Annotated in this window: 43 protein-coding genes; 27 read left to right on the top strand and 16 right to left on the bottom strand. The window is 45.5% G+C overall.

Annotated elements, in window-relative coordinates; translation table 11 throughout:
• Positions 1 to 715: 715 nt before the first annotated feature.
• The 3 genes from QUA77_RS13240 (at position 716) to QUA77_RS13230 (ending at position 4,124) form a co-directional block, all read left to right on the top strand.
• Positions 716 to 1,390 carry an Npun_F0813 family protein gene (locus QUA77_RS13240; protein ID WP_333038506.1) on the top strand — a complete coding sequence of 225 codons (675 nt, stop codon included), beginning with the start codon at positions 716 to 718 and terminating at the stop codon, positions 1,388 to 1,390.
• A gap of 561 nt (positions 1,391 to 1,951) precedes the next feature.
• Positions 1,952 to 3,010: a hypothetical protein gene (locus tag QUA77_RS13235; protein WP_333038504.1), complete on the top strand. Its 1,059-nt coding sequence runs from the start codon at positions 1,952 to 1,954 to the stop codon at positions 3,008 to 3,010.
• A gap of 154 nt (positions 3,011 to 3,164) precedes the next feature.
• On the top strand, positions 3,165 to 4,124 hold the full coding sequence (locus QUA77_RS13230) for a hypothetical protein (protein WP_333038502.1): 960 nt from the start codon (positions 3,165 to 3,167) through the stop codon (positions 4,122 to 4,124).
• A 14-nt stretch (positions 4,125 to 4,138) separates the two neighbouring features.
• Here QUA77_RS13230 and QUA77_RS13225 read toward each other — a convergent pair whose 3' ends face one another.
• Both QUA77_RS13225 and QUA77_RS13220 read right to left on the bottom strand, forming a co-directional pair.
• Positions 4,139 to 4,414, bottom strand: a complete 276-nt coding sequence (locus QUA77_RS13225) for a LapA family protein (protein ID WP_333038499.1) — start codon at positions 4,412 to 4,414, stop codon at positions 4,139 to 4,141.
• Between the two features lie 365 nt (positions 4,415 to 4,779).
• Positions 4,780 to 6,213 (bottom strand): phosphoglucomutase/phosphomannomutase family protein, encoded by a 1,434-nt coding sequence (locus QUA77_RS13220; RefSeq protein WP_333060762.1) that lies wholly within the window; start codon positions 6,211 to 6,213, stop codon positions 4,780 to 4,782.
• An 882-nt stretch (positions 6,214 to 7,095) separates the two neighbouring features.
• Between QUA77_RS13220 and QUA77_RS13215 the strand changes: the two genes are divergently transcribed.
• Positions 7,096 to 8,190 carry a hypothetical protein gene (locus QUA77_RS13215; protein WP_333450490.1) on the top strand — a complete coding sequence of 365 codons (1,095 nt, stop codon included), beginning with the start codon at positions 7,096 to 7,098 and terminating at the stop codon, positions 8,188 to 8,190.
• Between the two features lie 47 nt (positions 8,191 to 8,237).
• On the opposite strand, the gene QUA77_RS13210 is transcribed toward QUA77_RS13215, so the two are convergent.
• The 3 genes from QUA77_RS13210 to nagA form a co-directional block, all read right to left on the bottom strand.
• Positions 8,238 to 8,630, bottom strand: coding sequence for a DUF423 domain-containing protein (locus QUA77_RS13210; RefSeq protein WP_333450488.1), 393 nt, complete (start codon positions 8,628 to 8,630; stop codon positions 8,238 to 8,240).
• A 215-nt stretch (positions 8,631 to 8,845) separates the two neighbouring features.
• Positions 8,846 to 9,532 (bottom strand): magnesium protoporphyrin IX methyltransferase, encoded by a 687-nt coding sequence (gene bchM, locus QUA77_RS13205; protein ID WP_333450485.1) that lies wholly within the window; start codon positions 9,530 to 9,532, stop codon positions 8,846 to 8,848.
• Positions 9,533 to 9,740: 208 nt separating this feature from the next.
• Entirely contained in the window at positions 9,741 to 10,970 is a 1,230-nt protein-coding gene (gene nagA / locus QUA77_RS13200) for an N-acetylglucosamine-6-phosphate deacetylase (RefSeq protein ID WP_333039899.1), read from the bottom strand.
• A 235-nt stretch (positions 10,971 to 11,205) separates the two neighbouring features.
• Here nagA and purE point away from each other — a divergent pair, with 235 nt between their 5' ends.
• Together purE and QUA77_RS13190 are read left to right on the top strand one after the other, a co-directional pair.
• Positions 11,206 to 11,727 carry a 5-(carboxyamino)imidazole ribonucleotide mutase gene (gene purE / locus QUA77_RS13195; protein WP_333450483.1) on the top strand — a complete coding sequence of 174 codons (522 nt, stop codon included), beginning with the start codon at positions 11,206 to 11,208 and terminating at the stop codon, positions 11,725 to 11,727.
• Between the two features lie 83 nt (positions 11,728 to 11,810).
• Entirely contained in the window at positions 11,811 to 13,412 is a 1,602-nt protein-coding gene (locus tag QUA77_RS13190; protein WP_333450480.1) for an ammonium transporter, read from the top strand.
• 304 nt (positions 13,413 to 13,716) lie between these two features.
• Here the strand turns inward: QUA77_RS13190 and QUA77_RS13185 are convergent, their stop codons facing one another.
• On the bottom strand, positions 13,717 to 14,319 hold the full coding sequence (locus QUA77_RS13185; RefSeq protein ID WP_333039903.1) for an IS607 family transposase: 603 nt from the start codon (positions 14,317 to 14,319) through the stop codon (positions 13,717 to 13,719).
• 282 nt (positions 14,320 to 14,601) lie between these two features.
• Between QUA77_RS13185 and QUA77_RS13180 the strand changes: the two genes are divergently transcribed.
• The 8 genes from QUA77_RS13180 to QUA77_RS13145 all read left to right on the top strand — a co-directional run bounded on the left by QUA77_RS13180 (position 14,602) and on the right by QUA77_RS13145 (position 27,836).
• Entirely contained in the window at positions 14,602 to 15,519 is a 918-nt protein-coding gene (locus tag QUA77_RS13180) for an SGNH/GDSL hydrolase family protein (RefSeq protein ID WP_333039905.1), read from the top strand.
• Positions 15,520 to 15,961: 442 nt separating this feature from the next.
• Positions 15,962 to 17,395 (top strand): ammonium transporter, encoded by a 1,434-nt coding sequence (locus QUA77_RS13175; protein ID WP_333039907.1) that lies wholly within the window; start codon positions 15,962 to 15,964, stop codon positions 17,393 to 17,395.
• 274 nt (positions 17,396 to 17,669) lie between these two features.
• The gene (locus tag QUA77_RS13170) at positions 17,670 to 18,878 is read left to right on the top strand and encodes a 4-hydroxy-3-methylbut-2-enyl diphosphate reductase (RefSeq protein ID WP_333039909.1); all 1,209 of its coding nucleotides are present in this window, start codon (positions 17,670 to 17,672) and stop codon (positions 18,876 to 18,878) included.
• 733 nt (positions 18,879 to 19,611) lie between these two features.
• On the top strand, positions 19,612 to 21,570 hold the full coding sequence (locus QUA77_RS13165; protein WP_333450477.1) for a CHASE3 domain-containing protein: 1,959 nt from the start codon (positions 19,612 to 19,614) through the stop codon (positions 21,568 to 21,570).
• Positions 21,533 to 21,994 (top strand): response regulator, encoded by a 462-nt coding sequence (locus tag QUA77_RS13160; RefSeq protein WP_333039915.1) that lies wholly within the window; start codon positions 21,533 to 21,535, stop codon positions 21,992 to 21,994. The genes QUA77_RS13165 and QUA77_RS13160 overlap by 38 nt, the downstream gene beginning before the upstream one ends.
• 180 nt (positions 21,995 to 22,174) lie before the next feature.
• Positions 22,175 to 23,650, top strand: coding sequence for an ATP-binding protein (locus tag QUA77_RS13155; RefSeq protein ID WP_333450476.1), 1,476 nt, complete (start codon positions 22,175 to 22,177; stop codon positions 23,648 to 23,650).
• Positions 23,651 to 24,073: 423 nt separating this feature from the next.
• A complete protein-coding gene (locus QUA77_RS13150; RefSeq protein ID WP_333450475.1) occupies positions 24,074 to 26,992 on the top strand; it encodes a PAS domain-containing protein in 2,919 nt (972 codons plus the stop codon).
• Between the two features lie 346 nt (positions 26,993 to 27,338).
• Positions 27,339 to 27,836 (top strand): hypothetical protein, encoded by a 498-nt coding sequence (locus QUA77_RS13145; protein ID WP_333039921.1) that lies wholly within the window; start codon positions 27,339 to 27,341, stop codon positions 27,834 to 27,836.
• Positions 27,837 to 27,901: 65 nt separating this feature from the next.
• Here the strand turns inward: QUA77_RS13145 and QUA77_RS13140 are convergent, their stop codons facing one another.
• The 3 genes from QUA77_RS13140 to QUA77_RS13130 all read right to left on the bottom strand — a co-directional run bounded on the left by QUA77_RS13140 (position 27,902) and on the right by QUA77_RS13130 (position 32,534).
• On the bottom strand, positions 27,902 to 28,267 hold the full coding sequence (locus QUA77_RS13140; protein WP_039886668.1) for a response regulator transcription factor: 366 nt from the start codon (positions 28,265 to 28,267) through the stop codon (positions 27,902 to 27,904).
• A gap of 322 nt (positions 28,268 to 28,589) precedes the next feature.
• Entirely contained in the window at positions 28,590 to 30,926 is a 2,337-nt protein-coding gene (locus tag QUA77_RS13135; protein ID WP_333183001.1) for a polysaccharide biosynthesis tyrosine autokinase, read from the bottom strand.
• Between the two features lie 135 nt (positions 30,927 to 31,061).
• Positions 31,062 to 32,534: a polysaccharide biosynthesis/export family protein gene (locus tag QUA77_RS13130; RefSeq protein ID WP_333450471.1), complete on the bottom strand. Its 1,473-nt coding sequence runs from the start codon at positions 32,532 to 32,534 to the stop codon at positions 31,062 to 31,064.
• Between the two features lie 205 nt (positions 32,535 to 32,739).
• On the opposite strand from QUA77_RS13130, the gene QUA77_RS13125 reads away from it, so the two are divergent.
• The 10 genes from QUA77_RS13125 to QUA77_RS13080 all read left to right on the top strand — a co-directional run bounded on the left by QUA77_RS13125 (position 32,740) and on the right by QUA77_RS13080 (position 44,736).
• Positions 32,740 to 34,161: an O-antigen ligase family protein gene (locus QUA77_RS13125; protein WP_333450469.1), complete on the top strand. Its 1,422-nt coding sequence runs from the start codon at positions 32,740 to 32,742 to the stop codon at positions 34,159 to 34,161.
• Positions 34,162 to 34,416: 255 nt separating this feature from the next.
• Entirely contained in the window at positions 34,417 to 35,754 is a 1,338-nt protein-coding gene (locus QUA77_RS13120) for a flippase (protein ID WP_333039930.1), read from the top strand.
• Positions 35,751 to 36,968 (top strand): hypothetical protein, encoded by a 1,218-nt coding sequence (locus tag QUA77_RS13115; protein WP_333450467.1) that lies wholly within the window; start codon positions 35,751 to 35,753, stop codon positions 36,966 to 36,968. The genes QUA77_RS13120 and QUA77_RS13115 overlap by 4 nt, the downstream gene beginning before the upstream one ends.
• A gap of 19 nt (positions 36,969 to 36,987) precedes the next feature.
• Positions 36,988 to 37,929: a glycosyltransferase family 2 protein gene (locus QUA77_RS13110; protein WP_333039934.1), complete on the top strand. Its 942-nt coding sequence runs from the start codon at positions 36,988 to 36,990 to the stop codon at positions 37,927 to 37,929.
• Between the two features lie 24 nt (positions 37,930 to 37,953).
• On the top strand, positions 37,954 to 39,207 hold the full coding sequence (locus tag QUA77_RS13105; RefSeq protein ID WP_333039936.1) for a glycosyltransferase family 4 protein: 1,254 nt from the start codon (positions 37,954 to 37,956) through the stop codon (positions 39,205 to 39,207).
• Positions 39,208 to 39,269: 62 nt separating this feature from the next.
• Positions 39,270 to 40,178, top strand: a complete 909-nt coding sequence (locus QUA77_RS13100) for a glycosyltransferase family 2 protein (protein ID WP_333039939.1) — start codon at positions 39,270 to 39,272, stop codon at positions 40,176 to 40,178.
• Between the two features lies 1 nt (position 40,179).
• Positions 40,180 to 41,340: a glycosyltransferase family 4 protein gene (locus QUA77_RS13095; RefSeq protein WP_333450464.1), complete on the top strand. Its 1,161-nt coding sequence runs from the start codon at positions 40,180 to 40,182 to the stop codon at positions 41,338 to 41,340.
• A gap of 100 nt (positions 41,341 to 41,440) precedes the next feature.
• Positions 41,441 to 42,670: a glycosyltransferase gene (locus tag QUA77_RS13090; protein WP_333039942.1), complete on the top strand. Its 1,230-nt coding sequence runs from the start codon at positions 41,441 to 41,443 to the stop codon at positions 42,668 to 42,670.
• A gap of 59 nt (positions 42,671 to 42,729) precedes the next feature.
• The gene (locus QUA77_RS13085) at positions 42,730 to 43,812 is read left to right on the top strand and encodes an NAD-dependent epimerase/dehydratase family protein (protein ID WP_333183010.1); all 1,083 of its coding nucleotides are present in this window, start codon (positions 42,730 to 42,732) and stop codon (positions 43,810 to 43,812) included.
• A 117-nt stretch (positions 43,813 to 43,929) separates the two neighbouring features.
• A complete protein-coding gene (locus tag QUA77_RS13080; RefSeq protein WP_333039945.1) occupies positions 43,930 to 44,736 on the top strand; it encodes a WecB/TagA/CpsF family glycosyltransferase in 807 nt (268 codons plus the stop codon).
• Positions 44,737 to 45,028: 292 nt separating this feature from the next.
• On the opposite strand, the gene QUA77_RS13075 is transcribed toward QUA77_RS13080, so the two are convergent.
• The 6 genes from QUA77_RS13075 to QUA77_RS13050 form a co-directional block, all read right to left on the bottom strand.
• Positions 45,029 to 45,184: a hypothetical protein gene (locus QUA77_RS13075; RefSeq protein WP_333060801.1), complete on the bottom strand. Its 156-nt coding sequence runs from the start codon at positions 45,182 to 45,184 to the stop codon at positions 45,029 to 45,031.
• A 26-nt stretch (positions 45,185 to 45,210) separates the two neighbouring features.
• Positions 45,211 to 46,149, bottom strand: coding sequence for a class I SAM-dependent methyltransferase (locus tag QUA77_RS13070; RefSeq protein ID WP_333039946.1), 939 nt, complete (start codon positions 46,147 to 46,149; stop codon positions 45,211 to 45,213).
• 740 nt (positions 46,150 to 46,889) lie between these two features.
• The gene (locus QUA77_RS13065; RefSeq protein WP_333450461.1) at positions 46,890 to 48,149 is read right to left on the bottom strand and encodes a glycosyltransferase; all 1,260 of its coding nucleotides are present in this window, start codon (positions 48,147 to 48,149) and stop codon (positions 46,890 to 46,892) included.
• Positions 48,150 to 48,915: 766 nt separating this feature from the next.
• On the bottom strand, positions 48,916 to 49,875 hold the full coding sequence (locus QUA77_RS13060) for a DUF362 domain-containing protein (protein ID WP_333450459.1): 960 nt from the start codon (positions 49,873 to 49,875) through the stop codon (positions 48,916 to 48,918).
• 126 nt (positions 49,876 to 50,001) lie between these two features.
• The gene (locus tag QUA77_RS13055) at positions 50,002 to 50,328 is read right to left on the bottom strand and encodes a hypothetical protein (RefSeq protein ID WP_333039953.1); all 327 of its coding nucleotides are present in this window, start codon (positions 50,326 to 50,328) and stop codon (positions 50,002 to 50,004) included.
• Positions 50,329 to 50,500: 172 nt separating this feature from the next.
• Positions 50,501 to 51,925, bottom strand: coding sequence for an aspartate ammonia-lyase (locus tag QUA77_RS13050; protein WP_333450497.1), 1,425 nt, complete (start codon positions 51,923 to 51,925; stop codon positions 50,501 to 50,503).
• A gap of 405 nt (positions 51,926 to 52,330) precedes the next feature.
• Here QUA77_RS13050 and QUA77_RS13045 point away from each other — a divergent pair, with 405 nt between their 5' ends.
• The 3 genes from QUA77_RS13045 to QUA77_RS13035 all read left to right on the top strand — a co-directional run bounded on the left by QUA77_RS13045 (position 52,331) and on the right by QUA77_RS13035 (position 56,805).
• A complete protein-coding gene (locus QUA77_RS13045; RefSeq protein WP_333293898.1) occupies positions 52,331 to 52,780 on the top strand; it encodes a hypothetical protein in 450 nt (149 codons plus the stop codon).
• Positions 52,781 to 53,042: 262 nt separating this feature from the next.
• Positions 53,043 to 54,908 carry a hypothetical protein gene (locus tag QUA77_RS13040; protein WP_333039957.1) on the top strand — a complete coding sequence of 622 codons (1,866 nt, stop codon included), beginning with the start codon at positions 53,043 to 53,045 and terminating at the stop codon, positions 54,906 to 54,908.
• A gap of 211 nt (positions 54,909 to 55,119) precedes the next feature.
• On the top strand, positions 55,120 to 56,805 hold the full coding sequence (locus QUA77_RS13035; RefSeq protein ID WP_333450457.1) for a DNA repair helicase XPB: 1,686 nt from the start codon (positions 55,120 to 55,122) through the stop codon (positions 56,803 to 56,805).
• On the opposite strand, the gene QUA77_RS13030 is transcribed toward QUA77_RS13035, so the two are convergent.
• Positions 56,806 to 57,450: a peptidase M15 gene (locus tag QUA77_RS13030; RefSeq protein WP_333450455.1), complete on the bottom strand. Its 645-nt coding sequence runs from the start codon at positions 57,448 to 57,450 to the stop codon at positions 56,806 to 56,808.
• Between the last annotated feature and the right edge of the window lie 221 nt (positions 57,451 to 57,671).

Here is a 57,671-nt window from a genome sequence, read left to right as displayed (position 1 = left end):
TCAAAACTAGGTAGGACCTGAACTCGGGTAAAGTATTTAGAGGTCGAGGTGAAACCCAACTATTTGGTCGATCGGCTCTCTCTCCCAATTAAGACGGAACTCAGACAGCACAAGAGTCACAGGTGCTTTTTCCCAGATTTCTATGGGTTATGTTAACATCCCCTAGTGGCAAAGCCTAAAACGCTGACCGCATTACCTAAAAACCAGAGCTCGTTCCCTGATTTTAGGTATGAGTTGAGACAGAATGACTAATTGGCTGATGTTTAGTTATGTTTGCTAACATTCTGCTCGACTTGATATTTGATAAAAATGTGGTAGAACTAGGATTGAAAGACTCAGGTGAAAATCCCTGATGCTAAGGAGCCTCTATATAAGCTTCCTCTACGGCATCAAAGCAAAACAGTCAATCGCCCGCTCGGCACGAGCGCGAAAATCAAGCGTTGCCAGTACAGCAGTCGTAAATTGTGCGCGGGGGATTTTCCTTCGTGCATTGATTTATACGCCCAGGCTGAGAGACTATCTCAGCTCAGATATTTGTTAGCATTTGTTAGCAAAAAAGTATCGGAACGCTTGAGGAGAGAACCATCTCTAGGTGATCGGGAGCAATCCTGCTAATTTAAGTGGACTCGCTGAATCAAGAATCCCTTTGCCTTTAGGCATGGGGAGTGTCAAAAGCACAGCACCTCGGCCATGACAGGAGTCAAATCGCAGTGTCATGTTTATTCTGAAACGGCAGGATGTTGAAATAACAAATTTTCAACACCCAAAACGGGATCAACAAATTCCCATTCTCAATTATCAGGGGCAGACTTTTCGCCTGATCAGCGCCTTCAATGGCAAGCAAGCAGAAGACGCCAGAGCCTTGTGGCGGGACTTAACCGACAACCGAGGCAAAGCCTGTGTTCTGCTAGAAGAGCCGGATAGATATAGCGTCTGGGGAAAAGTCCGTTTAGATCAGCTTGCCGGTGAAGAACCGGCAGGGAATGAAGCAGCCAAAGCACCACTGTTCGCGCAGGGTTGTCTGCTGCTCCTCCAAGCTGTTTACTTCGATGTAGAAGACCTCTTAGGCGCAAGGCAAGCCACATCGTTTCAGAAAGATATCGCCAAGGTATTTCAGCAGGGAAACTTCCCCCAGGCAGACTCCCCTGATGCGATCAAAAACTGGCTAACCGTTAGTCCCTTGCAAACTCACAAGGTGCCTCCTTGGCAAGAGCAGCATCTCAAAACCTTATTGCAAGAACTCCACCGTTTGGGGAAATCGTATTTTGGCAATACGGACTTTGCTGAGGGAGTCAGCGATGTGCTGCAAGATATGCCCGGTCCGGATCGGACTCAGTTTCTAGATTGGCTGAAACAATCCGCCCTCAACAAATTGTGGATCGCAGGATAGAAAATCTTTGACAATTGCTCAGACAATTGGACTGAGATAATTTAGCTTAGATAATTGCACTGTAGGGGGTACGCGATATACAGGTTGGATTGCCAACTTGTATTGACCAACCAAATTGTTGATTCGATTTGGATGCCACCTATGGTCTGGCAATTTAACTAAGTTTCGATCGCAGTCCCCACCCACAATCATTGATATAAGTGGGGAAGTGTGAAAGCAAAAAAAACAGATACCTCAACATTTGAGGGTAGAATTTCCGAGATAGATTGGGTACTGTAAAAGCCTTAAGGGTGGAGACATATACCGTATTTCTATCATTATATTTCCGGGTACAAGATCGACTAACGACTGATTCCTTGAATTAGTAAATAGATATTATTCTTACTTAGTCTTTCTAGAGTGTACGAGGGCAAAAGTCCCCACGACACACTGAGGACGCCAGTTATTCCGGAAGCGTCAGAGCAAGGTTTTTTTAAGGTTTTTTGGCGAAAGCATCCTCATCTAGAATCAAAGATTGAGATGGGGTGCGTTCAACCGCTAGTTAGGTCTCGTGGAATCCCTATGAGTAGCACTTCAGAAAAGTCATCTACATCTTCATCTTTACTGTCAGCTCAGACCCTAGTGATTGCGGGCATTGTCTGGGCTGTCATGGCGCTGCTGTTCTTTTTGCTGTTCAGCGTCCCCCTCTCAGCAGAAGAAGGTTTACCTCTTTGGTACTCGATCGGCACTTATATTTTTGAATGCGGAGCATACTTGGGAGCGGCTTTAGTCTGTTTTAGAAACTGGCAAAGCCCGCACATGGTCAGCGGGCGCAACGTCTGGCTGGGCATAGGTCTGGGGATGCTGTTCTATTTCATAGCAGGCGTGCTTTTCGGGATTTGGGAACTGTATTTCGAGTTAGACCCGGACGTGTCTCCTGCGGATGCGTTTTATCTGGGCAGCTATGTGGTCCTGATCGGGGGCATGGTTGTAGCTGTGACTTCCAAGCGACTGAATCTAGAAATTTGGCAGTGGGGTTTGTTAGCGGGAATTGCAGCCTTCGGCATTGCTGTAGCTATTTGGGTGGCTGCACCTGACTCTTGGAGGGCCCAGCTAGGAATGGCTCCGGCAGCCACTCAAGAAGTAGTGACAGAATCTGAACCAGCAACCACTGCAACAGGAAGAGCGCCTGCTTTGGAAAATTCGTCTAAGTTGCAGGCAAAAGGAGCAACAGCGACTGATCCTGCATCAGCACCCGAAGAAGAAGAAGCAGAAATCAAAGCTCCCGCATGGGTGATGGCACTAGACAAGCAACTGGCGCCTCACAAAAATGCAATCAATTTGTTTTACATCGTCGGGGACGTTTTTCTGCTGATTATTGCTACTGCATTGCTGCTGGCGTTTTGGGGAGGACGTTTTTCCCAATCTTGGAGAATGATTGCGGCTGCAACTTTTTCGCTTTACATCGCAGATATGTACTTTAAATGGCGCGATACTCAGGCTGAGGGTAGTTATCAAAGCGGCAGTTTGCTGGAAGTCTTTTTTGTTTTCAGCGCCATCCTGTTCGGAATAGGAGCTATCTTGGAACATGACATCTCAACCCGTTCTCGCCAGAGCAGGCGCAGTCGTCGCGCAGCGTAGCGATTTGAGATTGGGGTTGCTTCGGCAAGCGATAGGGAAGCGAAAGCTTTTTTGCCCTTGTCTGCATCTGTGAGCTTGAAATCGAAAATCAAAAATCACAGTTCGCTGACTGCTAGCCTGCGTCTTTTCACGTCTTTTTGCTGGAAAACTTGGCATGACGCCTACAAAACTCTCCGATTCAGACAAACGCGAACTCATCAGGCTGTACCGACAGTCCAACGAGAATACTATCACTCTGGCAAAGCGCTACGGAGTGAGCAGTTCGACTGTAAGGCGCATCCTTCAGGGTGCTTTGTCGGAGCCGGAATACGAATTTCTAGTCCAGCAAAAACAAAAGCGTTTGTCCGATCGCACAAGTGTTTCTGAACCGACAGAGGCTACTACTGAGTCGTCGCCAGATGGCGAAATCGATCCTGTAGCTGTCCCCCTGTCGGAGTCAGTCCCTGTCCTGCCGTCAGCCTCAAATTCGAGACCGACGATCCGAAAGCGTTCTGAATCAGTCCCTGAACCAGTTGCAGAATTGGATGTTTCTGATGTGCCAGATGCCCCAGCAGCCAATCTTGCCGATCGAAGCCACCGCGCTGTTGTGACTGGTGAACTAAAGGCAATGCTGCCAGCAGAAGGGCTGCTGGCAGGTGAAGACTTTAGAGATTTCGAGGACGACGATGAGGATGACGATGAGGATGATGAAGACGATTTAGATGACGACTTCGACGAAGATGTAGAGGATGAAGACTCTCTGTCTGAAGGTAGTCTCCTCGGTTCACTATCGTCGAGCGACTTGATCGAGCTTCGGGGTACAGGACTAATTGAAGTTTTGCCTTTAAGCGAAGCATCTCTGCCCAAAATTTGTTATTTGGTGGTCGATCGGGCAGCGGAGTTAATCACCAGACCTCTAAAAGCTTTTGGCGAACTGGGTCAAATTCCGGCGGCGGAAATTCGCGAGAAAACCCTGGCAGTTTTTGACAATCACCGAGTAGCCCGCCGATTTGCTACTCGCAATCAAAGGGTTTTCAAGATTCCTGACAGCAGTATGCTGCAAAAAGCAGCGCCTTATTTGCGAGCTAAGGGAATTACTCGCCTGCTGATTGACGGTCAGGTATATTCCCTCTAAGGGCTCAAATCTATTTAATATTGTACGGTGTCGGATTCTTCTGGATTTGCCTGAAATTTAGGACGCGAGTTTTGGGAATCTGAAAGGTTCCACAGCGGTTGCAGTAGCGCACCTCCGATCAGTCCTGCACTCAGGCTCATTGCCAATACTACTCCTACGGGCAGTTGTATCGATTGAAAAAAGATAAAGTTTAAGGATACTGGGGCGGCGTTTTGCACTGAGATAATGCCGATCGCGCTTACTAAAATTGCTACTAAAAAACTAATGGCGAGCAGAGGAATTGTTTTCATAAACGGGTTGACAGGCTAATATTTTAACTTGTATACTTGTTTAATAATTGAAATATGTGTAAAGTTTTTATTTTTGCAAACACCTCATTATATAATACTCTACAATAAAATTAGGGGAAAAGTCAAGTAGAGGCGGAAAAAATTGAGTTTTTTTATTAATAAAAATTAAAACACACATCAATAAATTTACACATTCCAAACTTAAACAAATCCAAGTGTATTGCAAATATATAACTGGGTCAGCAGTATCAATGATTAATGTTCAGAGGCTTTACAAGAGCTATCAAAAATAGGTAAGGTGCGCTTCGGCGCACCTCACAATCCCAAGCGCTAGGGGAAAAACCCCCATTGGAATAGGTAGAAATTTAAACAGGTTCTAACTGGGAAATTACCTTTTCCATGTGTTGGGCAACTTGGCTTTCTTTTTCCACAGAATTGGTTTCCATGTAAACGCGCATCAAGGGTTCGGTTCCCGAAGGCCGCAGCAGTACCCAGCCACCGTCTTCAAGATAAAGTTTAATCCCGTCTTTGCGGCCGATTTCCTTAACGCCGATACCTGCTATTTCTGTGGGGGGATTCTTGGTAAAAGATTCCAAAACGGCTGCTTTGTGGGCTTCTTCTAGGTGCAAGTCCAAACGTTTGTTGTACAGGGGGCCGTCGGCTTCTTTAATGGCTTCTTCGACTAACTGAGAAAGCGGTTTGCCTTCATAGGCGATCGCCTCAGCAACTAGCATATCAGCCAAAATCCCGTCTTTTTCGGGAATGTGACCCAAAACGCTCAAACCGCCAGATTCTTCGCCACCGATGAGCACCGCAGTTTCCCGCATTTTTTCGCCGATGTATTTAAAACCGACTGCGGTTTCGTAGATTGTTAAACCGTACTTGGCGGCCAAATTGTCCAGCAAGTGGGTAGTTGCGACTGTACGGACGATCGCCCCAGTCAATCCTTTATTCTTAACCAAGTGACGCGCCAGCAGCAACAGTACAGTATTTGGAGTCAAGACATTTCCCAACTCGTCAACAATACCAAAGCGATCGCTGTCGCCATCGGTAGCTAAACCCAAATCCGCCGAATCCTTCTTAACAGCTTCCACCAACTCAACTAACTGTTCGCCCTTGGGTTCGGGCATTCCGCCTCCAAACAGCACGTCGCGGTAGGTATGAAAACTTTCGACATCGCAGCCGCAGTGTTCCAAAACCCCGTCGAGATAGCCGCGAGAAGTCGAGTAGAGAGCGTCGTACTTCACCTTCAACTTAGCAGAGCGAATCCGCTCCACATCGATCAAAGTATAAAGAAACTTCAGATATTCGGGTTTCGGGTCAAAACTGGAGATTTTATCGTTGTGGCTGCCTTTGGCTGGGGCATCAGAAGCACCAGCAATATTTGCCACAATTGTATCGGTAATTTCCGGGGTTGCCGGACCCGCGTAGTCGGGGATGTATTTGATGCCGCAGTAAGGTGCGGGATTGTGCGAAGCCGTGAACATCAGGGCTCCTGCAGAGTTGAGATGCTTGGCGCTGTAAGCGATGACTGGTGTGGGGCAATCTCGATCGACCACTTTCACAGTCCATCCCAAATCTGCCAATACTTCCGCCGAGGTGCGGGCGAACTCGTCTGCCAGAAAGCGGGTATCGTAGGAGACTAGAACTGGGCGGTCTTTGGTGTAAGCGGTTTCTAGGTAACTGGCGATCGCCCGGGTGACTTTTCGCACGTTGGCAAAAGTAAAGTCATGGGCAATCAATCCCCGCCACCCATCGGTTCCGAACTTAATTTCTGTTGAATTGCTGCTAGCGCTCATTTTATCCACTTCCTCTCGTCCTACTAATCCTACCCGAAGCCATAGCCTTAAAGACGTACTGGCCGTGCTGTTTGTGAGGATCGATCGCCCGTGGTGTCCAATCAACCTAATCCTATCGTTCTAGGGACAGGCTTGGGCCTCCGGCAGGACTCGAACCCGCCGGATTTGGCAAAATGTGCGGCCTACCGGGCGAGTCACTCGCTCATTCCGGTTTTGAAGGGTAGTTTGTCGATCGAATGGACGACGATCAATTGGGGGTGATTCCCTACGGGATAGCTTCGCTTCACGGGGAAGCTAAAAAACCGATCGCAAAAAAACGGCCCTGGCAATGCTATTAACTAAATGCACATAAATCTGATTCTCATCTCAAATTTAATTTTTTATTTAGAAAAGCCGATAGTTAAATTTGTTATGGTTTCCTAACAATCCCCAGACTAAAAATACATTTCTAATTCAGCTATAGAAATAAATTAACCAAAGTCACCCCTAGATCGTGCTGTAGCCTAGCTTCTTAAAGAGATTAGGGCGCTCACCCAAAGCCCTCCAAAACAAAGATAAGGTATTTCAAGCAGCAGTTTTTTTTAAGCAGACTTAACTTTAATTCTCTGCTTTTAAGACAAATTAAATTTATTTCCAGCCTTCTTTATACTTCAAAAAAATCGATTAGGGTCGCGATCACAGGGTGATGGTGATCGATCGCACAATAAATAACGTTATTAACGTGCAACTTATAAAAGATGCAGGCAGTCGAGCCAAATGGCTTATAGCTTTAAGCGTAATGGCTGATGACTGTCAGCGTACAAATGCAGAAAATTGTAGTTAACAACGTTAAAAAATAGGGGAATATATCGGGTGCGACTTAATAAAAAAACGAGGTTTATCATGACGGGTATTTCACAAATATCTTCAAAATCTTTACCAGCACCAGACCAATTTCAACAGGGCGTAAGTCAGGCGTCCCAAGGTATTACCGGACCGGACACTGACAAACTCCCAAAAGCTAGAGGTGTCAGCGTTTCTTCCTTCGCAGTTAGCTGGGCAAAAAAATATTACAGTACAGTGGCGGCACGAGAGAAGCAAGCGCCACGCCAAATTCTGCCAAGCCTCGATTTAATTAATTTTGAGGCAAATAGAGCCCCAATAGTTGACAAATTGACAGATACCCTGAAATTAGCCAGCGAGATAGCTTGGAGTAGAGTAGAAGCTCTTTTAGGAAAACAAATAGAGCGGCACGCGATCGATAAGAGCTTAATTAATCCTTTAGAAATTTCCGCCGACACTCGCACCTTATATCAGAAAGCAATAGACGCTTATGCGGATAGAGAACCTGTTTTCCGGTTGTCCGTGCTGGTGGGAAAAGATATAATCAAAGTGAGGCGAAAATACTCAGAGACAGACCCGTTAGTGCTGGGATTTGTGACAATGGAGTTTCAATACACTAGCAAAATCTTGTTAGGATGTCTTTCGGACTCAGAGCGAGCGGAATTTGCGCCCTACTTAAAAGTTGTAGACGACTACCTGCACATTCCCTACGGAGAGATTAACGAGGCGGCGGCGAATCAGCCCCCGAATTCAAGAGCTCTATTAGCCGTTCAGCATTTGTTGCAGCACACGACTCAGATTGCTAGTGCAGTGTACGATCGAGCTAGTGCCCAGCATCAAGGATACCGCAGCAGCAGCGGGTATTTGAGCGATCGCGAGGTAAAAATTTCTGGTATCCGGGATGTCGAGATTTTTCAAAGCTATTTGTGCTGGTGCGTTTTGGAAGGTAGCATTCACCCGGTACAGCAAGAATTGTTTCCAATTTGCGTGATGTTGTACCCGAAACTTCATGTAAGTTGGGAGTTAGTGCAGGATATGCTGCTAATTTTATTTTGGGAAATATGCGAGCGGCTTCCTGCTGAAGATTTAACGGTATTTGTACCTTACTTGCGTACTCTGACTGAGATGTTTTCCAGCGATGTTTTTGAAAATTAGATAATTGGGAATTGGGAATTGGGAATTGCCTCAACTTTTCCAATTGCCTATTTAAAACTAAAAGCTGCGACTGCCAAACATCCCCAACCAACAATAAAAGCAACTCCCCCCAGTGGCGTAATTGCACCCAACCATTTGATGTCGCTCAAACTCAGGGCGTACAAACTGCCTGAAAAGATGATTGTACCCGCAATAAAAGCCCATCCAGACACTGCAAAAAAGGTTTGAGACTCTTGGGTGCGGCTCAAGAGTAAAGCGACGAGTAATAAAGCCAGGGCATGGTACATTTGATATCGGGCGCCAGTCTCAAAAATGGTTAAAGCTCGATCGCTCAATTGATTTTTCAAAGCGTGGGAGGCGAAGGCACCGCCTGCCACGGATAAACCTCCGAATACGCCTGCCGCTGCTATAAAAATGCGAATTAAAATTAGCGTTGACATAATATTTATTGAATAGGGAAGAAGGAAGAAGGAGGAGGGAAAAACATCTAATTGTTGATATCAAATGTGCGCGGTGCGTGCCTTACTTGTCATTGCGAGGCTCCGCGAAGCAATCGCATAGTAGAGATGTTCACTGGCCTCACTCTGGGAAGGGAAGGTGCGCGGGGCGCACCCTAGGCTGATGATAAATTAGCTTTTTTGCAGATATTTTTAACCTATTTCCGCACAGCTTCCAGCAAGCGAGAATAGTAAAAGCTAGTGCTAGTCATCGCTGTTCTGTTAATAACAAAACCATTGCTTTCTAAGATTTTGATAATATCAGCTTCGCGGTGCTGGTAAGCCCGAGTAGTTTTGCTCGGACCGGGGAAAAGTTCACCAATTTTTTTGAGGGCGGTAAGTGCTAAAGTTTTGGGTGCAAAACTAAGAATTAGTCGCGATTCGGCGATCGAACTCAGGTGAGCGATCATTTCTGCCGCCTTATTTTGAGGATAGTGGATGAGCACATCCAAACAAATCACTGTGTGGAATTTGCCGGTTAAAGCTTCCAAATCTTGGGCGGCGAAGGAGATGTTGTAGAGCTTGCCGGGAACTGCTGTCGCTCGATCGTAAGCTTCTGCTACCATCTTTTCAGAGATATCGCTAGCGCAAACAATTGCCCCAGCGTCAGCCAGAGGAATGCTCAGAGAGCCTACACCGCAACCGGCATCGCAGACACAAAGCCCGGGCAAATTGCCGTCAGCTTGCAGCCATTCGATGACTGTATCCACCGTTTTCTGGTGGCCGGTGCGGATGTCTAGCTGAACTTTATTGACTTTGCCCTCACCGTAAATTCGCTGCCAGCGATCAAATCCCGTCGAGTTAAAATACTGTCTAACAATAGTCTTGTCGTCTACCAAATTCATCGATCTGCCTGCTGCTGAGTTATTGCCAACGGTTAGATATTATATAGCAATCCGGTTCGGAAAATGTGCAACTTGCAACAACAGATTTTAGATTGGCGATTTTAGATTTTCGATGAAAACGGCACATCTAAAATCTAAAATGTATCGGGTAATATCAGTTCGCCGGTTCCCACCTTTTCAATTCTTTAATCTAAAATGGTATAACAGGCTAAAAAAGTCGATGCCAAGTCAATTCCTTTGTCGCCGCATTTAAATTCCAGCGCAACAATTGAGTTGCGGATTTGCCAATAATTCCCGAAATTCCGATCGCCCTTCTCGGAGATTCAGTTGCCAGGGCGATCGCACTTTCGGCATCGCAAATCCCCCACTCCACTAAATTCTGCACTCCCGCCAACAGCGGCAGAGTTGTACCCGCCAAAGTAGCAGATTCCAGGGGCGAGTGGTAATCTAATCTTACCCAAGCCGTACCTTTTCTGACTTCAATTTGTCGGGAATCCCAAGGATAAACACCGTCAGGCAAACCCAAAGGAGCCAAAGCATCGCTCACTAAAAAAACGCCTTTTTGATACCTACCAGCGCGTAGCAAAAAATCAATCATTGTCGGAGCAACGTGTTTCCCGTCAGCAATTAAACCGCATTTTACGCCCGGATAAACAATCGCCGCTCCCAACAAACCCGGTTCTCGGTGGTGCAAACTCGGCATCGCATTAAAAGCGTGAGTTACCATTGAAGCTCCCCGCTCAAATGCTTGCTGTGCTTGCTCTGCTGTCGCTTGGGAGTGTCCGAGACTGACGAAAATTCCCAAACTTTGCAAATAGGAAATGACTTCGCCAGTGCTGTCTAACTCCGGCGCTAAAGTAATTATTTTGACAATATCGGCACAATCTCCTAAAACTTGCTTGACATTTTCTATAGTGAGCGGTAATAAAAACTCAACTGGGTGAGCTCCTCGCTTTTGTGGGTTGAGAAAAGGGCCTTCGAGGTGAACACCGATAATTTCCGCTGTTTTCGGCTTAATTGTTGCCGGAGCAGCGGTTTGTACAGTTCGGATATAATCGGCTATAGTCGAGAGCGATCGCCTAAACTTATCCAGCGAAGTTGTCACCAAAGTCGGCAAAAAAGCATCGACTCCCTGATTCCACAAAAATTGACAAATTTTCGGCAAAATTTCAATATGCTTGCTTTCTAAATCGGGAAAAGCAAAACCGAGGGCGCCGTTAATCTGCAAGTCAACACCGCCTAGAGAAAGCCAATCGCCTCCTACATCAAGCACGTGCAAATGGGGAGGACAAATCCGTTTAAATACGGCGTCCATCGGCCAAACTTCTTGAATGATGCCCGTTTCGTCAATAGCAAGCATCTGCAAATCCTTGCAACCGGGGAGGCGAACATTGAGAATATCTGTGGGGGAGGCAGTTGGGGTTGTGGCTTCAGTCATCCGATTTTAGATTTTAGATTTTAGATTTTAGATTTAATATTCGCTACGGATAAATCCGGTGGCTGGCGATGAGGAGGGGGAGCTTTTTGCTTTTTGCTGGCTCCAGGGCTGCTCAGACGGGGGCTTGTGGCAAAATTGCTTTTAAGGATCAGTTTTGGTACAAAATATCTAAATTTGAGTTAACGCAATCATTATAAAATTAGCACTTATCTGAAATCTAAAATCTGAAAATTTTATGAATCAAGCGACAGTTGGAATTATCATGGGTAGCGATTCGGATTTGCCAACCATGAAAGATGCGATCGCAGTTTGCGAAGAATTCAGTGTTGCTTGCTCCGTGGCGATCGTCTCGGCGCACCGTACCCCTGAGCGCATGGTGGAATACGCCCAAACCGCTCACCAACGAGGCTTGAAAGTCATTATCGCAGGTGCCGGGGGAGCGGCGCACCTCCCGGGTATGGTAGCATCTTTAACCCCCTTGCCAGTAATTGGCGTGCCTGTACCGAGCCGCCACCTGCAAGGCCTAGATTCGCTGTACTCGATCGTGCAAATGCCAGCGGGGATACCCGTAGCAACAGTGGGGATCGGCAACGCTAAGAATGCTGGCTTGCTGGCAGTTCAAATACTGGCAGCTCATCAGCCGGAATTGCTAGAGCGAGTCTTGCATTACCGCAAAAATTTGTCCGAATCTGTACTGAAAAAACAAAATCAATTAGAAGAGCTAGGCTATCATAACTATCTCAATCTCAACAAATAATCCATAAACTTTTGTAGTAAGATTGGAAAGTTTTCCAAATATTGCTGAGCTTACTAGCCGTAAAGAGGGTAAAAGTGATTAAAATGACTGTCGGAAAGAAAAAGTCGAAACAAGTCAGGTGGGATGCTTTAAATTTGCCAGCAGCTAAATTTTTTACGAAAGTCAACAGGTTGAAGAAGTTACAACGGGCGATCGCCCGCCTCACTCCAAGTTGGCAAGCCTGCATACCTTTAGCTGCAATCATCGTCTTGGTCTGGGGATATGCGGCGGTAGCCCAAACAGCTCCCGCGCCAACCACCGAGGAACAATTAGCAAGCCTTAAGGTGGGCATGGATACCATGTGGGTCATGGTGGCGGCAATGCTAGTGTTCTTTATGAACGCCGGTTTCTGTATGTTAGAAACAGGGTTTTGCCGTCAGAAAAATGCGGTTAACGTGTTGTCAAAAAACTTGATTGTTTTTGCGCTGTCTACGATCGCATATTGGGCGATCGGCTTTGCCTTAATGTTCAGCGACGGCAACGGTTTTATCGGCACCAGCGGCGGATTTTTTCTGTGGAATGTAGCCGACAACAGCCCCGCCACAGGAGATGCTTATCAAGGTATTTTCGACTCGCTTAACTGGACGGGAGTGCCCCTCAACGCTAAATTCTTTTTCCAGTTAGTTTTTGCGGGAACTGCTGCGACGATCGTTTCGGGAGCAGTTGCAGAGCGAGTGAAATTCATTGACTTTTTAATTTTCAGCTTGCTGCTAGTAGGCATTGCTTACCCAATTACCGGACACTGGATTTGGGGCGGCGGCTGGCTGGCAAAAGCAGGCTTCTGGGATTTTGCCGGTTCGACAGTGATTCACTCGGTAGGCGGTTGGGCTGCTTTGATGGGAGCGGCATTTTTGGGGCCACGGATCGGCAAGTACCGCGACGGCGATACTGTGGCGATGCCGGGACACAATATGAGCATTGCCACCCTGGGCTGTTTGATTTTGTGGTTGGGTTGGTTCGGGTTCAATCCCGGTTCGACAATGGCAGTCGATCCAAATGCGATCGCCCATATTGCGCTCACCACCAACACTGCGGGTGCCTTCGGCGGAGTTGCTGCAACCATTACGGCTTGGCTGTACCTGGGCAAACCCGACCTTTCGATGATTATCAACGGCATCCTCGCAGGCTTAGTCGGGGTAACAGCGAGCTGCGCTTGGATCAACATCCCCAACTCTGCCATAATCGGCACGATCGCCGGTATCCTGGTAGTTTTCGCAGTAACTTTCTTCGACAATTTGAAAATTGACGACCCTGTAGGCGCAACTTCAGTTCACTTAGTCTGTGGGATCTGGGGAACTCTGGCAGTGGGCTTGTTTGCGGACGGCCCTACAACTGGACTTTATACTGCAGGCCCGGCAGCCGGATTGCTGGTGGGCGGAGGTTTCGGTCAACTTTGGGCGCAGTTGGTCGGCATTATCTCTGTAGGCGGGATGACCGTGCTGCTGAGTACGATTTTTTGGGCCGCACTCAAAGCTTTGCTGGGTATCCGCGTTTCTGCTTTAGAGGAGGCTGAAGGTTTGGATATCGGCGAACACGGGATGGAAGCTTACACCGGGTTTGTGAAGGAAACTAGCTTGGAAAACAGAAGTGAGACCAGCTACGGCGGTTATGGTGGGGGTTCTGGAGGCAAGACTACCAAACTGTAAAGCGTGCGAAGGGAGCGACCAATTCAGCTTTCGTGTCCTAGATTAGCTATTTATCAGCTAATTCACGCCTTTATTCAGAAACACCACAATCTGAAATAGTCGCCAACTTATGGCAGTCTATCGTTGTGCTCGCGTTTAAATCTTCGATGCGAACGCGGGCATATTTTTATTGTTAGTTTACTTTTAATGGCGTACATATAGCAGTTTTCGATTGCATGAGATCGGCGCCAATAATTGTTAATTGGTAATGGGGAAATAGGAATTGAGAATCTGTAACTGCGAGCGTTGAAAACTGGTGTATTGGTTAGAGTTTATCGGCAATTGCTTTAAGTTCTTCAACGATGCGCTTGTTCTTGTGATCCCTGCTTCCATAGAGGCGGGCTGAGAACATCGTGATTATTTCTAGTAGCTCTTTAGCTAAATCCTCGTCACAGCTAGTATTTTCGGTTTGATTTATAATCACTACCTCTGTCCCAAAGTGTTCGCACAAATTAAAAATTAGTTCAGAACCAAATCTCAGCAGTCTGTCTTTGTGAGTTAATACCAGCCTTTCTACTTGATTGTCTGCGATCGCCCGAATTAGATGTTGTAAACCCCGCTTACTGTAATTAACCCCAGAACCCACATCATCAATGATTTGGAATTGCCAGCCGTGAGATGCACAAAACAATTCCAAAACTTGTTTTTGTCTGTCTAAATCATCTTTTTGGTCGTGGCTGCTAACCCGAGCGTAAGCAATGGTTAAAGCGCCGTTGGGTTTTAATCCGAGAAGATTAGCTAGGTCATAGCGTCTGTGACCGTTAGCGGTGCGTTCGGGTATTAGCTTGCCTTCGGCTTCCCACCGACGCAAGGTGGAAGCGCTCACACCTTTAAGTTTGGCTGCTTCAGTTATAGTTAATTTTTTCATTTTTGGATTTTAGCATCAGAAATGGGTAATTTCGGTAAGTTTTAGATATATTTTTGTCCCGGTCTGCGGGTTGGACAAATCCGATTGCGGAGCCAGAAAGTTTGGTAAGCAGATTTTTTATGGTAAAGTAGTGCGAAAAAGCAAAGTTCTGCATCGCCGCCCTTGCCCAACACAGCACAGTGCTTGATTCTTACAAGCATTGAGGCTTTAATTGAGTGGTAAAATTTGATGCAGCAATCAGTGCAAATTATTCGGTGTGAGGCCTGCAAATAGCTTGAGTTTATGGAGAAGTTTGGAGGAGGTAGCAGAAGTAGAACTCATAAATCCCTCTTAGGGATGGAAGTTAGCCGATCGAAAACTGTTCCGGTTTGGGCTTTGCTATCTTTGGTGACGAACGGGGTACTGATATTCACAGTTGCTCAACTACTGCTGCGGGGAAACAACTTGACAGAAAGCTTCCAGGCGAATGATGCGGTGAAGGCAGAAGCGGCTGAGGAACAAATTGGCCAACCAGTGATCTCTACAAAGGCAGTGCTAGACGTGCCTGTTGCCGGACCGCGACATAAATGGACTTACCAGCAGTGGGTGACGCAGTTGGGTCGCGAAGCTGAGGCGGCGGCGGCGAATCGACCCTCAAGGCTGAGTGTTTTGGCTGGGGATTCTCTAAGTATGTGGTTTCCGACCAAACTGTTACCAGTCGATCGAATTTGGCTGAATCAAGGGATTTCCGGGGAGACTTCGGTGGGTTTGCTGAAGCGGTTGCAGTTGTTCGATCGAACTGCGCCGGATACGGTGTTTGTGATGATTGGGATTAACGATTTGTTGCGGGGAACCAGCGACGAAGGGATTTTGGACAACCAGCGGCAGATTATTCGCGATTTGCGCTGGGCTCACCCCAAAGCACAAGTGGTTGTGCAGTCGATTTTGCCCCACAGCGGGGAACAAGCTACTTGGGAAAATCGCGATCGCCTGTTGGCGATTCCTAACAGTCGGATTAGGGCAATAAATCGACGGCTGAAAGAAATTGCTAGTTCTGAAAATGTTTTGTATCTGGATTTGTACCCGCTGTTTGCGGATGCTGACGGGAATTTGCCAACTGAACTCAGCACAGACGGCTTGCACCTTAACGATCAAGGTTATCTGGTTTGGCGATCGGCCCTGCAACTGTTCGATCAGATTCAGTTGAAAAATGAGTCATGAGTCATCCGTTTTAAAGATAAAGGATAAAGTAACATTCTCCCTAACTCTCCCCCTCTCCTCCTCCCACTCTCCCCAACTCAAAACTCTTGCCATCTCCTCAACTCCCCCTCCCTGACTACTATGTGGTCATTAGCTATGTCAAGTCTCCACTGATAGATTAAGAAATATGATAGTTAGCTATTTGGTATAGGGTGATACAGAATAACTGTTGGTACAAATGGTGCAATCCAAAAGGCATAGACCATTGGATTGAGGGTTGACGAATTTAGATGAGTCCGGCTATACGAAGTCGGGGGGTTGAGGATTGGGGAATTATCTATTGAAGATTTGTTCCGCTAAAACAGGGACTTAAAACCAAATAACTATTGCATCTAAAATCCTCGCGTCTAAAATCGGCTCGGTCTTCCCTGAAAATTGCTGAGTATGAGAAGGTACAACTAACGTGATCAAAAAAAGTTTAACGATCGGCATCATCGCCCTGTGGCTGTTAAGCGTACCGCTGACGGACAATGCCTTAGCTCAAGATGCTGCTGGTACTGCTGCTGCGGTGGCGCCGAATCCGATCGACACCGGCGATACGGCCTGGATGTTGGTCTCCTCAGCACTGGTGCTGTTAATGACACCAGGGCTGGCATTTTTTTACGGGGGACTGGTGCGATCGCGCAACGTCCTCAACACCATGATGATGAGCTTAGTCATGATGGGAGTTATCGGCGTCACCTGGACGCTGTGGGGCTACAGTTTGGCCTTTGACGTTTCCACTCCAGCGTCCGAAGGCTTTGGTCAAGGGATCGAAAGCTTCATCGGCGGCTTCGACTGGATGTTCTTGAACAAGGTCACGGCGGACACACCAGATCCGATCGGCTACGCACCGACAATACCCCACCAAGTCTTCATGGTTTACCAGATGATGTTCGCCATCATCACTCCAGCCTTGATTTCCGGGGCGATCGTCGAACGGGTAACATTTAAAACCTATTTCTGGTTCGTGCTGCTGTGGTCTACCTTCATCTACTCTCCTTTAGCTCACTGGGTTTGGGGTAGAGGCTGGCTGCAGGCGATCGGATCTCTGGACTTTGCCGGCGGCACAGTGGTACACATTAGTTCCGGTGTTTCTGCGGTTGTCGCAGCTTGGATGATCGGGCCCCGCAAAGACCACTTGAACAAGCCCCACACCCCCCACAACGTACCCTACGTCTTGCTGGGAATTGGCCTGTTGTGGTTCGGCTGGTGTGGCTTCAACGGCGGTAGCGCTTTGGGAGCTGGTTCTTTAGCAGCAGTGGCTTTTGTCACCACGATGATTTCTGCAGCAGCCGGCGGTTTAACTTGGACAATTGTGGAATGGGTGCTCAGAGGCAAACCGACAGCAGTGGGAATTGCTAGCGGTTTCCTCGCGGGATTGGTGGGAATCACACCTGCGGCTGGATTCGTACTTCCAGTGGGGGCGCTTTTGATCGGATCGATCACTTCGGTTGCCTGCTTCTTTGCCGTTAGTTTCCGGGCTAAGCTAGGATTTGACGACTCTTTGGATACCTTCCCGATTCACGGCGTCGGCGGAACTATAGGCGCGATTCTGACAGGCGTGTTTGCGACTAAAGCGGTTAATGCTGCCGGAAATGACGGGCTGTTTGCGGGGAATCCGGGGCTAATCGTGACCCAGTTTATAGGCGTTGTAGTTACTTACGTGTTTGCGGCTGTCGGCACTTTTGTGATCCTGAAAATTTTGGGGCAGTTTATGGAACTGCGAGTGCCGTCATCTGCTGAAGACCAAGGTTTGGATATCGGCGAGCATGGGGAAGAAGCTTACGGTGAGGATTTTGCCGGGGGTTTCAGTTCGTTTGAATCGAGTTCTCCTTTTGCGCCTAAGAAGATTTGAAAATAGCCTAAGACTGACGCACTCAAGCCTGTGAAACCCAGTTCCTTTGGAGATTTATCGACTCCCAACCCCGATTTTTCTAATAAACCGGATTTCTTTGCGGGATTTTGTGCAGAAGAAGGTTTGAATCTGTGATTGGCAGTCAGAGTCAATAATAGTAGTTGGGTTGCCCCGTTTTGCAATTGTTGCAGGCGGGGTTTTCAAATTTGAGATGAGAATTCTCCAATGGTTCTAAAATCAAAGGTAATTAACCTAGATTTCAACTCGATACCGCATGGATACTAAAGCTTTTAAAAGATCGCTCCAACAGTCTGAAAACTACCACCGCAAGGGTTTTGGACACGAAGCTGAGGTAGCTGGGGTAATGCAGACGGCTTATCAAAGCAGTCTGATCCAGCAAATTCGCGACAATAATTACAGGCTAGAGCGCGGCGCAGTTACGATCCGGCTGGCTCAGGCTTTTGGCTTTTGCTGGGGGGTGGAACGCGCTGTAGCTATTGCTTACGAGACTCGCCAGCATTTCCCAACCGAACGGATTTGGATTACTAATGAGATTATTCACAATCCGTCTGTCAATCAGCATTTGCGGGATATGGAAGTTGGTTTTATTTCTGTTGAGAAGGGACAGAAAGATTTTTCGGTTGTCGATAGCGGCGATGTGGTAATTTTACCAGCTTTTGGAGCAAGCGTCCAAGAAATGCAGTTGCTTAATGATAAGGGCTGCAAGATTGTTGATACTACTTGTCCTTGGGTTTCTAAGGTTTGGAATACTGTTGAAAAGCACAAAAAGAGGAATTATACTTCGATTATTCACGGTCAATACAAGCATGAGGAAACTGTTGCTACGAGTTCTTTTGCTGATAAGTATTTGATTGTATTGAATTTCCAGGAAGCTGAATATGTCAGCAATTATATCTTGCATGGGGGCGACCGCGATGAATTTCTTGCTAAATTTAGCAAGGCTTGTTCTGCTGGTTTTGACCCAGATGTGGATTTGGAAAGTGTTGGTATTGCCAACCAAACTACTATGCTCAAAACTGAGACAGAGAACATTGGCAAGTTATTTGAAAAAACGATGATGCGGAAGTTTGGGCCTGAAAATTTGAACGACCATTTTCAGAGTTTTAATACTATCTGCGATGCAACTCAGGAACGCCAAGATGCTATGTTGAGTTTGGTTGAGGAAAAGTTGGATTTGATGCTGGTGATTGGCGGTTTTAATTCTTCTAATACTACGCATTTGCAGGAAATTGCGATCGACAAAACTGTTCCTTCTTATCACATTGATTGTGCGGAGCGCATCTTACCCGGAAATCGGATCGAACACAAGCCTTTGGGGGCCGATTTGGTTGTAACTGAAGGTTGGCTACCGGATGGTAAAATTGTAGTCGGCGTGACTTCGGGTGCTTCTACGCCTGATAAGGTGGTTGAAGATGCGATCGATCGCATTTTCGCGATGAAAGCAGCGGCTGCGATTGTGTAATTATATTGTTTCGGCACTGCACTCGGAAGCATATTTTTCTCAGTGCAGGGCGAGTATTTCTTTGCGAGTGCGATCGAGCGTCTCGCTCGCAAAAAGAAAGATATAATTCTGATGTTAAACTAACTTCAACGCATTAATTCTCTGCAATTACCCGATCGCTCGCATTTTTGATTTCTGATACTATTCACCCGCGTCATCGCCTCTGTGAATTTCTCCCTGCCTCCAACAGATTATTTTTTAATTAATATATTAAAATTTCGCCTTTTTTTTGGTGGTAAAAAGCTTGACTTGGCTAGTTTGACAAGGTATTATTTAATAATGGAAACAGTAGCATAAATTAAATTTATGTCACTACTCCAATTATCTAAAATATACCCCAAAAATCAACTGAAGTCAATACGTAAAAACTCTTTTCTTTGCGCCACAATTTCAAACTGCCCAAGGAAAACGAACGATACAAAACTCGATACAAAAAAGGCGAATAAAGCTTTGCAGGCTATCCTAGATTGTGTGGCGTTTGCCTGAATCACGAGAGGCAAGAGATCGATTTATGCCATCTCCGACTTAAGAGGGATGCGAGGAGGAGCGAGGCTAAACTAAACACAAGATAGATCGCACATTTGAGCCTTAAATTTATAGGTTTTAGTCGCCGTTTCTGACCGCGCTAAAAATTCGGATAGTCTTAATCCAGCTAAAATAAAAGAAAAAGCAGGACTCGCGTGCCGAGTATTTCATGAAACAATCCCTGACTCGCCAAATCACCGCAGGTATCGGAATGGTCGTGGCGCTGCTAATTTTCAATGCGGCAACTTCCTACCGCAACACTCTCAAGTTAATCGAAAACGAACGGTGGGTGAGTCACACTCACCAAGTTTTAACCGAACTCGAAGCTACGCTTTCCACGTTAAAAGATGCTGAAACCGGACAGCGCGGTTATTTGCTGACGGGAGAACAACGGTATTTAGAACCGTATTACAGCGCGATCGCCCGCATCAATCAGCAAGTAGTCGGATTGCGGCAGCTAACGGCTGACAATAAGCGGCAGCAACAGCGCCTTCGCGATTTGGAAATTGCGATCGACTCTAAATTAGCCGAACTTGAAAAAACCATCAATCTGCGACGCCAACAAAACTTAGAAGCAGCCCTGCGGCGAGTAAAATCCGGTAGGGGAAAGCAAATCATGGGCGACATTCGGCAGCAGATAGCCACCATGACTGCGGAAGAAACTCAGCTATTGCAGCAGCGCGCCCGAGAATCTCAAACGAGCGCTACTTTGACAATCGTGACTTTTACCGTTGCTGCTTTAGTAAATTTCCTGTTGATGGTGGTGGTTTACTATTTGGTGAAGCGCGATCAAACTTTGCGCGACAATGCCGAAATCAAGCAAAATCAACTGTTAGAACAGCTAGAACACGATCGCCACTCTCTACAATTAAGCGAAGAACGTTTCCGCCGCGCCATTATCGAGGCACCGCTGCCAATTATGCTGCACGCTGAAAACGGAGAAGTTTTGCAAATTAACTGCGCTTGGACAGAACTATCAGGGTACGAATACTCAGAAATTCCCACCATTGAAGATTGGACAGAAAAAGCTTACCACAGCCGCAAATCCCTAGTGCAAGCAGATATTGATCGGCTGCACAAATTAAACGCCCGCATCTCTGAAGGCGAATATATGATTGCCACAGCCAGTGGCGAAAGTCGAATTTGGGACTTTTATTCCGCACCTTTAGGCCAGCTTTGCGACGGCAGAAGTTTAGTAATTAGTACCGCCATTGACGTAACTGCGCGCAAACAAGCAGAAGCGGAAATTCGGATGCTCAACGCTACCTTAGAACGGCGAGTAGAACTCCGCACCAATCAACTTCAAGCAGCTAACGAAGAATTAGAAGCTTTCGCCTATACCGTAGCCCACGATTTGCGTGCCCCCCTGCGGGGAATGCAAGGATTGGCTGAAGCTTTATTAGAAGATTACCGTGACCTCCTCGACGAACTCGGTCAAGAATACGCCCAGCAAATTGTTAATTCTGGCCAACAACTAGAAGAATTAATCCAAGATTTGCTAGCTTACAGCCGCCTGAGCCGCACTGATTTATCGCTGCAAGTTTTAGACTTAGAATCAGTTGTGGCCGAGGCAATTGCTATGGTAAAAGCTGATGCTAAATCCAGGCACGCTCAAATCAGTGTTCGATCGCCCTTTCCTGCGGTAATTGCCCACCGCGTTACTTTAGTTCAAGTAATCGCCAATCTGCTCACCAATGCTATAAAATTTGTGGAAGGCACACCACCCCAAGTGCAGATATGGGCCGAGGAACTTAAGCTGCCTCAAGAGGGAGAGACAGACAGGGATATAGCGCGAGAATTGGAAAGGCAAACTGTGGGACAGTGGGAACATTCCCAGTTACTTATGGCCACCCCTCTAGTCCCAGTCGGCCTCATCCGTCTTTGGGTAGAAGACAACGGCATCGGTATTGCTCCGGAACATCAAAAACGCATTTTTCGGGTTTTTGAACGCTTGCACGGTATCGAATCTTACCCCGGAACTGGTATAGGATTAGCTATTGTAAAAAAAGGAGTTGATCGCATGGGCGGTCAAGTTGGAGTGGAATCTCAATTAGGAAAAGGCAGTCGATTTTGGATACAACTGAGGAAGCATGACCCAAACGCAGACGATTTTGCTGGTGGAAGATAACCCCGTTGATATTCTATTGATGCAGCGGGCATTTCGCAATGAGACTTTTGCTAATACTTCGCTGCAAATTGTCCGAGATGGAGATGCAGCGGTTTTTTATTTAAATGGGGACGGAGAATACAGCGATCGCGATCGCTATCCTTTGCCTGCGATAATTTTACTGGATTTGAAATTGCCCAGGCGATCCGGTCACGAAGTTCTAGTTTGGCTGAGGCAGCAGCCGGAACTAAAACGCTTGCCCGTGGTTATGCTTACTTCTTCTAGGCAAACACCTGATGTCAAGCGAGCTTACGATTTAGGGGTAAATTCTTATTTGGTTAAACCAGTCGGGTTTGCTTCTTTATTAGAAATGATGCAGAGTTTTAACGAGTATTGGCTCAACTATACCGAACTGCCGGAACCTAGAGAATTTTCTGGTTTGTAGTGGCGGTTTCCCGGTTTTTCTTCCTGGTTTCCTCGTTACCAGACTCTTCCTGGGAACGAGGAAATTAAGTTTCTAGTCAGGAAGCCAGCTTTCTATCATCTTAAAGGGGCAACCTCCAACATTTTTATTATTAGTGATTGAGCGGCACTCTAGCTAACAGCCCAATTATAAATTATTAAAGTGGTACACATTCTGGTAATTGACGACAACCCAACGGATCGGCTGCTCGTCAAACGCGAGTTAGAGCGACAATTCTCGCAAGTGCAAATAACAGAAATTTCCGACGATACATTATTGGGGGAAGCACTGAATCGAGGCGGATTCCATCTGGTAATTACCGATTACCAACTACGCTGGACGAACGGTATAGATGTGCTTAAAACTATCAAAGCCCGTTATCCAGAATGCCCGATTGTAATGTTTACGAATACTGGCAACGAAGAAATTGCTGTAGAGGCGATGAAATCCGGATTGGACGACTACATTATCAAGTCGCCGAAGCACTATGTCCGCCTGTGCGTTGCGGTTCGCGGCGTACTCGATAGAGTTGCCGCCTGGGAACGAGTCGCCCGACTAGAAAATCAACTTAATTCTCTGCTAGAACGCTTAAATGTCGGAGTTTTTCGAGCGACTTCCGAGGGGAAGCTTTTGGAAAGCAATCAAGCTTTTTTGCGCTTGTTTGATGCCAGCAATTTAGCAGATGTCCAAGGGATTTATTTGCAGCAATTATTTTTGCAACCGGTAGATTCCGGGGAGTCTCGGTGTCAAAATCTGGAAATTACATTTCCTTTGGCAGACGGTCGAGTAAAATGGATTCGGTTTAATCAATATGTGTACAGCGCAGAAGGTGAAAGTACGATCGACGGATTGGTGGAAGATATTACGGAACTCAAGCAAGCTGAACTTGCTTTGCGCGAATTTAATGAAACTTTGGAAGAGCGGGTGAGAGAGCGTACTGCTGAATTAGAAGAAGTTAATGCACAGCTCGAATCGTTTACCTATTCAGTTTCTCACGACTTGCGCGCTCCTCTGCGGGGAATTTCGTTTTTTGCTGAAATGTTGCTTAAAGAGAAAGCCAGCGAGTTGGAGGCTACCGCACAGGATTACTTGTATCGGATTAATGACGCTGCAAGTCTGATGAATACTTTAATCGAAAATTTGCTAGAGTACAGCCGCCTCAGCAAAGCTAACTTGCCGCTAAAAGCAGTGTCTCTTAATTTAATTGTGGCTAGCTCGATCGCGCAACTAGAGGCGGAAATTGCTCAAAGACAAGCTCGGATAACGGTTGTTGAACCGCTACCTACTGTGTTAGCCCATCCTGCTACGCTGCTGCAAGTCTTGGCTAACTTGCTCTCCAATGCTATTAAGTTCGTGCAGCCTGGGATAGAGCCGCAGGTGCGAGTTTATGCAGAAGCTGAGGAGGAATATATCTGTCTTTGGGTAGAAGACAACGGGATTGGTATTGCAGAGAAATTTCAAGAGAGAATTTTTGGGTTGTTCGATCGCCTGCACGGTCAAGAAGTGTATCCAGGGACGGGAATTGGGCTGGCGATCGCTCGCAAAGGAGTCGATCGGATGGGGGGTGCGATCGGGCTGAAATCGACTTTGGGAATAGGTACCCGCTTCTGGGTAAAATTACGCAAGTGCGAGAGTTGAGGAAGCAAGTTCGGCAACGCGCAGTGAATCGGGATTTAAAAAAGATGAGGTTCTACGCAAGAGAGTTTTAACAGCAATATTCTGCTGTAGCTGACAGAATCAATCAACGCGCTTCTTCACACCAGCACACAGAATAAACAAGTAGTATAGTGAGAGTTAACGGAGATATTGCACCGTTCCCGGCTGAGCAGGCTTTCCGATCAGTTCTACAACCACTTAATTAATTTGCTTGTGGGCGATGCTCCTAAAATGCTGGTTGAGTATATTACAGGCTGTAAAATATAATATAAATACAAGTAACTACCATAAACTTATTGGCAAGTCTAATTAACCAGCCAAGTGCATATTTAAATTGTCGAGATTGCTTAATAACATATTGTTAAAATTAATAATGTATGCGCCAATACAAAAACTAAAAGCCCAATGGTGTCTATTCTGTTAATCGACGACAACCCAAATGATCGCCTGATGATCGATCGAGAACTGAGGAAAAGTTTTTCCGATTTAGAAATTAAATCGGTTATTGATATCCAAACTCTCGAACAAGTCCTGGCAGTCGGGGGTTTTGATATAGTAATTACCGACTACCAACTGCACTGGAGCGACGGATTAACTATTCTCCACAAAGTTCACAGCCGCTACCCAAATTGTCCGGTAATTATGTGTACTGACAGCGGCAGCGAACAAGTGGCAGTCGAAGCTATGAAAGCCGGCTTAAGCGATTACGTGTTCAAAGGGCGGTACTTAAAGCGGCTGGCGGGGGCCGTGGGCGAAAGCTTGAAAAAACAGCAGTTGCGCGAGAACTACGCGAAAACGTCGGCGCAGTTGGCAATTTCGGAGGAAAGGCTGAGATTGGCGATCGAAGCCTCGAAAATGGGAACTTGGGATTGGAATGTATTAACTGGCGAGGTCGTTTGGTCGGAGGGACACGAACTGTTATTCGGGTTGGAAAAAGGCAGTTTTCCGGGAACTTACGAAGCGTTTTTTGCCTGCATTCACCCGGATGACCAGGCCTCGATCGCCGACGCTGTTGCCTTTGCTTTAGAAAACAAAACAGAATACAAGTACGAATTTAGAGTTTTTTGGCCAGACGGCAGCTTGCACTGGATCGCGGGTAGGGGCAAGTTTTTTGATGATGATACAGGTAAATCGGTGCGCTCGATCGGCGTGGTTTGGGATATTACGGAGCGCAAATTATCGGAAGCGAGGGTGCAAGAAAGCGAGGAAAACTTGCGCTTTGCCCTAGAAGCAGCTAGCATGATCGCTTTTACCTGGGATTTGGCATCGGGGGAAGTCCGCCGTTCGTCCAATGCCGAAACACAGATGGGTTTGGGACCAGACAGCACCTTTGGTACTTTTGAGCAAAAAAAGAATGCGGTGCATCCAGAAGACCGTGAAAGGTTTTTGGCAGATGTGGATGCCGCATTCAGGGGCACGGGAGTTTACGAGTCGGAATACCGCAAAGTGCGACCCGACGGCTCAGTGATTTGGCTTCACGACAAAGGGCGAGTGGTTTTTGACGCATCCGGTACACCCCTTCGGCTGTCCGGCGTGGCGATCGACATTACGGAGCGCAAACAGTTAGAATACGACCGCGCGCGCGCGTTGGCCCGGGAGCGATCTTATTTGCGCCGCCTGCAAAAGTTAACCTCGGCGTCAGTGGCTATCAACTCAACGCTGTCGGTGGCAGAAATACTTCAGTTAGCTGCCGATAGCGCCCGCCAAATTCTGGAAGTCCACCAGGTAGCCGTCAACCTCAACCCTGCCGCCAACTGGGATGCGGGAATTAGCAAGTTTTCGATGTCAGAAAAATACGCCGCGTGGCAAGATTACTGCGAAGAGCCAGACGGTACGGGCATTTACCAACAAGTTTGGCAGCACCAACAGGCGATGCGAATGACTCAAAGCGAGTTAGAGGCTCACCCGGCTTGGCGGGGGTTCGGCAAGGCTGCGGGGAAGCACCCGCCGATGCGGGGCTGGCTGGCTGTACCGCTGACGACTCGGGACGGCAGAAATCTGGGATTGATTCAGTTGTCGGACAAGTATGAGGGGGAGTTTGCCGAAGATGATGAAACTATTTTAATGCAGTTGGCTCAGGCGGTGTCGGGGGCGATCGACAATGCCCGACTTTACGAGGAATCTCAGCAGGCAAATCGCATGAAAGATGAGTTTTTGGCAACTCTTTCTCATGAGTTGCGATCGCCCTTAAACGCGATTTTGGGCTGGGCGCAACTTCTGCAGCAACGCAGTTTGAGTCCGGCTGCTACTGGGCGGGCTTTAGAAACGATCGAGCGAAATGCTAAATTGCAAACTCAATTGATTGATGATTTGCTGGATATTTCGAGAATTATTCGCGGCAAGTTGACGTTGAATCCTTGTGCGGTAAATTTGATTTCGATGGTGGAAGCAGCGGTGAATACTGTGCGGTTGGCTGCCGATGCTAAGTCGATCGATTTGCGGTTTGCAATTGGAGATTTGGGCTTGGAGACTGCTGAATTTTCCGAAATTGGGAAGGTTCCTGGGAATCCTGAATCTCAATTAAATCAGAAATTTTGGGTATCAGGAGACCCCGGCCGCTTGCAGCAAGTGATTTGGAATTTGCTGACGAATGCGATTAAGTTTACGCCGCGCGGGGGGCGAGTTGAAATCCGGCTTTCGAGAGTTGATTCGGATGTTGAGTTGGCTGTTACCGACACGGGAATTGGGGTTGCACCGAATTTTTTGCCTTACGTGTTTGAGTCTTTCCGCCAAGCGGATGCTACGATTACTCGCAATTATAGCGGTTTGGGGCTGGGTCTGGCGATCGTCCGGCAGTTGGTAGAACTCCACGGTGGCACGGTTTGGGCCCAGAGTCCGGGACTGGATATGGGATCGACTTTTAGTTTCCGTCTCCCTGCGATGCAGGTAAATTCGATCGCCGACGAGGAAGCGCAGGTTTTTGCTGGCGCTGGTAATTTACTGGGAGTTAAGGTTTTGCTGGTTGATGACGAGGTTGATTCGCGGGAATTTATGAAGTTTGTCTTGGCAGATGCCGGGGCTGCTGTCATGGCTGCATCATCTGCTGCTGAGGCGTTTGAGGTGGCTTCGCAGTTTAGCCCGGATATTGTGGTCAGCGATATCGGAATGCCGGAGGAAGATGGCTATTCGCTGCTACGAAGGCTGCGTTCTTTGAACACGCAGACAGGGAATTTTTGGGCGATCGCTCTGACGGCTTATGCTAGGGATGAAGACCGCGATCGTGCTTTTGCTGCGGGTTTCGATCGACATCTCTCTAAACCTGTGCAACCGGATGTCTTAGTAGAGACTATAGTCCAGTTGAGGCCGCAAGGGCTAACAACCTAAAAAATTATCTTAATAATTGGGAATTGGTAATTGGAAATTGGTCAATAGGAATTGGGAATTGTGTTTTTAGTGACGACTTTAATCCTCGTAAAACTCGCTCGTACTTGCCTTCCTCACTACAAATCTATAATGCTGATTATATTGGACACGACCTGATTAACCCGACTGGATATCGACGGAAATCGCTCAACTGAGAAATATAAAAATTTGTATTTTTCAAACTTTTAAAATTCTGCTTGTGGGGATTTGTTTCGAGTTCGCCTAAAATATGCAATTTCTATGCCGATTAGGTGATTGGTTTGTGTTAATATGCTAAAATATCCAACAACCACGCGGTAATAATTAGGTGGACAAACTTCAGACAGATATAGAAGCAATTTACTCTCAAATTGAGGAATTGCGCCTGGAACGCCAGCAGCTTAGTATTGCCGATGTTGTCCCATCCGGTGATTCCCCCCAAGCGATCGCCGATGCTTATCGGCGTCACGCGAGGGAAACAGCACAAGTGTCGGCCGAAGTCAAGGGTATAGATGACGCGATCGCTGCTCTGTCTGCTCAACTGAGTCAGAAACAGCAGCAGTCGGTAAAGTTGCAAAGAATCACTCCGATGGAGGAGCAAGTTGAAGAAGGAAGATTGCTCGCTCAGGGACACGCGGAACGGATTAATGAACTGGCGGCGGAACTGGCGGCGGAAGTGAAGGGACTCAAAGCTATCGCCGACCAAATTAGTCCCAGCTACTGGCAGGTTTATTACAAGCCTTTTATTACTGGTTTTAAGAGTATTTCTGTTCCCTACGTGCGATCGGACGGGGATGTTTGGACTATTGTCAATCGAGTAGTTTAGAGAGGCTGCGGGAGCAGAAATAATCAGCGCTCAAGACAATTTTTTCCTGTCCCTATTCCTCAACCTCAACCTCGCAGCAATTGCTTAATAGTGCCGACCAATTCCTGTGGGTGAAATGGCTTGGCGATGTAAGCGTCGGCTCCTTGTTTCATTCCCCAATAGCGATCGAACTCTTCGCTTTTGCTCGAACACATTACCACCGGCAAATTTTGGGTTTTAGGGTCGCTTTTGAGCCGGCGACAGACTTCGTAGCCGTTCATCCGGGGCATCACGATATCCAGAACGACTAAATCTGGGCGGTTAGCCTTGATCTGTTCTAGAGCTTCTACGCCATCACTCGCTACCGTGACGTTGAGTCCTCTACCTTTGAGCAAGTCGGCGATCATCTCCCGCAGAGTGACGCTATCATCAACAACCATAACTGTACTCATAGAATAATCCCTACCAAGTTTCTGGGTTGAAACGTTCTCATTAACGTTTACACTAACGTTCACCTTCAAAGGTGTCTTTTCCTGATTGAGATTGCGCTCTGCTAAATGTAGTTTACCCACTTTTGCTGATTTCTCAATCATTTTCTGAGTAATTACCGCAAAATTTAAAGATCCGCGCAATCTCGGTTGACACACGAGGCTATGTCCGTTAGTCTATCATTTTCTTTCTCAAATGGTACTATTATCAAAAAATGAGGGTATAGCTTGGTTGTGCGTTTCCGGTTGAGGACGGCGGCGCTCGGCCGCCTGCATCAACATTTGTCTACTTAGGATGTTTCGTACCTAAAGCCGAGAGTTTTTGGTCGTAGAGCGTGTCTAAAACAACCGGGCGCTGGCGGTAGCTGTGACCGGTGTTTTTGCAGCCATTAGCAACGATTCCCAAGACGGAAGCTCCAGAAATCTTTAATTCTTCTAAAACTTTGCGAACTTGCGATCGGTCTGTTTGCCCAATTTGGACGACCATAATCGTAGCGTCTGTGTGAGCTGCGATCAAGTGGGTGTCTGCCAAGCCTGCTAGTGGCGGGGTGTCATAAATTACTAAGTCAAAAAATGCTTGAAATTGCTCCATCAGATAGTGCATTTTTTTGGAAGAAAGAAGCTTGATCGGATCTGGGGGAATTTGGCCTGCGGTGAGTACGAACAAATTTTCTTGGTTCGGGGCTCGTTGAATCGCGTCGTTGAGACTGAGATCTGTGGAAATGGCATCGCCCAAGCCACGCACGTTTGGCAGTCCTAACTTCGCGTGCAGTTGCGGGCAGCGCAAATCTGCATCTACTAACAATACTCTCTGTCCGACGGCTGCTGCTGTGGCTGCCAGGTGCAAAGCTACTGTAGATTTGCCGTCTCCGGCTACGGCTGAGCCGACTAAGAGCGATCGAATTGCCGTGCCTGCACTGAGCAAGTGAATGTTCGTGTAGAGCGATCGAAATGCTTCTAAAAATTGATAGTCCAAGTCGCTTAAAATACTTGGTCCCCCGCTCATCGAACCAGTATCTCTAGGTTCGCCCAGTTCGACTACTTCCACTTTCGAGTTCGATCGAGCCGATGTTAGTTTTCTCTGTCTGGCTGGCGGTCTGCGCTTGACTTTTTTGGTAAACGGAATCACCCCGAGTATTGGCAATCTTGTGGCCATTCTCAGTGATTCTGGAGTGTGGAACACAGTATTTAGTACCTCTACAAGCAAGCCGACTGCTATGCCCAGCAGACTGCTTAAAATTACTGCCAGCGCTAACTGTTTTTTGGTTTGTTTGACCGTAGCTGTTATAGGCCTGCCAAATTTGTCTAGCGGAATTTCCGGAGGATTTATCAGCACCCAGGGTATTTGCTGCTGAGCCGCATCAATCCGCAAGGCTTCTCGTTTTGCCAAGAAGTCCGACAAACTCTTAGTAACTACTTGCAGTTCCCGCTGTAAATTGTCGTATTGTCGGGTTGTAACTGAAAAGTTTCTGATTTTTTGGTTGAGACCATTTTGCAAAGCAGTCATTTCGCGATCACGCGCTTCAACTTCTTTAATTTGGGTTTCTAAATTTCTCATCACCACTTCTCTTGCTTGTTGAGTGGCGGTTAAAACCAGTTCTTCCCGACTTTTTCGCAACGCTAAAACTGGCAAACTGTCTTCTCTGTACTGAGCTAATTTTAATGACAATTCCGAGTCTATTCTCTGAATTTGACCTAAGAGTGCGCCGTAAGCTTGTCCTTGGGTCATCAGCAGCCCTTGAGGATTATTTTCGTTGAGTAGTTTTTCATAGCTTTGGTAGAGGTTTCGCATCCCTTTTAGCTGAACTCTAATTTCTACTTGCTTACCCCGAATGCTTTGAACTTGTTCAGACAGAGATTTTCCCTCTATCTGAGGTTCAAACAAGTTGCTTTGCTGCCGCAGTCTTTGGACTTGCAGTTGCAGAACTTCCACTCTTTCTCGGAGCTTGGGCATCTCCGTATCTATAAATTTAATACCTTGATTAATGCCCATCAGCCGTTGCTGCAAGCTGTAATCTAGATAAGCTTTAGAAATTTTATTCAGTACGCTGTAAATTTTTTTTCGGTTTGAATCTTTGTAACGAACTTGTAAAATTTTTGTGCCTTGCTGTTTGCCATCTTTCGTGTAGCTGATGCGCTGGATCGACATTTTTGAGATCAGTTCGCTATAGTTCATTTTGGGATACGAAGCCCGCAATTCCTCAATCACTGGCTGCATCATTTTGGGACTTCGCAAAATCCTAATTTGGGTTTCGTAGTCTAGTAGGCTAATTCCTTCTATATTAATTCTTGCTAAGTCGGCAGCTTGGGTGTTGTTTAATTGTTTGGATTGCAAACCTTCAGCCGTGGCTGGTTCTACTAACAGGGAAAAAGAGCCTTCATACTCGACCGTTATGCTTTTAGAAGTGGCGACGATCGCTGTTCCTGCCAGGGCGCTCAAAGCTATCGTGGCTGCTGCCATGACCAGGAAGCGACGGCGCACGACGCCTAACAGCCAGGACAAGTCTAGCTTTTCTTCTTCTCTCTCCTCTACGAAGTGATCTCTGTAGTTCTGAGCAGATAACTCCGGCAGTTTGCCATTCGATTTGGGTGTGAAGGGTTGGTAATCTTGTCTGCTATCCATATTCAGCCAGGGTATTTTTGAGGTTGATGTTTTTGAGGTTGATATTTTTGAAGCGGCCAGGTCGCGGCTGGGTAATCTTATTGTTTCGTTTATTCTAGCCTTTGCCAGGAATTATCCACCTCACCCGCCGCCTTCTTACCTGAATAAAAATCGGAGAACGTTTATAAAATTTAACACTCCCGTAGCTGGCCCGACAGGTCCTATTACAGCGTTCATGCGATCGACAAAATTGACGAGCCCCCTGCGAGATACGATAATCATGTCGTTGTTGCGAAGTTGAGGATTGGTTTCTTCGTTAATTCCTTGAGTTAAATTGACTTCGATCGTCCGTTTAGTAGCTGTACCGTCGTTATTGAGGCGGACTAGCTCAACTTTATCCCTTCTAGCTCTGGTATTCTCGTAGCCAAAAAATCCTCTGGAAATTAAAGCTTGATTCAGTGTGGCATTAGCTGGGAGCCTCAAGGGATCGAGGGATGTTCGGAGTTCTCCTACTACAAAAACGTTAATGCCAGTGGGAGCAAAGTTAGTGTTCGCGAGCACACCAGCTTCTGCGGGGTTGACGATCGTTGCTTTGGGCACGATGATCGTGTCTCCCTCCTGGAGGATGGTATCTTGAGCGCCGTCGCCGGACTCTAGGAACTGCCACAGGTTGACTGGGATAATTTGTTCGCCTCTTCTGGTGACGCGCCGCACTTGGATTTGCCGGATGTCGGCATCGGAGGTGATGCCGCCGGCTAGCTGAATGGCCCGGATGACGGTGGGGAAACCTTCGCGGCTGAGGTCGTTTGTGGTGTTGCCACCGATGACGACGTAAGCCCCTGGGCGGGTGACTTGACCAACTATGGAGATCGATCGAGGTTTTTCTGGGGGTGGCGAAAAGTTTGCTGTCGCAAATTGACGAGCTTCTGCTTGGTTGAAGTTGGCGACTGTGGGAATCACGATTGTGTCTCTGTCTTGCAAAATGATGTCTTGAGAGATGTCTCCTTCTTGCAAGAATTTCCACAGGTTGACGTTGAGCACTTGATCGGGGCCGTCTCGTTGGGGACGGCGGACGCGGATGTTGCGGATGTCGGCGACACCCGTGACGCCTTCTGCGAGTCTGATCGCTTGGGTGACGGTGGGGTACTGGACACTCGGCGAGGCTCCCGGCCCGGGAGTTAGGGTAATAGTGAAGTTTCCGGGCCTGGTTACTTCTCCGATGACGCCGACGTTGAGGGGGCGGGCAGCGACGAGGCTGACTGTGACTATGGGGTCTTTGAGGACGCGGCGGTAGGCGTTGCGGATGATGTTGGTGGCTTCTACTAAGGTGCGGCCGCGGATGGAGACCAAGCCGATCAGGGGCAGGTTGACTGAACCGTCGGAAAGGACTTCGTAGCCGCGGCTGAGTTCGGGTACTTCGAGTATTTCTACTTGGATGCGATCGCCGCCGCCGAGTTTATAGCTTTCCGGCGCTCTCCTAACGGGCGGAACCGTCTGGGCTTGCTCTGCGCCTAGGGGGATGGGAAGTTGTGCCGGGGTGCTTCTGGCGTCAGCGATAACAGTGGAAGCAAACAAGACAACACCCACAACCGACGGGGCTATCTGTCTTGGAAAATGGGTGTTAACCATACACCACCTAATTTTATTGACTATGATTTATATAAGTGTAGCCTTTTGAGTGCGGGGCAAAAAGCTCATTATTTTAAGCTATCGCCGAAAAAAGGATGCTCTATTTTTGCTTTATCCCTAATTTCTGTGTTAGCGTGGTTGCGGGTTGACGGCTATATTTTATATCTATATAATTTGATATTGTTGGTGACAAAGGAAAGCAATTATGACTCAACCAGTGTCTATACCAAATATGGTGAAAGAGCTGATTTTAGGTACTTCTTCCTTGACATGGATGCTAATTGCTATAGTCGCGATAGTAACTCTACTATTATTTCAATTTGCTAGTTATAAAAAAGTAGGTCTGGCTTTAGAAAAAAGCTTTGCTGGTCTTTACATTTTTATCTCTCCATTTCTGACACAACCTCCTTTTAATTACTTGCATTTTGTTAACTTGAAAGATCCCGAAGGTGGTATCTTAAAACTCATACCTTATTTTTTTTACCCTTGGGTAGTATTAATTTTAACTTCAAGGGTTAAAGTTTTTAGTAGCAATTTTATAGAGATTTTTGCCAAAATATTGAGGATGAATCCTTTTTTTTTACTTTATACATTACTTCCATTACTATCTACATTATGGTCTCTAGTTCCTGAAGAAACGCTAAGAGCAGGGCTAGCTTTTTCAGGATTTACTGCTTTCGGGTTTTACATTGCAGCCCAATATAAATGGGAGGATTTATCTCGTTTTTGGCGCTGGGGATACACGGCAATCGGTTGGGCAAGTTTTGTAATGAAACCCCCTGGAGCAGGAGATTTTGTCGGCTTAACCCAATCTAAAAATTCTTTGGGGGGAGTCTTAGCTCTCTGTACGGCATTTTGGTATTTGCACTATTCTCAAGGAGCTAAAACTCAGAAAGAGCGCTGGATTGCTTTGGGAATGATGTTCTTTTCATTTTACCTAGTAAGGGCTAATAAATCGGGATCTGCTCTAGTGATTACTATCATATTAATAATTGCAGTGTCCTCACTAAATTTTTTAAAAAAATTAACTTTTCAGTGGGCATTTACTGCGATTATATGTTTCCTGGTCGTCAGCATAATTCTGACTGTTTTTGTAGTAGACAACCTAGAGGATATTATTGTAGGTGGGTTAGGCAAGGACTTGACTCTAACTGGGCGGACAGAATTCTGGCCGCAGTTAATGGCTGCGGTCAATCAGCGTCCCTGGTTTGGCTACGGATACGATGGATTTTTTCAACAAGATAAGTTAGGAGCGGGTACTCCTGCTTATTTTATTTATACTCCTAGTGGATTTCAACCTGAAAACCCTCACAATGGGGGGATTGGGATATTGTTAGCCTTCGGTTGGCCGGGATTAATTTTAATGATGACTTCCTTGCTGCTCAATTTAGCTTACGCAGTTCGGTATTTGAGTCGTAGCACGTTGGAAGGAGCAGGAATACCTATTTGTTTTCTAGTCTCTATTATTATGAGCAACATCACAGAAGGTTATATTATAGATATAGGAAATCCTTGGCTGAGTTACGTAATGTTGACGGTTCGACTTGCGATAGATAATGCTAACAATAGTTCTAACAGTAGCACCAGTAACCCTCAAAGGCGTTCTTTAGCTCGCACTGTCCATTGAAGTAACCTTTATTGGGCGGATCGTGGGTCAAGTTGGGGAGCATCTCCTATTTGTAAAAACACTTTTTCTGGCTCCTTCCTTCTTCCTCTTTCCTTCTGCCTCCTGCCTAAAAACTCGAATTTCTATGTCGGCTGCAAAAGTGAGATGTTCCCTCAAGTTGTGATATGTTGTTATAGGATCAACCAGTCTAATTTTGCGAGATTGCCGACCCTGCTAGAACCGCGTTTGTGTTTTGTAAAGATTTAAAATATTCTAATGCTAGATAAGTTAACTGCGGTCAGTCAAAGGCTCGGCCCTAATCTGCGCCAGGTACTCAGCAACATAGCTTGGCTGTTCACTGACCAAATCTTGCAGATGGGTCTAGGTCTGTTTGTGGGCCTTTGGGTGGCTCGCTATCTTGGTCCGACACAATTTGGATTGCTCAACTACGCGATCGCCTTTGTGTCGCTGTTTAGTTCGGTGGCAACGATGGGGTTGGGTACTCTGGTAGTGAGGAATATCGCTCGCGACCCAGAATGCAAAAATGAGACCCTGGGAACGGCCTTCGGACTGCAATTTACTGGTGGCTGCATCACTTTGTTGTTAACTGTCACCGTGATTGCGCTAGTCAAGCCCAACGACACTCTGACTCGGTGGCTGGTAGGTATCATCGCAGCAGGAACTATCTTTAATGCTTTTGAGGCTATCAATTTTTGGTTCCAGTCCCAAATCCAGTCAAAATATACAGTGTTTGCTAAAAATTCGGTATGTTTTTTAGTTGCTGCTGTCAGAATTGCGTTAGTAACAATTAAAGCCCCCCTGCTTGCCTTCGCCTGGGTTAGATTGACAGAGGTCGCATTGGTAGGAATCGCTTATGTATATTTTTATAAGCTTACGGGGAATAAAATTAAGGATTGGCACTTCAGTTGGGAAAAGTGTAAGGAACTGCTATCGGAGAGTTGGCCAATAATTTTGTCGGGATTTGCAGTTTATGTGTACTCAAAAACGGATCAGATAATGCTAGGTGCGATGAATAAAAATGCCGAACTGGGCTATTATGCTGCCGCTGTTAAAATTTCGGAAATCTGCGATTTTTTGCCGATGATCATATCCAGCTCTATTTTTCCCAAATTAGCGAACTTGAGAAAGACAAATTATGAAGAATATCTAAATAAATTTCAAATTTATTCTGATATAATGATATTTTTGTGGTTGGGAGTTGCCATACCGATATCATTACTTTCTCCCTGGATAGTGCATCTACTTTACGGTGACAAATATGCACAGTCAGCAGCGGTGCTTGGAATCTATGTTTGGGCGCAATTTGGCAGTAACTTTGGAGTAGCACGGAGCACATATTTAAACATAGAAGGTCAGTTGCGCTACGGTCTTTATTTGACTGTAGTCGGATCTACTTTAAATGTAGGGTTGAACTTTTTGCTGATTCCTAAGTATGGAGCTTTGGGAGCAACCACAGCTACTCTCATAACTTATTTTTACGTAATTATATTAGTCAATTTCTTGATTAAGGAATTGCGCCCATTCGCAACTTTCATCTGGCGCTCGCTTAACTTATACAAGGCAGCTTGTAGAATCAGAGGATTAGTAAAGTGATTCAAATTAAACCTAAAATCGAACAGCGCTCGAATTGCCCCTATTGCGACACTGAACTCAATGCAAAAAAAATTTTGTGGCAAGGGATACATATTGTTCTGGACTGTAAGTGCGCGGGATGTGGTAGCGAAATACTCGACGAGTTAAGAGTAGGTCATGGAGTCAGAAACTCTGTCCAAGTTGATACAAACAAAGGGGAAGTTTTTGCAAAATTTGCTAACATAAAAGAATGGCTAGGCAAACCATTACTCAATTCACTACAAAATCCTCACTCAGAAAAACTGGAGATTGTAAAAGAGATTTTTAAACCCAGCAAGCGGGTAATTATCTTAAACTGTATCGATCATCTTTATGGTCATTCCCTGCTGAAGTTGCTAAATGCACAAAGGCACTTAGAATGCAACTCGGACTTCGGGTTAGTTGTGATAGTTCCTAAGTTTCTAAGGTGGATGGTTCCTGATGAAGTTGCAGAAGTCTGGACAGTACCTATTTCTTTAAAAAATGGTCAAACTTACTATCCCAGCTTCGCCGAGTTTGTAGAGGAAGAAACTAAACGCTTTGATGAAATTTATGTCAGCGAAGCCCATTCTCATCCTAGCCAGTTTGACATCACGCGGTTTACTAGAGTTCCGAAACACAAATTTGAGGAGCCTGAAACAAGAATCACTTTTATTTGGCGGGAAGATCGTTTATTAGTTAACGGTTTGCTGTTCCGACTTCTGAAAAAGCTAAATCAACGAGAAAGGGCATTGCCATTGCAAAATTTAAAAATTCAGCAGTTATTTGAGAAAATTAGGTTGCAAGTACCTGAAGCAAAATTTGCAGTAGCTGGTTTGGGGACAAAAACTAAGTTTCCAGAATGGATTGAAGATTACAGAGTAGATAGTTTTAATGAAAAAGTTGAAAAGGAAATATGCCGTGTTTATTCACAAAGCCGCTTAGTAATTGGTCTTCACGGCTCTAATATGTTGCTACCTTCGGCTCATGCTGGTATGACAATTGATTTGATAGATGAGCGTTGGGGGAACTTTGCCCAAGATATTTTATACCAAGAACGTGACCCGAGAATGGCTAGTTTTCGCTATAGATTTTTGCCCTATCAGACTAGCAATGATACACTGGCATACATAGCGGCTGTGATGCTCCAGAAGTGGTTTAATTTTAAATCGCAGATGACTGCTGAGCTTGTTAATTCCGATGTTGAAGACTACTAGAAAAAGTAGAGTCGCATAAATGTTCAATTACCGAATCCAAACACCCGTCGCTTTTATCATCTTCAAACGTCCAGATACAACGGCTAAAGTATTTGAGGCAATTCGTCAGGCAAAACCTCCCAAATTGCTAGTAATTGCTGACGGCCCACGTCCAGATAGGCCTGGAGAAGATCAAGAATGTGCTGCTGCTAGAGCTATTATTGACCAAGTAGATTGGGACTGCGAAGTTTTGAAGAATTACGCAGACGTAAATCTCGGTTGTCGCCTGCGGGTTTCTAGCGGTATGAATTGGGTGTTTGATCAAGTGGAAGAGGCAATTATTCTTGAGGATGACTGTCTCCCTCATCCTACTTTTTTCCGCTTCGCTGAAGAATTGCTGGAGCGTTACCGAGACGATCAGCGGATTCTGTCAATCTCTGGTCAAAATGTTCAGTTTGGGCGAAAAAGAACTGATTATAGTTACTACTTTTCTCGCTATAATCACTGCTGGAGCTGGGCGAGTTGGAGGCGAGCTTGGCAGCATTATGATTTAGATATGAAGTTGTGGCCGGAAATTCGGGATGGTAATTTTTTGATGGATGTACTAGGAGACTCCCATGCTGTGAAAGTTTGGACAAATACTTTTCAGCTTTGTTATGAAAAAAAATTACAGAGTTGGGCTTTTCAGTGGACATTTGCTAGTTTTATTCAAAATGGTATGAATATTCTTGCAAATGTCAATTTAGCTTCTAATATCGGACATGGTGTAGGGGGAACTAATACGGAGGATGTCAACAGTCCTTATAGTAATATGCCTGTAGAAGCTATAACATTTCCCATGAAACACCCAGCCTTTGCCATTCGGGATGTGCAAGCAGATAATTTTACTGAAAACACTTTATATGATTACGATCCGCCCTTGCTAAGGAAGGTGCAAAAAAAAGTCAATAAACTTTTGAAAAAATCAGGCAAAGTCACCTAGAAATTTAGAGGAGAGGCAGGGGAAATGAAGGTTGTACTTCTCAATAGTTCTGATAGTGAAGGGGGGGCTGCCCGCGCCGCTTATCGACTGCACCAAGGTTTCCAGGGGATTGGTGTGTCTTCGCAAATGCTGGTAAAAAATAAGAGTAGTGCCGATCGCAATGTAATTTCGTCACAGAATAGTATTGCGAATAAGTTTGACAAGATTATTTCAACTTTATCTAACGCACCATTGCGGCTCTACCCTAAGAGAAACCCCGTTATATTTTCTACAGAAGTGCTGCCAGATGCTCTATCGAATCGAGTGGATATACTCGCTCCTGATATTATTAATTTACACTGGGTTTGTGGGGGCTATTTACAAGTAGAAAGTATTCCCAAGTTTAAGCAGCCCTTAGTTTGGACGCTGCATGATATGTGGCCTTTTACAGGTGGCTGTCACTATAGTGAAGATTGCAATCGCTACACTCAATCTTGTGGTAGTTGTCCGCAACTTCACAGTAATAAAGATTCGGATTTGTCGCGGTGGGTGTGGCAGCGGAAAGCTAAAGCTTGGGATAAGCTTAACCTAACTTTGGTTAGCCCTAGTGTTTGGTTAGCGAAATGCGCTCATTCTAGTTCTTTATTCAAAGATTTTCGAGTTGAAATAATTCCTAATGGCATCAATACTCAAAAGTACAAACCCATAAATCGTCACTGGGCGCGAGAAATCCTGAATTTACCTCAAGATAAACAAATTGTACTCTTTGGAGGTGCAAGTGGAACAGGCGATCGCTGGAAAGGATTTAACTTGCTCGTACCCGCTTTACAAAGCCTCAGTAAATCAGGCTGGAAAGATCGGATAGAGTTGCTGGTTTTTGGCTCTTCTCAACCCGAAAACCCCATTGAACTGGGTTTTAAAACTCACTATTTGGGGAAACTCGCAGATGATATTTCCCTAGCAACGGTTTATGCAGCAGCAGATATTTTTGTCGCCCCTTCCGTGATAGATAACTTGCCCAATACAGTCATGGAAGCCCTTGCTTGTGGCATCCCCAGTGCCGCATTTAATATTGGGGGACTGCCCGATCTGATCGAACACTGCTCCAATGGCTATTTAGCTAAACCTTATGAAACAGAAGACTTAGCGCGAGGAATTGCTTGGGTTTTAGAAGATCCCCATCGGCATCAAAAACTTTGTATTCGCGCCCGCCAGAAAGTGGAACAAGAATTTACTTTAGACATACAAGCAAATCGCTATTTGTCTGTTTTTAACGATCTTGTGTCCACTCCAAAGTAAAAATCAGATTTTACGTAGTAAATTTTACCGGGCTATCGCTAAAAGCCACCAAATTGCTAATAATGAACCGTACTAAAATCGCCGCCCTTTTAACTTGCTTCAACCGCAAAGAGAAAACATTAGCTTGCTTAGAGGCTCTTTTTAAGCAGGCACTTCCAGCCGATGTTGATATTTTAGCCTATTTAGTCGATGACGCCAGTACCGATGGCACCAGCGAGGCAGTTCGTCAAATCTATCCTCAAGTCAATATTTTTTCCGGCGATGGTAACTTATTTTGGAACGGGGGAATGCGTGGGGCTTTCACCGAAGCAATGAAAGATGATCCCGACTACTACCTATGGTTAAATGATGACACTCTTATTTATCGAGACACCGTAAGTGTCTTGCTAGAAACAAGTCAAAAATTATTAGAAAAAGGAGAAACCAAAGCCATCATTGGCGGTTCTACCTGCGACCCCGAAACGGGTCAAACAACATACGGAGGTGTTGTGCGAAATAACCCTTTGCACCCCTTCCGATATGGTATCCTCGAACCAACAAAAGAGCCTCAGATGTGCGATACTATGCACGGCAACTGCGTATTAATTCCCCGCAGCGTTGTGCAAAAGGTCGGCAACCTCGATCCAGCTTTTGTCCATTATATTGGCGATTGGGATTATGGTTTACGAGCCAGACAGAAAGGATGTACAGTTTGGATTGCTCCTGGCTATTTAGGAACTTGTTCTCTCAACCCCCAGGTGACTAAAACGGCTGCTGATAATTTAAGTGAAGGATTGGATAAAATGAGTAAACCCAAAGGTTTATCCTTCAAAGATACTACCCTGCAACCGGCTCAAGAGTGGAAAGTATTTACTCAGCGGCATGGTGGCTGGTTGTGGCCAATTTATTGGCTGCTACCTTATCGCAGGTTAGTTTGGCTTTCAGTGTTGAGTAAACTGGGATTGACTAAAAACAAAACTCAAGGTGAATAGGATGGTTGATAGAAATGAACTCCGCATTGCTTGGCTTGTCCCGGAAGTGGAACTGGGAGCTTACTGGCAGCCTGTTTTGAGGGAATTTACAAAAATTTTTAAGAATACTGTATTTTATACTGGTCGTGTTTGGTCTGGGTTCGATCCTACGCTGCCGGGAGCATCGGCAATTCAGTTGGTAGGGGAGACTACATTTGTCGAGACGGAAAAGATAGAAACAGGATACGATCGCGGATTCATTGTAGTATCGCCTAGTATTATCGGCTATTTACTAAAATTTAGACCTCACGTGGTCTTTCCCCAAGCTTTCTCTTTGTGGACTGTAATTGTTGCGTTTTTAAAACCGCTACTGAGGTGGAAAATTGCGATTATTTACGATGGTAGTTCCCCAAATACAGACTTTCGAGATTCCAGTTTTAGGACATTTGTGCGCCGCATTCTTGTGCGGTTTGCAGATGCTTTTGTTGCCAATAGCAATGCGGGTAAAAAATATCTAATAGAAGTTCTCAACGTACCGGAGGATAAAATTTTTACCCGAACCTATCTCGTACCTGATGCGGGAGCTTTGCTGAAACGATTAGATCAAACTCAGCCACCCAACTTGCAGTTAAAACGCCCGATTTTTCTGTATGTAGGGCGCATAACGGCGAGAAAGGGAATTAAAACGCTTTTAGAAGCTTGCGCTATTCTTAAAAGTCTAGGTTATGTTGATTATTCGCTGTTAATTATTGGCAAGGGAGATCAGCGGGAAGAACTGGAAGCATTTATTAAAGAGTGCGATTTTGAAGATCAAGTCATGTGGGCGGGATGGGTGGAATATGGAAATTTAGGTGCTTATTTTCAGCAAGCTGATATTTTTGTGTTTCCTACTTTTGAGGATGTCTGGGGTATGGTTGTACCCGAAGCGATGGTGTTGGGAAAACCAGTATTGTGTTCAAATGGTGCAGCTTCCTGTGAGTTAATTATTTCAGGCGATAACGGTTATATTTTCGACCCTAGCAGTGCTCAAGACTTAGCGGCTCAAATGCAAATTTTTCTAGATGATCCTGATTTGATTGAGTCGATGGGAGAGCGTTCACGACAGATAATTTCTCAAAAAACTCCCGAAACAGCAGCTAAAGCTTACGTCGAAGTTACATCTTTTTTGATGGAGAATAGGTGAAGCAAGTTCGGCAACGGATGAGTGTAAAGGATTTAACGGAGAGAGGGAAGAGGGAAGAGGGAAAATTTAGCAATTACCAATTAGCAATTACCAATTAGCCATGAAAGTTTTATTATCTGCGTTTGCTTGCGAACCGAATCTCGGCTCCGAAGAGGGGGTAGGATGGAATACTGTTATCCAATCTGCTAAACATCACGAAAGTTGGGTGTTTACTCGCACGTTTTGTCGATCGTACATTGAAGCAGAACTAGAGCGGAACCCAGTGCCAAACCTGCACTTTGTTTATTTTGATCCGTTTGGGTGGAGCGAAGATTGGAAGGGGAAACAAGGATTGCTGCAACTTCACTACTATCTGTGGCAAATCTGGGCTTATTTTATCGCTCGGAAGCTCGATCGCGAAATTGGTTTTGACATAGTACATCACGTAACTTATGTCAAACATTGGTCTCCAAGTTTCTTGGCGCTGTTGCCGCATCCTTTTATTTGGGGGCCGGTGGGGGGTGCAGAAGCAGCACCAAAGGCTTTTTGGCAAGATTTTAGCCGCCGGGGAAAAATTTACGAAACGCTGCGGGCATTGGCTCAAAGGCTAGGAGAACGCGATCCGTTTGTGGGTCTGACGGCGCGTCGCAGTGCCGTGGCGCTGGCGACTACGGAAGAAACCGCAGCCAGACTCCGATTTCTCAAAGCAAAAAACGTGAAGATTTTCTCACAAGTCGGTTTGTCGCAGCAGGAAATTCAAGAACTAGAGCAATTTCCTACCCCGCCTGAGCAACCAATTAGATTCATCAGTGTTGGTCGTCTCTTACATTGGAAAGGGGTGCACTTGGGACTCCGTGCATTTGCGGAGGCGAAGCTGGAACAATCGGAATACTGGATTGTCGGAGACGGCCCGGAAAGGGAGCGTTTGGAAGCTTTGGCCACAGAATTGGGACTGGCAAATAAAGTATTTTTTTGGGGAACTTTATCTCGCACTGAAACTCTTTCTAAAATGGGGGAGTCTCACGTTCTCCTCCATCCGAGTTTGCATGACTCTGGTGGTTTTGTTTGCACGGAAATGATGGGGGTTGGTCGTCCCACGATTTGTTTGGATTTGGGGGGACCGGCTACTCAAGTGACGGCTCAAACGGGGATTAAAGTGGCTGCTACTGACCCCGATCGCACTGTGCAAGGTCTAGCAGAAGCTATAGTGTGTTTAGCCCAAGATCGTGAATTGCGAGATCGCTTGGGTCGAGCGGGTCAAACGCGCGTCAGGGAAATCTATGATTGGGATGTTAAAGGTTTATTCTTTGCCCAATTGTGCGAAGATGTATTCGATGGAAAATCAGGATAACTTCTGATGGGTTCGATCGGGCAAAACAAAGAAAACTATATTTTTTCAGGCGGTGAAACGTGGGCGTTGCAATCATTACTGGCTCGGCGGGTTTAATTGGCTCTGAGGCGTGTCAGTTCTTTGCCAAACAAGGCTTAGATATAGTTGGGATCGACAATAATATGCGCCAGTTCTTTTTTGGTGCTGATGGTTCTACAAACTGGAACCGCCAACTGCTAGAAAAGTCTTTGGGTACCAAGTATTATCACTTAGATGTGGACATTCGCGACTATGAAGCGATTACCAATATCTTTCAGCGGTACGGCGAGTCGATCGAATTAGTAATTCACACAGCAGCCCAGCCCAGCCATGATTGGGCTTCCCGTGCTCCGAAAATAGACTTTACCGTCAATGCCAATGGCACTCTCAATCTTCTAGAAGTAACTCGCTTGTACTGTCCTAAAGCGGTTTTCATTTTCACTTCTACCAATAAAGTATACGGCGATACGCCTAACAATTTGCCTTTAATTGAATTAGAACACAGGTGGGAAATTGAACCAGGCCATACTTACGAAAGCGGTATTCGGGAAGATATGTCAATCGATCAGTGCCTGCACAGTTTGTTTGGTGCTTCTAAGGTAGCTGCTGACGTTTTAGTCCAAGAATACGGTCGATATTTTAATATGAACACCGCTTGTTTTCGCGGCGGCTGTTTGACGGGTCCAAATCACTCAGGAGCTCAATTGCATGGCTTCCTAGCCTACTTGATGAAGTGTGCTGTCACGGGAACTCCTTACACCGTGTTTGGCTACAAAGGCAAGCAAGTTCGCGATAACATTCATAGCGCAGATTTAATTTCGGCATTTTATGAATTTTATAAAGCTCCCCGAAGCGCCCAAGTTTATAATACAGGAGGAGGCCGGTACAGCAATTGTTCGATGTTAGAAGCGATTCAGATGTGTGAGGCAATTGCAGAACGCAAATTTAATTGGACTTACGCGGAAGGGAATCGCATTGGCGATCACATTTGGTGGATTAGCGACAATTCAAAATTTTCCAGTCACTATCCCAACTGGAAAATGAAATATAACGTTAAACAAATCCTACAGGAGATTTATGAATGTAACCGCGAGCGTTGGCTGAAAGAGGATTCCCATGATTGAGCGGGGCAAAAAGAATGTGCTGAGAATTTCGGTAAAAGATTGAAGAATACAAGGTTAAACAAATCTTAGGGGAGATTTATGAGTGTAACTGCGAGCGTTGACTTAAAGAGGTGCTCCATGATTGATAAAGGGAAAAAGAATGTACTGGGCATATTAGTTAATGCCGTTAATTATGAAGCGGCTGTTAGCAAAATTATTGCAGCCGCCAGCGCCGGAAAACCAATGTCAGTTTCTGCTCTAGCGGTTCACGGGGTAATGACTGGAGTGCTCGACAGCACTCATCGTTATCGGATTAATCACATTGACTTAGTATTGCCAGACGGACAGCCCGTCAGGTGGGCGTTAAATTGGCTCTACCATACGGAATTGCCCGATCGAGTTTGCGGGCCGAATGCGATGTTACAAATCTGCGAACGTGCGGCAGAAGAAGGATTACCTATCTATTTGTACGGATCTCAAGCTTCTGTACTGGAAGCTTTATCTCGCAATCTTTGCCAGCGTTTTCCCAAGTTAATTATTGCTGGAACTCAGCCTTCTAAATTTAGGCACGTTTCGCCCCAAGAGAAACAAGAAATTGCAGAGCAAATTCGCAACAGCGGTGCAGCAATTACTTTTGTCGGTTTGGGGTGTCCGCGACAAGAAGTCTGGGCTTACGAATACCGCGATGAGTTATCAATGCCGTTGATTGCTGTAGGTGCTGCTTACGATTTTCATGCGGGTAATTTGGCTAAATCTCCTGACTTTTTATCTAAAATAGGTTTGGAATGGCTGTTTCGGATGATTAAGGAACCTCGGCGCCTTTGGCAGCGGTATGTTTTTTTGAATCCGCTTTATATCTGGCTGTTTTTGCTACAAGCTTTGAAAATCAAACAGTTCGACCCCACAGACGCCACGCCGCCTGCAGAAGAAGTATTATATGGTTGAAATTTAAAAGTTTCTTGTGAATTATGGGTACTCACAAGAAAAAATTAAAAAAGCAAACATATCGTAACTAATCGTTCTGAGGTGCAACTGCGATCGCATATTCAATAAAATTTATATCAAATCCGGTGGCATCCGAATTATAGTGAGAGCTTAAGAGAACGCGATTTTGGTAGCGATCTCTTAAGCTCCCACTGACATGATCCCAATATATTATTCCGATGCAACCCGAAACTATATTACGCCAGAAAACACTTTTTACATTATCTATGTGGTAAGCTGCGGACTGCACACCTTACATACAAAGTTTGTGCGTCAGTCTCGATCGAGTCAGGTGGATTGCTGGGTCAATAGTCGCATTTGGTTTGACTGTACTCCTGGCATGGGCGATGATGGCAGAGGCTCGCAAAAGTATGGTGAGTGTGTAACCAAACTTGATAATCAAAGCCAAAGTTTATTGCCCTTACCTCGATATTGCTATGGCTTTTGTGCCACAATCCGGATCGAATCGTACTTGTTTTCATCAGCAGCAAAAATTGTTTTCAGCAGTAGCTTCCAAGCTTGGACTTTACTGTTTTCCTTGGGCTTTACTATCTGATGAGATCCCATTGAATCGAACACACTGAAAATTTTTCTTTCATCATTGATCCAAGTGTTTTCAAATTGGCGATAGTAGCCATTAAACTGAGTAGAAATTATCTCAAATCCTACTTTTTCACAAATAGCGCGAAAGCTCTGCGGTGTGAAGAAATACAAATGCCTTGGTACATCTAGATGCATCCATGCAATCCCTGAAGACTTCAGCCCAATACAAGAGTTATTTGGTACTTCCATCACCAATTTGCCGCCACCCACGAGCAACTGCATGGCATTGCGGAGTGCAAGTAAAGGATCTCTGGTATGTTCGAGTACGTGGTTCATCACAATTATGTCGTACTGTCTAGACTGGACTTCCGGGGGCAAAGATTCAGCAGTACCATAAAGTACATTAAGACCTCGCTGCTGGGCCAACACTAAAGCTTGTTGATCGGGTTCTACGCCCCAGACTTTGTGACCATCTGCTTGCAGTTCTTGCAGCAGGTGCCCGTTGGCGCAACCAATTTCTAAGATCGAGGAGGAAGCAGTCCCGAACTGTTGCTTCCACCATTTACTTGTGACATCTACTCCGCGATCGAAACGCCAAGCTAGATGGGTACGCAATTTATCGAAGAAGGAAATAGAAGAGGCAGATACGAAGCCTGTAAAGTCTATATGATGAGTATAATACTCATCGATGTCGTAGAAGCTGGCGATTTTGTTGAGTTCGGGTAGAGGATGAATGCATCCAAGTTGTGACTTTTCGCACCAGTACAATTGAAATGACTCATTGTTTGGAGGTCTGCGCCAATCACCGGGTATGAATAGCCACGGTTTCATACTCTGTCCCGATATCGGGCAGACGACGGTAGGGCTTAAGCACGTTTGACTTTGCATTTTAGTTTTCCTTACTTAGGAACTGGATGTACTAATAACCGCTTATGTTAGATCACTCCGGGACGTTATGTGCCAGTGATAATTGTGTTATCCTCTATACAGGAGATGAAGGCCTAAAACTTATGAAGTTTTGGGAATACCATTACTGAGGCGCGGTTTTCACGTAACATCGAATTTAAGTTAACGCATTTAGCTGGCTTTGTCACTTTTGATAAAAAACTACACCTTCAGCGAGCGGGCGGAAAGTAAGTTTTTCTCTAGTCAAGAATTCAGCAATAATTAAAGTATACATTAAGTTAGAAACATCATATACCTCTAAAGTATGATACTAATAAAAGCATTTGTGCATATACCTAATAAATAATGAAGCCGTTGATTTAACAAGATTTAAACTAAAAACCCTGTTAGTTTTGCCAGTTCCGGTGGAAAGGAAAATGAGTGGGTCACTCGATGGTTGAGAGTTGGTGTGGGATCTGGTAGTTGCCAAGAAAATGTAACCCGTTAAAGGAGACTTGAGAACCTATGGAAGAAGTGCGATCGTCCAGTAGAATTTGATGCTATTAAGTTTGAAAAAAACATCTACATCTAATGGCGATCGCTCACCCCAACCCTTGCCTTTACAAGACCTCCAATTGCCGTGGCTACCTTAATGAAACCTGTCTCAATCATAGGCAGAAGGATTCTTAAGGCAGTTGACTGTACGCCAAAACCATATCTGGAGCATCACTTACTTGACTTTCGGTGACTTGATTAGGCACCGTTGAATAGGCAATAGCCTGCATATGTTTTATGCGAGCTTGAAAAGTCTTCTCAAATGTGTGCTGTTGAGCAAACTTCAGCGACTTGAACGACATCGATTTAATTTCTTCCCGGTTGTAGCTGAGTGCTGCAATTTTCTTCGCCATCTGTTTAGGCTGATTCATTGGCACAACCCATCCTGTCTCCGACATTTCTGCAATTCCCTGGAATGCTTCGTTAGCATACCCAACAATAGGCACGCCAGCAGCCATAGTTTCTATGTAAGTACAAGAAGGATCGCCCTGCCGGTGACAGCAAACAAACAAATCAATATTGTTCTTAACAAAGGGGAAAAAATCTGTTTTAAAGTCAGGCACTCCGAGCATTTTCACGCAATCATTAAGTTGATTTGCAGCTATTTGCTGGTGCATCATCTCTTCTAAGTCACCAATACCACTGATGAACATTTCAAATTTCACCTTCAGTTGTTTGAGTTCTCTAGCGACCTCAAGTAAATGATCGGCCCCTTTCATCTTAATTAGGCGACCTGAGAATACTAGCCGAAGAGGCATATCTTGAGAGCGGTTTTCAGTGCGACGTTCAATGTCAGCTTCTGTTGCTAACATATCCTCTCTAATCCGCGTGTCCAAGAACAACTGTGGGTTGCGATTGAGCTGCTTGTATTCTTGGTATGTAGGGGTGCCGTTGCACTGCAATCCCTCTGCCATTGCGATCGCCTTGCGCTGCTTATATTCCTGACTGTAAGTCCAGATTATTCTCCGCAAGCGAATCAGGGGATTTCTCGTACTCACATTCACGATCTGTTTGCGAGTTTTCAGACTGTATTCGGAAACGTAAATACACGGTACTCCCGCTATTTTACACACTTTACTGATATGGTTCTGTCTGTATTCCGGGGCTGCCAATACCAGCGCACTCTGATGCTGATGTAGTAAAGCTGGGGTAATTTTATCAAAACAAATTATTTCCAGTTTGAATGGCAATAGATCAAGTTTGAATATTTTTGCATCCATCTGGTCGTTGTCTTCTTTCGTTTCTTCCATCATCACAGTAATATCACCCGACCAATACTTGGCTAACTCACCAACTGCTTCAATCAATTTGCGGGTGAGTAAAACTTCACCGTTTGGCAAAAACTTGGCTTTTAGTGGCTGTACGATTGTCAGATTGTTGTTAGTAAGCATAGGGAAGGTAGTTCCTGATTTGAAGTTTTTACGGATGCGGTAGTGAATCTTTGCTGTACTTTGCAAGGGCTGTTGATCGATCTATATAACAGACATCTACCGAATTTAAATTTCGCCGCCTGATACAAGCAACATTTCAGACTCTGTTTGGGAGATATCTAATACTTAAGATGGACGCAGCAACTCGATTAGACCTTTATTATTTAAGGTAAGGTCTGTTTGATATGTCGCCATCATCTGCGATCTACGTATAACTGTCAATAACCTTTTACGAGCTTTACTCAATCTTTATAATTGAGCGGTCAATTATAAAGAAAAGCGCAATTATAGGGTAAATTTGGTTAAAACAAGGGCTGTTACAAGTGTTTATACTTAAATGAAATTATCTAACTGCTTCTAGCTAGCAAGAATGAGCGCCAGTTGCGAGTACGGCGAGGCAAATGCTTTAAGTAAGTCGGCGCGAAAAAACGCCCCTAGGTAAATGAGGGCCAAGTCTCCAAATGCTCTCTACTGGCTGATTTAAGCCTGTTTACATAGTGTTACATTATGCGGTTTAGTCCCGCATACCTACTTACTGGCTGACTTAAACCTGTTTACATAGTGTTACATTATGCGGTTTAATCCCGCCTACCTACTTAAACCATAAACTTATAAGAAATTTATTAAAACTTTACATAAATAGATATGTTGTAAAATAATATTTCTTTACAATTAGCAATGGAAAGCAGAAGGAATAAAAAAAACAAATTTTACCCTTCTGTCTTCGCTAATGCGAAGCCTTGATGCTGAACTTTTCTTTAATAAACCGGATATAAAGGTGCTTAAAGGCCGACTTCACCACGCGGGGCATACCAAAGTCAATTGGCACCATGCTTTCCGGCAACTTCCAATCCAAAACCTTGAGAGTTTCCGGCTGCAAAAGCGGAAAATCAAGATCCTCTAAATTCGAGCAAAGTCCCAATCTCATCGCCGCAGCTACAGTGGGAACCGCCGCCGGATCAGCATTAATAATTTCAACTAAAGTTCTGTCCAAAGCAAACACATCATCAGAGGCAGCCAAAATTCCCAAAAACTTAGGTTCGCCGCCGCTTGGCCCGTTACCTTCGTGGCCGATAATGCCATCCAAAATCGTCAAATTTGGGTTAATGGCCCTGGCCGTTTCAACCAGCATTTCACCGAATCTGGCGCTATCTTTGCCAGCTTCCATGTGCCACCAAGCCTTCATTTTGCCGGGGACGCAGCCGAACAAATTTTTCACGCCCATTGTCACGGTTAATTGAACGTGAGATTTGAGTTTTGGCAAATTAATCACTACATCTGCTTCCATTGCTTCTTTGCAAATTCGCAGATGATTGAAATCTTCGCTGACAGTTTCGTAGCGTTTTCCTTGAAACTCAACTACGGGCAAATTCAGTTCTTCCAACAGCGGCAAATAACCGTTGGCTTTGGCTACACCCATGGCGCTACCAAAAGCTGGACTATCGCCTAAAAAGGGTTTTCCTCCCGCTTCAATCACCATTTTAGCGACGCAGTAAACCAATTCCGGGCGGGTGACGCATTCTTTTGTAGGGCGAGAACCTGTCAGGAGATTGGGTTTGAGTAAAACCCGATCGCCCGATTTGACAAAAGCCGAGATTCCGCCCAAGGGTGCCAGCAAACTTTCTAAAGAGGTTTGCAAGAGTTGGCGATCGTATGAATTGGCACGAATTAAACTAACAGCAGACATAATTATGAATTAATTTGTAATTGGTTATCGATGCGGGAACAATCTCAATGTAACGCACGCACGGATCACCCTAAGCAGGGTGATCCGCGCGCACCTTACCAAGAATAATCTCAATACAAATGAGTCCTAAGTATTCATCGGCAATCTACCAACTGCCGCCCGCTGCATGGTACTAACTCGCAGCGAGTTAGAGAATACTCCTTGACCTTGCAGTTCAGGGATAGCAGGTTTAACTTCCACTTTCACCAACCGGGCAGTGCAGATAAAAACCGTTTGATCTGCTAAATGGAAAGTCAACCAAGGTTGATTTAACAAATGCAGCACTTCCTCTTGGAATTCTTGTGCAGGCATCGGAATAGTAAAGGTTTCTGCGTGACCTTCCACATAATGAAATGTCACTTGAGTCGTGTTCTCTTTATCTTGAGTTAATTTTGCAAAAGAACCTGCGCGCATAAATCTTGCTCCCAAACTTTAGACTATAAAAAATCCAGAATTAAATCTCAAAAAATTGAATTCTGAATTGTTTAACTTTAACCTGTGACAGCACTTAGGCAGAACTCAGAAGGCAGAAGGCAGAATTAAATCGAGTTTAGCCTTCTAGTTTCTAGCTGATTCCTGCGATCGCCTATACGTTAGCAGAAGATGTTGGCATCGCACTCATTTTCTCTAAATCTAGAACTTTTGCCAAGTCTTCTGCACTCATTAAACCCCTTTCTAGCACAATTTGCCGCAAAGATTTGCCAGTTTCTAGAGATTCTTTGGCGACGGCGGCGGCGTTGAGATAGCCGATCTGAGTGTTGAGGGCGGTAACGAGTGCGAGACTGCCTTCTGCGTAAGCGAGACACCGATCGCCCTTAGCTTCGATTTTTGCGAGGCATTTGGTGCTCAGGGCGCTGATGGTATTGCCCAAAATTTCGATGCTGTGAATGAGATTGTAGGCGATCAGGGGCATCATCACGTTCAATTCTAATTGTCCTGCTTGGGCTGCCAGGGCGATCGCGCTATCGTAACCCATAACTTGAAAACAAACCATTGATGTCATTTCTGCCATCACAGGATTGTATTTTCCCGGCATAATTGACGAACCGGGTTGCACAGGAGGCAGTTGAATTTCTTTCAAACCCGTTTTCGGCCCGGAGTCCATCAAACGCAGGTCGTGGGAGATTTTAACGCAATCCTGAGCGAGATTTCGCAGTGCACCGGAGACATTTACAAACGGTGCCATACTCTGCATAGCTGCCATTAAATGCTTTGCTGGTTTCAGCGGGTGGTCGATTAAGTCGGAGAGAATTTCAGCAACTTTTTGACAGTATTCAGGATGAGTATTTAAGCCTGTTCCTGCCGCACTTCCCCCCAATCCCAGGGATGTCAAATCATCGGATGCCCTGTCAATTCTCAAGGTATGTTCTCTGAGAATTTGCGCCCAAGCGCCGAAGGTATCGCCGAGTCTAACTGGCACAGCATCTTGCATATGAGTGCGGCCGGATTTAACAATATCTTTGAATTCTTCTGCTTTGTTTTCTAGGGCGACTACGGCATCCGACAAAGCCGGAAACAGAGTTTTTTCTAACGCCAACAATCCGCCGATCCGAATCGCAGTCGGAATCACATCATTGGTCGATTGACCGTAGTTTACGTGGTCGTTAGGACTGACGCGCTTGTAGTTGCCTTTTTCATCGCCCAGAATTTCCAAAGCGCGATTTGAAAGAACTTCATTAACGTTCATGTGGTGAGAAGTTCCGGCGCCGGCTTGGTAGACATCAACTACAAATTGATCGCGCAATTTGCCAGCTAGGATTTCATCTGCTGCTTGGACAATTGCTTGACTGATGTCTTGGGGAATGCAGCCGAGTTCGCCATTGGCGATCGCCGTTGCTTTCTTAATTAAAACACAAGCATCAACGTATGTTGATAAAGGCTTAATGCCGCTGATCGGGAAATTTTCAATAGCCCTTAGAGTTTGGATGCCATAATAGACATTAGATGGAATTTGTTTGTCTCCCATCGAGTCGCTTTCAATGCGATAGGTGGCGGTTGGGTTTTGAGTCATATCGTCGGGTTTGTGATAATTAGGAATTGTGCAAACAGAACTTACGCACAGTTGGTCAGAAACCGGGTTTCTTGTCGGGGAATCTGTTTGAAAGCGTAGTTTTTTGTCAATAAACCCGGTTTCTAAAGGTTTTTGTGCGTCCTGGACTGGCAATTTTTTTGGTAACACGGCTGACGGGCGATCTTACTTTTGTGCGCCCGCAGGCAACTTTACAGTAATGCGTCAGTCCCGGCCGTACAAAATTATCCCACATCTTAGGCTTCAATCTCAAATCTCAAATCTCAAATCGATTGATTGTTTGCACAAGCTAAAATTAGTCGATCGGCGAGGGCGATCGGACGCAGACAGCCCCAGTCTGCTATAATTTTACAAATAAACAAATTTCAATTTTACTGTTAAACTCCCATGAAAAAACCAGCAATAACTTTCAAACACCCGCTAAACATTTTGACGATCGGCTTAAGTGCATCGCTGATTTTTCCGGCTTCAGTCAAAGCCTTATCTAACCTAATTACAACCCCAACTATCTCAGAAAAATCTACTGTTTTAGCGGCTGTACAAAAAGAGCAAAGGGAGTTCATAGAAGGTGTTCGTTCAGCGGAAGTAAAAGGAAGAGTAGCGCCTGGCACTTTCAATAGTTATTTTGTCGGAGTTAAAAAAGGAAAAAAAATCAAAGCCAATGTCAAATCACTTGAAAATAATGCTGTGTTTAAAGTCATAGACTCGGACAAAAAAACGATAATCAAAGAATCAAGAATATGGTCTGGAGTCGTTGCAAAAACGGGAAAATATCAAATAGATGTAAGTACAGAACGAGGAAGTGCTAGTTACACTCTGTCATTTTCGATCGACTAATTTTATGGTGCGCCGCCACGAGATATTCAAGCTGCTAGGAGATTGTTAGTAGCGACGCACTCTACGTTCTAAAGTAGTTGTGTAATTCCGATTTTTTAGATTGCCTAATTATGTAATTAATTAGATAAAATTAGCGTGAGTTTAACAATAAAGATTAAACCATGCTTCTGATTTTTGTAACAAAAATTCAAATTACAAATATCGGAAAGTTGTTATAGTTGGTAGCACAAACAATTTTGCAGCAGGCGGATTGCCAAAAATTATGCCGCGTTACCAAACCCTAGATAATGTTATTACCCTCCAAGAGGCACTCGAAGGAATAATTGTTGAAGATTTAAAAAAGCTGAATGCACTGTTGTCGGGCGATCGCAAATTAACCCGGAAAGCTGACCTGGTTGCTGGGATTAAAGAGCAAATGCAGGGACAAAAACTTAAGCAAGTTTGGGCGCAATTAGACGACCTGCAAAAAGCGGCCGTAGCGGAAGTTATACATGGGTCAGGTGGTGGCTATGATGCCGATGTATTTATGGCAAAATACGGACAACAACCAAACTGGGGAACAAGCGATCGCTATGGATACAACCGAGAACCATCCCTACTCTGCTTGTTCTTCTACGGCAATGCGATACCCTACGATCTTGAACAAAACTTGCGGAAGTTTGTGCCAAAACCTCAAGGAACTTCCTTAAATCTGGTTGGCGATGTACTGCCAGATAATTTTATGGTTCGTGTAGAAAAACAGAACTTTCGTACATCTAAAATAGAGGTATCCGAGTACGAACTTCCCTTGACAATTTTTGAAATGGAACGGGCAGCCCCAAAGGATTTGGAAGCAGTTTTGCGTCTGATTCAGTCGGGCAAAGTTGCCGTTAGTGAGAAAACCGCATTACCTGGTGCCGCAACTCTGAAAGTGATCGCCGCCGTATTGCAAGGGGGTGATTTTTATAACGACGAACAGCGCCAAGCTACCGTGGAAAAGGGCGATATATTCTACGAGGTTGGTAACATCAAATCCTTTGCTTGGGCCGCGATCGCCCAAGCGAGCAAATTCGCCGAACAATCGGGCAAAAAGCTAGTTTTGACCAAAGCGGGACAGAAAGCCTTGCAAGAATCACCTGCCAAAGGTTTACAGACAGCATGGAAGCGCTGGTTAAAAACAAACACTTTTGATGAATTTCGCCGCATTGATGCGATTAAAGGACAAACCGGCAAGGGCGCGCGCGGCATGACAGCGGTGGCGGGGCGGAGAGAGGCGATCGCCTCAATCCTAGCAGAATGTCCTGTCGGTAAATGGATTCTGTTTAGCGAATTTAGCAAGTATATGTTGGCAACGGGCAATCGGTTTGAAGTAACGCGCGATCCCGACAATCTCTATATTTCTGAATTTGGGTATGGTAACTTAGGATATTCGGGCAGTCACGATTGGCATATTCTGCAAGAAAGATATATGCGCTGCCTGTTGTTTGAGTATGTTGCTACCCTGGGAATAATTGATGTTGCCTATGCCGATCCGTCCCTCATACCCAGCGATTTTGACGATCTTTGGGGAACGGACGATTTGAGATTTCTCAGCCGCTACGACGGCTTAATCTCTTTTCGCCTGACAGCTTTGGGGGCTTACTGTTTGGGATTGACTAACAATTACACCCCGCCAGCAATTGAGTTCCGTCAAACACTCCGCGTACTGCCCAATTTAGATATTGTTGTAGCAGGAGAAGGCCTCGCGACATCAGATGCGATCGTCCTCGATCTCTATACTAAAAAAGTTTCAGATGTCGTCTGGCAACTCGATCGACAAAAGCTATTTACCGCCATAGAATCCGGATACCCGCTAGCAGAATTTAAAGAAGTTTTAGAGACAAGAAGTGTCGAACCGCTACCCGAAACTGTACAGCAATTTCTGACGGATATTACAGAACGATCGAATAGTTTGCAAGATGCAGGAACTGTCAAGTTAATCGAATGTGCTAACCCCCATTTAGCAGTGTTGATTGCCAATGATTCCCGTACAAAAAAATTCTGTCAGCTAGCAGGCGATCGCACTTTAGCAGTTCCATTATCCCAGGAAACTAAGTTTCGCAACGCCCTGCGGCAGATCGGCTACGTCTTACCCCAGCGGGATAAATAGTATTAGACAAAATTGCCAAAGTCAAAAAACCTCTTAAAACTCACATCTTGCACCATTGTCAGGAACAGGCAAGATGCCTGTTCCACAAGAAATCAACTCTTTGTGGAACAGGCATCTTGCCTGTTGACAAAAGGCTAATTGAGAATGGTGCAATATCTCAGTTAAAACCATCTGCGTTGATCTGCGATTCATCTATCAATCGAAACAAGCCATGAATTATGTTCCCGAAAATGCTTTGATCGTGCAAAGCGATCGCTCAATTTTACTAGAAGTTCACGCCCCAACAGCACAACAGGCACGAGAAGCGATCGCCCCCTTTGCCGAATTAATCAAAAGTCCCGAACACATCCACACCTATCGCATCACGCCCCTCAGCGTGTGGAATGCGCGGGCGGCGGGAATGCCAGTTGAAGAGGCGATCTCCGCTTTGCGGAAGTATGCCAAGTATCCCATTCCTGACTCCGTAGCGCAGGAAATTGAACTGTTAGGGGCGCGGTATGGATTAACTGTAATTGAAAGAATCGATGCGGCTAGCCCCGATTTACAACTGCGAATTGCCGATTTGCCCCTAGCGGAATTGCTGGTACGGGACGATCGCGTCAAACCAATGTTGGGCAAGCGCATCTCGGATCTTTGCTTTCAAGTCGATGCCGGGAATCGCGGCGTACTCAAGCAAGCTTTACTAGCGGTGGGCTATCCGGCAGAAGATTTGGCTGGATATGTGGAGGGTGCCGAACTAGGGATTTCTTTGCGCGATCGTACTCTAACAGATTTGCCCTTTAAGTTGCGTGCTTATCAACAAGAAGCAGCAGAGGCATTCTATCAGGACGGGGAGGTAAAAGGTGGAAGTGGGACGATCGTCCTACCGTGCGGGGCTGGTAAAACCATAGTCGGGATGTTAGCCATGAGTTTGGTAAAGCAAAAGACACTCATCCTCACCAGCAGTTTGACTTCAGTGCACCAGTGGCGCAGGGAAATATTAGACAAAACGAGTTTAACTGAGGATGCGATCGCTGAGTACAGCAGTGTCACCAAACAGACGGCTGCTGTCACCCTATCGACTTACCAAATGCTAAGTTATCGATCGAATAAAGATGATGAATTCCCGCATTTCGAGTTGTTTAACGCCCAATCCTGGGGACTGATTATTTATGATGAAGTCCATCTATTACCTGCACCGATATTTCGGATTACCGCTGAATTACAAGCACGACGCAGGTTAGGTTTAACTGCGACATTGATTCGCGAAGACGGGAAAGAAGGGGATGTATTCACGTTGATTGGGCCCAAGCGCTATGACGTACCTTGGCGCGAATTGGAAGGACAGGGATTTATTGCCACTGCTAATTGTACGGAAATCCGCGTCGCCCAAAATGAGGCGGAAAAAATGGAATATGCCCTAGCGCCCCGCCGCAATCAGTTTCGGATTGCTGCGGAAAATCCAGCTAAGTTGGATGTGGTGCAAAGTTTGTTGCAAAAGGAAGCGGGACATCGTATTTTAATTATTGGTGAGTATCTCGAACAGTTAGATGCGATCGCCAAAATTACCGAATTGCCTCTGATTACGGGGAAGACAAAACAGGCTGAGCGCGATCGATTATACGAAGCATTCCGTCACAAAGAAATTCCCGGATTAATTCTATCTCGCGTGGGCAATTTTGCCGTCGATTTACCCGATGCCGATGTGTTGATTCAAGTATCGGGAAAGTATGGTTCTCGCCAAGAAGAAGCGCAGCGCCTCGGACGAATTCTCCGCCCGAAATCCGACGGACATACTGCGAGTTTTTATACATTAGTATCTCTACAAACTTGCGAGGAAGATTTTGCGCGACACCGCCAACTATTCCTCACCGAACAGGGCTACAACTATCGCATAGAAATTCAAAAAGATGTTTAGTCAGCGATCGATAAATTCTTGGTAAAACTGCTCATGCAAACCTGAGAAATTATCCATCCCCTTCTTTGTCAGATACCCGCTCTTCTTACCAGTGTGCGGGTTTATTACGTAGCTATCAATTTCTTTTGAAACCTTAGGATTCTCGCTCCACCTAATGTTGAACGCTGCATAGTTTGGGAAAAAGGTCATTGCTGCATAAGCATCAATGTGGTCATGTATCCACCATGCCAATGCTGTCCAATCTTGAGTGCGTTCATAGTAAGGGATGAATGATGTAACAATAATACATACTGTTGCTCCCATATACCCCTCTGAATCTTTTACGTCCCAGATATGTTCTGCATAGTTGTCCTCATTACTGGCACAGCCGTACTGATTTTTATTCTCTGCTCCTTTGGCGTTCACCGCACAAGAACGATAGGCTGAGCGGATACTAATCCGACCGAGCGCATCTTGAATTGGTTCAAGCACCCTCTCACACAAATTCTTTCCTGCTTCGATCGCCAAGTCAGGATCGTTAGGAATGTTAGGGATACCTTCAATTTGAGAGATTTCTGAATAAAGAAACTCACGCATGAAAAAACTCTTAGAGAGTTGAACCCGTCCTAGCTCTTCCAAAGCTTTAACAGTTTGTGGTTTTCTCATAGAATGAACTCCAGCAATTAAAGGTGAATAGCTTAATGTTAAACACTTACAGATAATTTAGAAGCATTGTTTCAGCCAAAAGCGGAGCCAGCTAACGCCCAAGCTCACCCGCACCCGGAAGCGCCAGAGTGAGGCACGAACGGCGGCGCTTCCGGGTGTCGGTGTGCAGCGCCTTGTTGTGCCGTTGTCTTTTGATAAGATGCGCTTAGCTGCCCTTGAGC

The sequence above is a fragment of the Microcoleus sp. K5-D4 genome, from assembly GCF_036704575.1.
In the GTDB taxonomy this organism is placed as follows: domain Bacteria; phylum Cyanobacteriota; class Cyanobacteriia; order Cyanobacteriales; family Microcoleaceae; genus Microcoleus.
This window is presented reverse-complemented; position numbering and strand designations above follow the sequence as displayed.

Excerpts from the sequence above, each read along its gene's own strand:
- QUA77_RS13240 (WP_333038506.1), top strand. The coding sequence starts at position 716 with ATGTTTATTCTGAAACGGCAGGATGTTGAAATAACAAATTTTCAACAC.
- QUA77_RS13235 (WP_333038504.1), top strand. The coding sequence starts at position 1,952 with ATGAGTAGCACTTCAGAAAAGTCATCTACATCTTCATCTTTACTGTCA.
- QUA77_RS13230 (WP_333038502.1), top strand. The coding sequence starts at position 3,165 with ATGACGCCTACAAAACTCTCCGATTCAGACAAACGCGAACTCATCAGG.
- QUA77_RS13225 (WP_333038499.1), bottom strand. The coding sequence starts at position 4,414 with ATGAAAACAATTCCTCTGCTCGCCATTAGTTTTTTAGTAGCAATTTTA.
- QUA77_RS13220 (WP_333060762.1), bottom strand. The coding sequence starts at position 6,213 with ATGAGCGCTAGCAGCAATTCAACAGAAATTAAGTTCGGAACCGATGGG.
- QUA77_RS13215 (WP_333450490.1), top strand. The coding sequence starts at position 7,096 with ATGACGGGTATTTCACAAATATCTTCAAAATCTTTACCAGCACCAGAC.
- QUA77_RS13210 (WP_333450488.1), bottom strand. The coding sequence starts at position 8,630 with ATGTCAACGCTAATTTTAATTCGCATTTTTATAGCAGCGGCAGGCGTA.
- bchM (WP_333450485.1), bottom strand. The coding sequence starts at position 9,532 with ATGAATTTGGTAGACGACAAGACTATTGTTAGACAGTATTTTAACTCG.
- nagA (WP_333039899.1), bottom strand. The coding sequence starts at position 10,970 with ATGACTGAAGCCACAACCCCAACTGCCTCCCCCACAGATATTCTCAAT.
- purE (WP_333450483.1), top strand. The coding sequence starts at position 11,206 with ATGAATCAAGCGACAGTTGGAATTATCATGGGTAGCGATTCGGATTTG.
- QUA77_RS13190 (WP_333450480.1), top strand. The coding sequence starts at position 11,811 with ATGACTGTCGGAAAGAAAAAGTCGAAACAAGTCAGGTGGGATGCTTTA.
- QUA77_RS13185 (WP_333039903.1), bottom strand. The coding sequence starts at position 14,319 with ATGAAAAAATTAACTATAACTGAAGCAGCCAAACTTAAAGGTGTGAGC.
- QUA77_RS13180 (WP_333039905.1), top strand. The coding sequence starts at position 14,602 with ATGGAGAAGTTTGGAGGAGGTAGCAGAAGTAGAACTCATAAATCCCTC.
- QUA77_RS13170 (WP_333039909.1), top strand. The coding sequence starts at position 17,670 with ATGGATACTAAAGCTTTTAAAAGATCGCTCCAACAGTCTGAAAACTAC.
- QUA77_RS13165 (WP_333450477.1), top strand. The coding sequence starts at position 19,612 with ATGAAACAATCCCTGACTCGCCAAATCACCGCAGGTATCGGAATGGTC.
- QUA77_RS13160 (WP_333039915.1), top strand. The coding sequence starts at position 21,533 with ATGACCCAAACGCAGACGATTTTGCTGGTGGAAGATAACCCCGTTGAT.
- QUA77_RS13150 (WP_333450475.1), top strand. The coding sequence starts at position 24,074 with ATGGTGTCTATTCTGTTAATCGACGACAACCCAAATGATCGCCTGATG.
- QUA77_RS13140 (WP_039886668.1), bottom strand. The coding sequence starts at position 28,267 with ATGAGTACAGTTATGGTTGTTGATGATAGCGTCACTCTGCGGGAGATG.
- QUA77_RS13135 (WP_333183001.1), bottom strand. The coding sequence starts at position 30,926 with ATGGATAGCAGACAAGATTACCAACCCTTCACACCCAAATCGAATGGC.
- QUA77_RS13130 (WP_333450471.1), bottom strand. The coding sequence starts at position 32,534 with ATGGTTAACACCCATTTTCCAAGACAGATAGCCCCGTCGGTTGTGGGT.
- QUA77_RS13125 (WP_333450469.1), top strand. The coding sequence starts at position 32,740 with ATGACTCAACCAGTGTCTATACCAAATATGGTGAAAGAGCTGATTTTA.
- QUA77_RS13120 (WP_333039930.1), top strand. The coding sequence starts at position 34,417 with ATGCTAGATAAGTTAACTGCGGTCAGTCAAAGGCTCGGCCCTAATCTG.
- QUA77_RS13110 (WP_333039934.1), top strand. The coding sequence starts at position 36,988 with ATGTTCAATTACCGAATCCAAACACCCGTCGCTTTTATCATCTTCAAA.
- QUA77_RS13105 (WP_333039936.1), top strand. The coding sequence starts at position 37,954 with ATGAAGGTTGTACTTCTCAATAGTTCTGATAGTGAAGGGGGGGCTGCC.
- QUA77_RS13100 (WP_333039939.1), top strand. The coding sequence starts at position 39,270 with ATGAACCGTACTAAAATCGCCGCCCTTTTAACTTGCTTCAACCGCAAA.
- QUA77_RS13095 (WP_333450464.1), top strand. The coding sequence starts at position 40,180 with ATGGTTGATAGAAATGAACTCCGCATTGCTTGGCTTGTCCCGGAAGTG.
- QUA77_RS13090 (WP_333039942.1), top strand. The coding sequence starts at position 41,441 with ATGAAAGTTTTATTATCTGCGTTTGCTTGCGAACCGAATCTCGGCTCC.
- QUA77_RS13080 (WP_333039945.1), top strand. The coding sequence starts at position 43,930 with ATGATTGATAAAGGGAAAAAGAATGTACTGGGCATATTAGTTAATGCC.
- QUA77_RS13070 (WP_333039946.1), bottom strand. The coding sequence starts at position 46,149 with ATGAAACCGTGGCTATTCATACCCGGTGATTGGCGCAGACCTCCAAAC.
- QUA77_RS13065 (WP_333450461.1), bottom strand. The coding sequence starts at position 48,149 with ATGCTTACTAACAACAATCTGACAATCGTACAGCCACTAAAAGCCAAG.
- QUA77_RS13060 (WP_333450459.1), bottom strand. The coding sequence starts at position 49,875 with ATGTCTGCTGTTAGTTTAATTCGTGCCAATTCATACGATCGCCAACTC.
- QUA77_RS13055 (WP_333039953.1), bottom strand. The coding sequence starts at position 50,328 with ATGCGCGCAGGTTCTTTTGCAAAATTAACTCAAGATAAAGAGAACACG.
- QUA77_RS13050 (WP_333450497.1), bottom strand. The coding sequence starts at position 51,925 with ATGACTCAAAACCCAACCGCCACCTATCGCATTGAAAGCGACTCGATG.
- QUA77_RS13045 (WP_333293898.1), top strand. The coding sequence starts at position 52,331 with ATGAAAAAACCAGCAATAACTTTCAAACACCCGCTAAACATTTTGACG.
- QUA77_RS13040 (WP_333039957.1), top strand. The coding sequence starts at position 53,043 with ATGCCGCGTTACCAAACCCTAGATAATGTTATTACCCTCCAAGAGGCA.
- QUA77_RS13035 (WP_333450457.1), top strand. The coding sequence starts at position 55,120 with ATGAATTATGTTCCCGAAAATGCTTTGATCGTGCAAAGCGATCGCTCA.
- QUA77_RS13030 (WP_333450455.1), bottom strand. The coding sequence starts at position 57,450 with ATGAGAAAACCACAAACTGTTAAAGCTTTGGAAGAGCTAGGACGGGTT.